Here is a 57,671-nt window from a genome sequence, read left to right as displayed (position 1 = left end):
CAGCAGCAACTGGCGTCAGCAGGGCAAGCTCACCTTCGGTCTGCAAAAACTCACCCCCAGCAGTAGCAACGCCTTCGACATCCTGGCGATGCGGGCGGTCGCCGGTGGCTTCGAACTCGAATACACCCAGCCGTTGTCGGCCGCAACGCTGAGCTCGCTGGCGTCGCGGTACGCCGTCCGGCAATGGCGTTACACCCCGACCTCCAGCTATGGCGGCCCAAAGGTCGACTTGGAAACGCTGAGCGTCACGTCGGCCATCCCTTCGGCCGACGGCAAGAAGGTCACGTTGCGGATCAACGGCTTGAAGTCCGGGCGGGTGGTGTACGTGCACTCGCCACGGCCGTTCAGTTCGGCTTCGGGGCAGTCCCTGTGGAGCACGGAGGCCTGGTACACGCTCAACTCTCTGCCCGGTGGCCCCTACGAAGCCGAGTATGCGGCGCTCAGCGGCGCGACCGCAGGGTCCGAACATTCCGGTTACAGCGGAACCGGTTACGCCGACTTCGCGGCGACCGCCAACACCGGCGCACACACCGAATGGACAGTCAACGCGCCGAGCGCGGGAACTTATTCGCTGGAATTCCGTTACGCCAACGGCGGAACCGTCGACCGGCCTCTGGCCATCGCGGCCAACGGCACGACTGTCAGCCCAGCGCTTTCGTTCCCGCCGACGGGTGCGTGGACCACCTGGCGAACCGTATCGCTGAGCACAACGCTCCCGGCCGGGCAGAGCAAGATCCGTGCGACCACGACGGGCGCCAACGGCGCCAACCTCGACCACGTCGTCGTCGCTCCGGTATCTCGCATCCCCCTGTTCGACGGCACCGGCCTGGCGGCATGGGAGAACACAAACGGCGGCCCTGCGACCTGGCCGGTGGCCGGCGGATCTATGGAATCGCTTGGCGGAAACATCCGTACCAGAGCGAAATTCGGCGACTTCAAGCTGCACGGCGAGTGGCTGCAACCCGCCTACCCGCCTGAGGTCACCGGACAGGCCCGCGGCAACAGCGGATTCTACCTCCAGGAACGCTACGAGATTCAGGTGCTGGACTCCTACGGTGACACGACACTGGCCAACAACGAGGCCGGAGCCATCTACCTCAAGCGTGCTCCCGACCGGAACATGGCCACCGCGCCCAACACATGGCAGACGTTCGACATTACGTTCCGCGCGGCGCGGTTCAGCGCGACAGGCGCGAAACTCGAAGACGCCAGGGTCACGGTGGTGTGGAACGGCGTTGTTGTCCACAACAACGTCGCCATCAACGGACCCACCGGAAACGGCCAGCCCGAAGGGCCGACGCCTGGCTCCATAGCCCTGCAAGACCACGGCGACCCCGGCGAGAATCCCCGCTTTCGCAACATCTGGATCGAACCGCTGAGTTGACGCACACTCTGGTGTCGCCGCCGGTTCCTTGCGGCGGCACCAGAGTCCTGCGTGTCCGCCGGACCGGGCCACGTTGTCGGAGTACGGGTCGGCGGCGGTGATGAGGTAGACGTGGCCTTCGGTCGCCTGCTGGATCACGTCGGTGAGGCCCGGGTGTTACCGGTCGTCAGGGTTCGGCGCACAAATCTAGCGCGGCGTCGATGTCGCTGACGCCGATCGTCCGAGGTTACCGCGCCAAACGACCGTCCAGCTGATGGAGCAAGTCGTCGATCGCGTCGCGGCGGCGATCGTCGCAGCAGCTCACAGCAGGACCTGCGAACCATTGCGGGACGAGGGCAGTTGATGTTGTATTGGCTACGGCAGCGGCTAGGTCGGTTGCGGCCCGAGGAGGCTGCGGTGCTTGCACTGCTCGGCCGATGGACCGCCATACACCGAATGTGGGTGCTCGCTGGCTGGAGCGTGATCACGCTGGCCGGTGCGATGCTCGGAGGTGCGGTTTACGACCGGACCCAGTCGGTGGACAGTCTGCGACCCGACGCGGAGTCCATGGTCGCGCAGTCGCGCATCGACCGGCTCGACCCGCAGGGGGAGCGGATCGTGGCGGTCATCGCGGGCCGCGACTTCAACGCCACGGCACTGGTGGACAGCGCCACGCGGGTGATGTTCGACATCCGCGCGATCCCGGGAGTTGCGTCCGTCACCGATGCCTACACCGCAGGATCTTCGCAGGTGGCCGCCGATGATCAAAGCTCGCTCGTCGTCGTCGAGCTGCGCCCGCAACTCAGCGACGACGAGGCGCTCGCGGTGGCTGACCAGGTGGCCGCCGCACTGCGCCGCATCGACGCCCCCAGGGTGCTGGTCGGTGGGGAGCTGCTTGCCGAGCGGAGCTTCGGCGAGCAGGCCGTCAAGGACGCCGCCATCGGCGAGTCGATTGCGCTGGTGGTGCTCTGCGGCGTTCTCACCGTCGTGCTCGGCGGGCTGATCGTAGGCAGTCTGCCGCTGGCGGCCGCCCTCGCCGCGGTTGCCGCAACGCTGCTGGCGCTCAGCGGGCTCGCCGAGGCAATGCCGGTCAGCGAGTACGCGGTCAACGTCGTCACCCTGCTCGGTCTCGGCCTCGCCGTCGACTACAGCCTGCTGATCCTTGCCCGATTCCGGGAGGAACGCGAGGCGGCCCCTAGGGCACCGGTGGCGGAGTTGCTCGCCGCGACCACCGCGACGGCCGGACGTGCCGTACTCGTGTCCGGTCTCACCGTCGGTGCGGCACTGGCTGGTCTTTTCGTCTTCGCCGAGCCGCTGCTGGCGGCGATGGCGCTGGGTGGAGCGCTGGTCGTCGGCATGGCCACGGTGATCGGGCTGACCCTGGTCCCCGCGCTGATCGCCCTGGCACACCGGCGTATCCCGCCGCCGCGAGGCGCCCGGACACGGTCCTCGGCGGGCAGCTCCCGTCGCCCGGCGCCGGGTCGGCCCGGCCTGCTGGCGCGGCTGGCGGCGTTCTCGCAGCGCCGTCCCGCCGCGGTGGCGTTGACCGTGACCGCCGGCCTGCTTCTGCTGGCGTCTCCGTTGTTCCAGATCACGCTCGCCAACTCCGACGCACGGTCGCTGCCGGCCGCCAGCGAGGAGCGGTTGGCGTACGAGGCCGTCGAACGGGACTTCGCCACCTGGGCCGCGCAGCCGGTCACCGTGCTCATCGAGGCCGGTGCCACCGAGCCGCCGGTGCGGGCGTTGCTGCAACAGTTGCGCGACCTCACCGGCGAGGAGGAGCTCGACCTGCGCTCGGACCTGCCGGGCGACGTCACCGTGGTGGACTTGCGCCCGGCCGGCCCGGCGAGCGGCGAACCGGCCCAACGCCTGGTCCGTGACCTGCGGGACCTCGACATGTCGGTGCCGCTCCTCGTCGGGGGGCCCGCTGCCGAGCTCATCGACGCGCGGGAGTCGACGGCCGCGCGGCTGCCGATCGCGGTGGCCGTCATCGTCGTCGCGACCGGGCTGCTGCTGGTCGCCTTGACCGGCTCGGTCGTCGTACCGGTCAAGGCCATCTGCATGAACATCCTGACGCTGCTGGCGACCCTCGGCGTCCTGGTCGCCGTGTTCCAGTGGGGATGGGGTTCGGCCCTGCTCGGGTTCGAACCCTGGGGGGCTCTGGACATCACCACACCGCTGCTGCTCTTCGTGTTCATCTTCGGGCTGTCGATGGACTACGAGGTGTTCCTGCTCGCCCGGATCAAGGAGGAGTGGGACCGCCGTACCGCCAACGGCCGGATCGACAACGACCGGGCGGTCCTCGCCGGCATCACCGCGACCGGTCCGGTCGTCACCACCGCGGCCGTGGCGCTGGGTATCGTCTTCCTCGGCTTCGCTCTCGGCGAACTGATAGCGGTCAAGGAGATCGGTGTCGGCATGACTGTGGCCGTGCTGCTGGACGTCACCGTGGTCCGTGGACTGCTGCTGCCCTCTGTCATGTCCCTCCTCGGCGCGGCGAACTGGTGGCGTCCCGGTCGCCGTGCGACGCCCGCGTTGTAAGACGTCAGTTCAGTGAGTGAGTAGCTGGCGTAGGCAGATCAACGAGCAGGCGACGCTGACCACGCCTTCGTGGATGTCGGCGGGGTGTTCGTAGAAGCTGCGGAGACGTCGGAAGCTGTGAAGCCGGGAAAGGTCCATTCGACGACCCAGCGCAGCTTGCCCGGCCCGGAGCCGTGGGCGCTGCCGCGGCGGGCAATCTTCGGCGTGATGGCGGCGTTGCCGCGGCAACCGGCTGTCCTTGTGGCGAGGACATGGGCTTCGCCCCGCACGTTGGCCGAGTAGTTGTACCACTCGTCCGCACGCTCCCACCGCTGCGGCGAGTGTTTCGTGGAAGGGTGAACCTGGTCCTCGACCCGTACGGTGCCGGGCAATCCAGGACTGGAGCCGGTATCCGCGTGACCGGACATCAGCGCGCCGATCAGGTTGTCCCACCAGGCGTAGTTGCCACGCGTGACGCCACGGTGCTCCCACTGATCCAGTCGAATAGCAACTCCGCCGCGCGCCGACCCAACTCGACCGCGTCATAGGTGACCAGCGCGACCGGCCGGGCAAGCAGATCCACCAGCTCGAGGCCTTCACCTACCCACGACATCAGACCGTGTCGTCACACAACCTCAACCAACCTCCCTGGACAGCACACCTAGTCGCCGAGCTAACGGCAACGAGGCGGTGGGTGCAGCGTCGTCGCGCGGACTGGCGGCCTCATGCGGGCCGCCCTCAGTGGTGAGGGCTGAGGAAGTCGGTGATGAGGGTGGCGAGCTCCCGTGGGCGTTCGGCGACCATCGCGTGGCTGGCGCCAGCGAGGTGCCGTACCTGCAGAGACGGGTTGTCCACAGTGGCAATCCGTTCGGTGGTGGCCTTGCGATACGCCTCGTACAGGTTGTGGAACGGCTGTTGTTCGGGCAGGTCCTCGGTGGCGAGGACGAGCAGCAGCGGGCAGCGGGTCTCGCGGTAGGCGGGCATCAGGTCGAGGGAGTCCAGGGCGTCCCGGAGCTGCCGGGTGACGTCCGGGGCGGGCCGCAGCCGGCTATGGCCGTCGTTGCCGGGCACGAGATTGCGTTCGAAGGCCGTCGCCCAGTCGTCGGGTGCGGCGCCGTAGCGCTGGGCCATGGCCCGTTGCCCCGCGAGCATGGCGGCCACCTGTTCGGCGGTCAGCGGTGCGGCCAGCATCGCGGCCATCCCGTCGAAGGCGGCCCGCAGCTTGGCCAGCTCGGTTCCGACCTGCTCCGGATTCAGGCCGGTGAGCTGGTCCGGGCGGTTCAGCGGCGGATTGCCGTCGAGGCTGACGGCGCCGGGGCACTCCGGGTGGCGCTGCGCCCAAAGGGTGGCGAGCATGCCGCCGAGGGAGACGCCGACCACCGCTGGGGAGGTGAGGCTGAGGTGCTCGGTGACGGCGGCCAGGTCGGCGAGTACGTCGTCCCAGCGCCACGGTCCGTCTCCGGACCGGCCGTGACCACGCAGGTCGACGGTGACCACCCGGTGGGTCGGGCGCAGGTGCTCGGCGAGGGTGGTCATCTGGGCGAGGTTGCCGCCGGCGCCGTGGAGGAGCAGCAGCGGTTGTCCGGGTCCGCCGAAGTCGCGGATCGCGATGGGCACGGTGTCGGAGTCGATGATGGTCTCAGGCACGTCGGGTTCCTTCCGTGAGCAGTCGGTCGCGTACGGAGGCGGAGCACACGCCGCCTTCGGGGTGGCGGGCGAGTTTGTCGCGGGAGACCAAATCGTGGACGCCCTGGCGGGTGATGCCGAGCATGGCGCCAGCCATCGCGTACGACACGGATGCGGCGGTCGGGTGGCCGACCCGTCGGGCGACGGCCTGGCCCAGAGGACTGCGCCACCAGTCGATGGGTGGGTCGAAGGGTCCGTCCGCCGGGTAGAGGGTGGAGATCGCGCGCATGATCACGGCGACGGCGGCCCGGTCGTCGCCGTTGACGATCGTGGTCGCCCAGGATCGGGCCCGTTCCCGGATGACGGCGCGCAGCGGCTCGACGGGGTCGTGGCCGCCGACCAGGATTTCGAGTGGGTCGAGCAGACGGATGTCGATCAACCGGATGAGATGCTCGGTCAGTTCCTCGTGGGTTGGCGCCATGCCGCCTCCTCCGTCACTTGACACCCATCGTCAAGTACTTGACGTTGTGTGTCAAGCGCGTTGGCGTGAGCACGACGGGTGTGGTCGACCGGTGCCCGGGCACCAACGGCGCTACCGCTCCGGGGACCGCAGGAAAACGCGGCGCACCACTGCGGAAGACCCCACCGCCGCCGTCGACGTTGTACGCAGCGCCGTCGCCCGGTTCACCGCACGTGCCGTCACCATCGCGCAGGGGCTGTCGGACAACGGCTCGGCCGACGGATCCTTCGCCTGGCGCGAGGCCTGCCACACGCTGACCATCATTGGAAACAGGACCGGCCGTTACCGACCCCACACCAACGGCAGGGTCGAGCGGTCCCATCGCACCCTGACCGACGGCGGCAGGCCGCGTTTGCCAGCCGCCGACTGGGCTTCCTCCTCTTCGATTTCTCCCTCGAGGAGGGTCCGCGTGTCGTCCCTGCCCGCGATCGTGCCGGCGTCGAAGTCGACGTCGGACCACCGCAGCCCGCACACCTCTGCCTGCTGTCGCAGAGCCCCATCAGCGACAGCAGGCAGGCGACGCGGAGTCGTTCGCCCGTCGTCGCGCGGACTGGCGCCAACTTGGCCTTCGCCCTGTCGCGGCACCGGCGACGATTGTTTCGGTCCGCCTAGAGTCGAGGGAACCCGAGACCCCTCGACCCGCGTTGAACGCTCGTAAGGATCTTCATGGACGCTGAGACGTTGGCATCCCCGCGAAGCGGTAGGGCGGCGATCACTCACGCCGAGATGCGGATGCCAGTATCAGCAAGCTTCGCCGTCGCCGTCGTAACGGGCGCGTGCGTTGCGGATCTCGTGCTCGTGGGTTTCCGCCCAGCGGCCGACCTCAATGATGAGTGGCAACAACGATCGCCCCAGGTCGTTGAGAGCGTAGTCAACACGCGCAGCAGGGCCGGAATTCGGTGTCCGGTCCACCAGCCCGTCGCGCACCAGCGCCCGCAACGTGCGGGTGAGGATCCGCCTGCTCAACCCGTCCACGGCCCGATCGAGCTCATTGAACCCGTACGGCCGTTGCGCGAGCACCGCCATCAGCAACACGCTCCACTTGTCGCCGGTGCGCCGTAGCACGTCCACCGCCGCGCACGTGGATCGGTCCTGTGCCGAAACCGGCACCGTGAGGAGTGGAGACATCGATGTTCCCTCTTTCGCCGTCCTCACCGTCAGCCAAAGATCGAGCGTACCGGCAAGTGGGAGGGGCATCCTGTGCGCACATTGGTCATCACCGGCGGTACCCAGGGCATCGGCAAGGCGCTGACTCTGCACTATCTGGGCCGAGGCGACCGAGTCATCGCCGTCGGAACGAACCAGATCAAGGGCGAAAGGCTACTCGCCGAAGCCGATCGGCTCAGCGCCGGCGACCGGTGCTCGTTCCTGCCCGCCGACCTCAGCTCGCCGACGATGACAATCCGGCTCGCCGACCGCCTACGCACGGCGTACCCGAGTATCGACGCCCTTGTGCTCGGCGCCTTCCGCTACCAAACCAAGCGCCAGGAAACCGCCGAGGGAATTGAGCGCACATTCGCACTGTACGTGCTCAGCCGGTACCTGCTCGCCGAGGAACTACGCACCGCACTGGAACGTGCGCCACACCCGGTCATCGTGAACCTGTGCGGCACCGGCAGCAAGGCCGGACGGCTGCACTGGGACGACCTCCAACTCCGCAGACGCTACCGGCCCTTGGCCGCCACCATGCAGGGCGCCCGCGCCAACGACCTGCTCGGCGTCGCCTTCACCGACGAACATCCCGACAGCCCCATCCGATACATGCTGTACAACCCCTTGTTCGTGAACACGGGACTCGCCGAACCATTCAGGCAACCGACCCGAACTGCGGTAAGCATCATGGCAAAGCTGTTCGCCACGCCGGTCGACAAGGCGATCGAGCCGATCGCCGAACGGATCGACACACCATCCGACTCCGCACTGTCCGCCTTCCAGGTACGCCGCACGATCGACGTCACCGGCCCGGCCTTCGACCTGAACGCCGCCCGCCGACTGACCAGCACACTACGTAACCTGATCATCAAGAGCGTCGAGGCATAGGCAAGGACCGAACGACACTGGTGGGCCGCTGCTCCCAGGGGTGTCTGTGGCTGGTATCCCCACGGCTGGGTCATCACACAGCCGCCAGGCACGTCCGTGACGCCGACGAGCAGCAGATCGTCCATCTCCGAAAGCCAACCCCAGTCGTCCTCGTCGCCTGGCTCGGGCTCCCCGTCGACGTCGTAGTGGGCGAGAAGTTCGTTTTCGGTCATCGGGGTGCCGTCGAGCCGGCGGATCGCCTCGATCGCCTCGATTCCGGCGACGCAGAGAAGCCCGGGGACCTACCCTTGCCGGCGAATGCCCGGCACCTGTGCCGCATCGATCCCGGTCAACCCATTCTGCTCGCCGCCATCGTCCCGCACGACCTGCTCGTCGCGCATCCCGTCCGCATCGTCCGTCCGGCGCCACCGAAGGCAGCAACGCCGCGGTGGGCGTCGCGGTCGAGTCGGCGTTCACCAGCGGCGTGCACCTCGCCCTGGGTGTCGCGTCGGCCACGTTCTTCGCCGGGGCGGTGCTGGCCGCAGCAGTGCTGCTGCGCGCGGTCTTCCGCTAGGGTGTCAACAATTTCTCAGGGAAAGGCGGACGCCTCACCAATGGACACCATCCTCCTCACCGATGCCAGTCGCATCATCGCCGGTGTCGTGCTCCTGACCGTCATCACCGTCGAGTTCGGTGGCTTGTTCATGACCGGGATCGCACGTGGCGCGGTGGAGATGACCCCCTTCCAGAAGTCCTTCGCCCGCGCCGGGCACGGCCATGCGGGTGTGTTGGTGACATTAAGCCTTATCTGCCTGGTGTTGGCTGATCTCGGCGATGTCGACGGCGCGGCCGGCTGGATCGCCCGGATCTGCATTCCTTCGTCGGCGGTGGTGATGTCGGCAGGCTTCTTCGCCGCCTCCGCCGGGCGGGACCGCACCACCCCCAACCGATTCATCGTCGTGTTGTACCTGGGTGCGGCGTTGCTTGCCGTCGGAGTTGCGACGCTGGGCATCGCTCTGCTCGCCGCCTGACCACTCGTCCGGCGACGTGCCGGCACCCCACGGGGGTGTCGGCACTCGTCGTTCCGGGATCCCGACAGTGTCCGGAAGCGGCGACGCCGCCGGCGGACGCCTGCTGCGATTTCCCGGTACGCGAGTGCCGAATGGCTTTCCAGAAAGCCCGCTCTCGGCGGAAGAGACCGCATTAGAGGTTCCAGCCCCCTTTCGCACTCGTCAAGCGTTGGTACGCCAATCACGGCGGGTCAAAGCCGAGCTTCGTGTGGGTCGGACTTCTTCGCCGGTTGGGAGAGGCGTTATGCACCGCAGGTCACGGGGCGGCAGCTGTCGATGCCGGCGCGCTCGGCGGTGCGGGGCAGCGGTGGGTGCCAGCCAATCCCACCCACCGCTGCTGATGCGGGATGGCCAAACGACGGGTGGGCTCGGTCTGGCGGTGGCCCGCCACCTCGCCGCTGACCGGTACGCGGTGACGATCGTCGGCCGTGACGAGGGCCGTGGTGCCGCTGCGGCGAAGGAGATCGACGGTCGGTTCCTGCGCGTCGACCTCTCGGTGCTCGGCGAGGCCCGCGCCTTGACAGCCCGGCTCGCCGGTGAAGGCAGCAGCCGTTGGCCAACGGCTGGGCCGCCCAGTCCGGATAGCGGTGCGCGAGCATCCGGACGCTGCGGTCCAGCGCGGAGCGCCAGTCGCCGTCACCGGGGGAGTACGAAGCGCCAGCCACGTTGAGGTCGATGACGCCGCCCCAGGCCGCCGGGGCCGGCTCGACACCGCGAGCGGCCACGTCGACGGCGAAGGCGAAGGTGACGGCAGGTGTGTCCGGCAGCGCGACGACGGCGAGGTCAGCCGGCCGGGGTGGGGCCTGCCGGGACAGGGAGCAGGTTGCGCTCCGCGAAGACCTTCTTGGCGACGAGCGTGGCGTTGACGGCCCGCGGCACGCCGCAGTAGACCACCGCCTGCAGCAGCGCCTCGACTATCTCCGACGGCGTCAGGCCCGCGTTGAGTGCCCCGTTGACGTGCACCTCCAGCTGTGCCCCGGCATCACCGAGGCCGGTCAGGATGCCGAGGGTGAGCAGCTCCCGGTCCCGGCGCGCGAGTTGGGGCCGGACGTAGAGATCTCCATAGGACCAGGCGACGGAGCGACGGCTGAGCTCCGGTGAGACGTCCGCGAGGGCTTCCAGAAGTCTCCGCGCGGCGCCGCCGTCGGCCTGTCGCAGCGCCTCAAGACCCCGCTCGTACTGCTCGTCACCCGCCATGGTCACGCCCTACCTTTGCCAATCGTCGTGTGGGCTAGACCGGCGGGTACCCGTTGCCGTGCCGGACAAACAGGTCGCGTCCTGCGTGTCAGTCGATAGGGGCGCGGCCGGTGAGATCAAGGAAGAGGGCCTCCAGGCTGCTTTGCCGTGCCAGGTGCGGCCGGATTCTGCAGGTTTCCTCGATCGGTGGGCTGGTCGCCTACCCGGCGCTCGGCAGCTACCAGGCCTCCAAGTGGGCACTGGAAGCGATGTGCCAGTTCCTGGCCGACGAGGTCGCCGCCTATGACATCCAGGTCACCCTGATCGAGCCGATCATGTTCCCCACCGAGCTGGCCACCGCGTCACCCCAGTCGACGCCGGACCCGGCGTACGCCCATGCCCGCGAAGCCCTCTATGGCGGTGCTGCCGGCGCCGGCTTCGTGCCCGGCGACCCGGCCGCCACCGCGAAGGCGGTCCTCGCGCTGGCCGACACCCCGAACCCGCCCCTGCGGGTGCTGTTCGGCATCAACGGCATCGACTCCCTACGCACCGAATACGCCGCCCGCCCGGCCGGGCTCGAAGAGTGGGACCACATCTCCCGCCTCGCCCAGGGCAGTCCGGCGGAGAAGTGACCGCCGTGACCCGCGGAGTCCACGCGGAACTCGCCGACATCGTCCCACTCCTGTCCGAGTTGCCGTTCCACGACTTGGCCGCGACCCGGGACGCCACCCGGCAGGCCTACCGAGTTCGCCGAAGTCGACCTGAGCAGCGTCATCTTCACCGAGCGCCTAATCCCGGGCCCGGCCGGGCCATCGGCCGCAGGGCGATGGCTATTCCGGCGCGGCGCATCTGCGCACCGGACCCCTCGGTGGCCTGTTGGTCACCTCGGGTGGGGTCGGCTGGGCGGATCACTATGACTCAGTGCTGCGTGTTGGGGACCCGGCCTCCGGGACCTGCGGTTGGAGATTGACCTCGGCCTCGGCGGCGTCAGGTCGTGGAGGCCGGGGCCGTCTCGCGGACCAGCGTGACAGCGCTGCGGTTGGCGACCGGAATGATCAGCGCCGATGCGGCGAGCGCGGCGACGGCGATGCCCAGCCAACCCCAGAAGCCGAAGGCGATGACCAGGCCGGAGAGCGCCGCCGGGCCGATGATGTTCTGCGTGATCACGTGCAGGTCGAACGCCCCCAGGTACTCGCCCTGAGCGTGCTCGGGAGCGAGGCCGAACGCGAGCCCCCAACCGGAGGCGGCCTGCATCACCTCGGCCACGGAGAGGATCAGCACGGCGGCGACGATCGCTACGGACGCCAGGACCACGTTGTCGTCGAGCGCGGTCACTGCCAGGACCGCGCAGCCGCCGGCCAGCCAGTAGCCGGAGCGCCGGGCAAGCCGACCGGCGCCGTGCACGGTGTCCGCGCCCCGGCTGGCCCGCACCTGGAACAGGATGACGAACGCGGTGTTGACGATCAGCAGCAGAGGAATCAGGAAGTGCGGCAGGTCGGTGCGGTTGAGCGCCCAGAGCGGCATCGTCACCAGGATGATGCTGACGTGCGAGGCGAGGACCGTCGAGACGCCGATCACCGCGAGGAAGCGTGGGTCGCGGACTGCGGCGAAACGCTTGAAGCCCACCGGTGCGGGACGCGGCGGCACGTCGGGCAGGCGGGCGACGAGCAGCGCGGCGCCGGCCATCAACGCGGCAGTGGTGAGGGGGATCAGCACGAGCAGCCGTTGGCTGAGGGCGGCGACGGCCGCCACGCCGATACCGATGCTGAATCCGATGTTGAACACCGACCGCATCATGGCCTTGAGCCTCACCCGCTCCTCGGCGGGCACGAGGTTGCCGATGAGGGCCCCGTTGGTCGGGCCGGTGCCGTACTCGAGGAAACCGACGGTGACCACCAGCGCGAAGAAGGCGGGCGCGCTGTCGACAAGGCTGTAGAGCCCGAATCCGACCGCCAGCGCGGCGAACAGGATGACGAGCAGGCGGCGGGCGCCCACCCGGTCGGCGATCACACCGAACAGGACCGACGAGAGGAACGCGGACAGGCCGGCGGCCGACAGGCCCAGGCCCACCTGTCGGGCGTCGAGTCCGACACGCAGCGTGAAGTAGACGACGCTGCCGCTGAGGAAGACTCCCTTGCCGATGGACTCGGCCAGTCGGATCGCGATCAGCTTCCTGCGGAGCGGGTCGGTCGGTACCAGGCCGGCGACAACGTCCGTCACTCGTGACAAGGGCATGGGTCAATCCTGGCGACGGCGGTGTCCGGCGGACAGGGCGACAGGTGTAGCGCGTACGGGACGACGTCCCGGATCGGCCGGGAAAATCCCCCGTGGACTCCCGGGTCGGCGGCACGTCGACCGCCCGTAAAAGGTCCGCTGTGGATGGCTTCGTCAGGGCCAAAACGGAAACTTTGGTTCGGTTTTTCAATGCGTCAAAAGGCTGACCGAGCCCGTTCCCGGGATCACTTCTTGTGTTGTTCTGTTGGCCGTGAGTAGATGTTCATCGCGACGCGGGGTCGGCGCTACCGCGGCGTTTCCCCGCGCGACTAAGACACGGCGGGCCGTTCGGACGGGGTGAGGTGGATAGATGGTCAGCGTTGGCTCGGCCTCGGAACCGACTCGGAACATGAGGCGGTATCCGGAGGAAGTCACGGCGGAGACACAACCCGACGCGGTGACGGTGGTCCTGGCCGACGCTCAGCCGGTGGTGCGCAGGGGCCTGCACGCCCTGCTGTCGCCGTCGGCTGAGGTCGCCGTGACAGGGGAGGCGGCGTCCGCGCGGGAGGCGTTGGCGCTGGCCACCGCCACACGTCCCGACGTGCTCGTTCTCGACGTCGAGCTGCCGGGGTTCCAGGCGGGGGTGACGATCCAGGAGATCAACCGGGTGTCGCCCTCGACAGCGGTGCTGGTCTTCACCGCGGTCGAGGACGAACACGCGATCCTCGCGGCCATGTGGGCGGGCGCCCGGGGCTACGTGCTCAAGAGCTGCCCGGGCGACGGCATCGTCCGGACGATCCGGGGCCTCGCGACGGGTGAGGTCATCCTCGGCCCCCGGGTGGCCGACAAGCTCATCGGGCAACTGAGCCGAGAGCCCCGCAACCAGCAGCTCTTCCCGGAGCTGACAGCCCGCGAGCGGGAGGTGCTGGAACTGATTGCCTCGGGTATGCGCAACGTGGCGATCGCCAGGAAGCTGAATCTGTCCCCGAAAACGGTCAGCAATCATATTTCCATCATCTTCAGCAAATTGAACGTTTCTGACCGGTACGAGGCGATCGAAGTCGCCCGCCGGGCGCGGTTGGGGCGCCCCGGGCCGCCCGGCTCCCATTCACCACTGGTGCCTGGTGGCAGCGTCCTGCTGGCCGGCAGGCGTGGTGTCGTGGCGCCGGGCGCGGCCGCGTACGCCGGCGCGCGGTCGGTGCGGGGGTGAGCGGGGTGAGCCTGGACCGCGACGCGATCGCCAACCGACTGGAGCCACGGTTCGGCCGGGCCGCGCACCGCTGGGTGGGCACGCTGCGCCAGCGGCTCGACGACCTCGTCGAGCAGTGGGAGTTGACTCTCGGAGACCCGCTCAAGTCCGGCAACTCCTCGGTGGTGTTCCGGTGCGTGGGCCCGCTCGGCGACGCGGTGCTCAAGCTGTCCCCGGACAGCTACGCCGTGCGGGAGGAGGTGGACATGCTGCGCCAGTTCGCCTCCAGCGGGCGGGTGCCGGCGGTGAGGGAGTCGGCCAAGGGCGCCGTCCTGCTCGAAGCGATCCACCCCGGCACCCTCGTGGAGAAGATGCCGCAGCCGCCCTCACCGCGGGAGTACGCCGCCTTCCTCACCGATCTGCACGGCGCGGGCGACCCGGCTGCCGCTCCCCGTCAACTGGCAGACTGGATCGACGTGCTGTTCAACTCGGCGACGCACCGGGGCGCCGACCTGAGCGGGTCCAAGCGGCTTCGCGACGACCTGTTCGCGGTGCCCACCGACACCGTGCTGCTGCACGGGGACCTGCACCTCGGCAACGTGCTCAGCGGCGCAGGCAGGGGCCTGGTGGCGATCGACCCGATGGCGTGCGCCGGTGACCCCTGCTTCGACGCCGTCGACTACGTGCTGGAAGGTCTGGACCGCGCGGAGATGGTGCGCCGCCGCGACGAGCTGGCGAGCGCCGCCGGCATCGACGTGGGCCGGCTCGACGCCTGGTGCCGGGTGACGGCCCCCATCGGCGCCACGTACGTCAGCAATCCCGTGCACTCCGCCGAGCTGGCGGCCTTCGGGCGCGGCGAGTACTGACCGGCCGACCACCGCCCCGGTCCGACGGCAACCCGCGTCGGACCGGGGCCGCGCCATGCCCGGGGACCGGCGTCGACGTGTCGCCGACGCGACCGGGAGCTTTTCCTGGTGGGGCAGGAGAACGTGCTCTGCCGCGCGGGACGTGCCGGGCCGCACGATCGGTGCATGGTTCGTACCGGTCGTGCTTCCTTCGCCCAGGAACGCCTCTATTTCCTCGATCAGCTCCAGCCCGGAAACCCGGCGTACGTGGTGGCCTTCGCGGTGCACCTGCGCGGTGCGCTGCGACCCGAGGCCCTCCGCACGGCCCTGACCCGGGTGGTCGCCCGGCACGACGCGCTGCGCACCACGTTCGCGGTGGTCGACGGTGTCCTCACCCAGCGGGTGTCGTCGACGCCCGCTGCGGACGTCGACATCACCGCCGACGGGTGGGTCGATCGCGCCACCCAGGAGGCCCACCTGCGGACGCTCGTCGCCGAGCAGGCCCGGCAGCCCTTCGACCTCGCCGACGGGCCGGTGGTACGGGCCTTCCTGCGCTCCTGGGGCCCGGACGAGCACGGCCTCGCGGTGCTCGTGCACCACATCGCCTGCGACGGGTGGTCGGTGGGTCTGCTCCTGCGCGACCTGGCCGCCGAGTACGACGCCACTGTCGACGGGTCGGTGGCCGCCTACGACGAGCCGGCCGAGTCGTACCTGGCGTACGCCGAGCGGCAGCACGAGACGTGGCGGCGGGACAACTCGGGCCTCGACTTCTGGCGTGCGGCGCTTGTCGACGTGCCACAACTGGCGCTGCCCACCGACTTCCCCCGCCCGAGCGTGCTCGGCACCACCGGCGCGGTGCTGCGCCGCCCGGTCGAGCCGGAACTGGTGCGGCGGCTGGGGGAGTGGGGGCGGACGCGGGGCGTGACGCTGTTCGCGGTGACGCTCGCCGCGTACGCCTCGGTGCTGAACCGCTACGCGCGCCAGGACGAGGTGGTGGTCGGCGTTCCGGTGGCGAACCGGATGGACGACGCCGAGGAGCGCCTGGTCGGCTGTCTGGTCAACACGCTGCCGATCCGGCTCGACGTGTCCGGCCGGCCGAGCTTCACCGAGCTGGTGGACCGGGTACGACGGACCAGCATGGCGGCCTTCGCCAACCAGGACGTGCCGTTCGAGCAGATCGTGCGGGCCACCGTGGGGGAGCGGCAGCTCAGCCACGCGCCACTGTTCCAGACCTCGCTGACGGTGCAGAACTTCCCGTTCGCGTTCCCCGAGTTCGCCGGGCTACGGCTGACCGAGGTCGACGTCGAGATCGACGTCACCAAGTTCGACCTGGGTCTGACCCTCGACGTCTCCACCGACGTGCCGTTCCTGCGCGCCGAGTACAGCACCGAGCTGTTCACGGCGGAGACCGTCGGCACGCTGCTCACGCACTACCTGACGTTCCTGCGGTCGATCGTCGACGAGGAGCAGCGAGAGCCGTCCATGGTGGACGAGGCCGAGCGGGCGCAGCTCACCGAGGGGGTGAACCCGCCGCTCGCGTCGGCGCCGGTCACGCACCCGTCGGTGCTGCGTCGCTTCGCCGACCACGTGCGGGCGACCCCGGACGCGGTGGCCGTACGCCACCGGGACGTCGAGATCACCTACGCTGAGCTGGACCGGTGGGCCGGGCGGATCGCGGCGGGCCTGGCCGACCGCGGTGTCCGCCCCGGCGTCCGGGTGGGGCTGCTGCTCGGCCGTTCACCGGCGGTCGTCGCGGCGATCCTGGGCGTGTGGAAGCTCGGCGGCGTATACGTGCCGCTGGACCCGGACTACCCGCGCCAGCGCCTCGAACTGATCGCCGCGAACGCCGGGATGGCGGTGCTCGTGGTGGACCCGGAGACCGCAGAGGCGGCCGTGGCGCTCACCCGCGACAGCGGGACCCCCCTGGCCGACGCGCACACCCTCGACGGGATCTGCGTGCCCGAGGAGACCTTCCCCGGATCGGACGACCCGGCGTACGTCATCTACACCTCCGGCTCGACCGGCGTACCCAAGGGGGTCCTGGTCGGGCACGGCGGCCTGGACGCCCTGAACAGCCCGACCCCGGCGAGCCTGGACGTCACGGCCGCCGACGTGTGGCTGGCGGCCAGCTCGTTCTCGTTCGACGCGTCGGTGTGGGAGATGTGGGGCGCGCTGACCACCGGCGCCCGGCTGGTCATCGCCGACCGGGTCGACCTGGTGGACCGGGAACGGCTGGCCCGGCTGGTGCGCCGCGAGGCCGTCACCGTGCTGTTCCAGACCCCGGGCGCGCTCTACCGGTTGCTGCCGCCGTACCTGCGGGGGATCGACCCCGACGAGACCTCCCGCATCCGCTACGTCGTCCTCGGCGGCGAGGCGCTGAGCTGGTCGCGGCTGGCGTCGCTGATCGCCGACGCGCCGGGTCTGCCGACGGTGTTCGTCAACATGTACGGCATCACCGAGGGCACCATCCACGTCACGATCTTCCAGGCGTCGGCCGCCGACGTGCCCCGGGTCCCCGAGGGTGCCATCGGCGTGCCGTTGCCGTCGGCGCGTTGCTACGTCCTCGACGAGGACCTGCGGCCGACCGGTCTCAACGTGCCCGGCGAGCTGTACTGCGGCGGCGCGCTCGTGGCGCACGGCTACCTGGACAACCCGGAGCTGACCGACGCGCGGTTCCCGCCCGACCCGTACGGCGGCGGGGTCATGTACCGCACCGGCGACGTGGTGAAGTGGGGCCTCGACGGGAACATGGTGTACCTCGGCCGCAACGACACGCAGGTGCAGGTGCGCGGCTACCGCGTCGAACTGGCCGAGGTGGAGGGCGCCATGCTCACCCACCCCGCCGTGCGGTCGTGCGCCGTGGCCGCCGAGGACGACGAACTCGTCGCGTTCGTGGTCCACGGGATCGGCCCGGACGCCGAACACGACCTGCGGGCGCACCTGCGCGAGACACTGCCGGCGTACATGGTGCCGTCGCGGATCCTGACCGTCGCGACCATCCCGCTCACCGCGCACGGCAAGGTCGACCTTCCCCGCCTCCTGACCGACAGCCGCTCGGCACGGACGGCCACCGCGCCGTCGCGGCCACCGGCCGCAGTGGTCGGCACCGGGTTGGAGGAACGGATCCGGGCCTGCTGGGTCGAGGTGCTCCGGCGGCCCGACGTCGGGCTGCACGACAACTTCTTCGACCTGGGCGGCCACAGTTTCGCGCTGATCGCGCTCCAGCAGCGGATGTCCGAGGAGGGTCTGGACGTCTCGGTGACCGACCTCTTCCGCTCCGGCACGATCGCCGGCTGCGCGGCGGTGCTACAGCACTGCGCGCCCGTCGTCGCGGACGCCAACGCGGCCCAGCGCCGCCAGGGCCGCGCCCTGCTGGCCGACCGGCGGCGCAGCGTGGGAGCCGGCCGTGGCTGAGCTGGACGACAGCGCCGCGGTGGCGGTGGTCGGCATGGCCATCCGGGTCCCCGGCGCCGACCGCGACCTGGACCGGTTCTGGCGACACGTCCACGACGGCGTCGACGCCGTCACCGTCTTCACGCCGGAGCAGCTCGTCAGTTGGGGCGTACCCAAGGATCTGGTGGAACGGCCGGGCTTCGTGCCGGCCCGGGCGGTGCTCACCGACGCCGACCGTTTCGACCACCGGCTGTTCAGCTACTCACCGTCGGACAGCGCCCTGATGGACCCCCAGCAGCGGATCCTGCTGGAGTGCGCCTGGGCGGCCCTGGAGCACGCCGGCCACCCGCCGGTCGCCGCCGACGGCAACCGGGTCGGGGTGTACGTCGGCACCGGGCTCAACGTCTACCTGCTGGACAACGTGTGGCCCAACGAGCGCGCGGTCGAGGCGGCCGGCGGCCTGGGCGTGATCATCGGCAGCGACAAGGACTTCGCCGCCACCCGGATCGCCTACAAGCTGAACCTTCAGGGGCCGGCGCTGACAGTGCAGACCGCCTGCTCGACGTCGCTCGTCGCGGTGCACCAGGCGACGCAGGCGCTGCTCACCTACGACGCCGACGTGGCACTGGCCGGCGCGGCCACCGTCGCCCCGCCGACCCGGCGCGGGCACCTGCACGAGCCCGGCGGCATCTTCTCCGCCGACGGTCGCTGCCGCGCCTTCGACGCCGCCGCCGACGGGACGGTACCGGGCGACGGAGCGGGCGTGGTGGTGCTCAAGCGCCTCACCGACGCGCTGCGTGACGGCGACACGGTGCACGCGGTGATCCGTGGCTCCGCTGTCAACAACGACGGCGCCCGCAAGGCGGGCTTCACCGCGCCCGGCCCGACCGGTCAGGCCGCCGTCATCGCGGCGGCGTTGGAGGTGGCCGACGTCGACCCGGACACCGTAGGCCTGGTCGAGACGCACGGCACCGGCACCGCGCTCGGCGACCCGATCGAGGTGGCAGCGCTGCGGCAGGTGTTCGGCTCCGCCCGGCCCGACCGGGCGCCCTGCGCGCTGGGCGCCGTCAAGTCGGTCGTCGGACACCTGGACACCGCCGCCGGGGTGGTCGGCCTGATCAAGACGGTCCTGGCCCTGACGCACCGGACGATTCCCCCGATCGCCCACCTCCGTACGCCCAACCCGGCGATCCGACTGGACGGCTCGGTGTTCGAGCTGCCGACGACCGCCCGACCCTGGGCGCCTGTCGACGGCGTACGCCGGGCCGGCGTGAGCGCCTTCGGCATCGGCGGCACCAACGCCCACGTGGTGCTGGAGGAGGCCCCGCCAATCCCGGCCCGACCCCGCCGGCACGTCCCGCAGCTCGTCCTGGTCTCTGCGAAGACCGCCGCGGTGGCGCAGGACAGCCTGGACCGGGTCACCGCGTTCGCGGCGGGAACCGCCCCCGGGGACCTGGCCGACCTCGCGTACACACTGCGGACCGGCCGCGCCGAGCTGCCCTGGCGGGCCGCCGTCCTGACCGGCGTGACCGACGGGGTCGCCCGGCTGCGCAAGGTCGACGCGACGGCTCGGGCGCGCGGGGTGGCGCTGCACCTCACCGGGGCCGGTGCGGTGACCGGCAACCGACCCAACTACGACGCCGACCCGGTGTACCGGCGGACCGTCGACGAGGGCGTCGCGCTGCTGCGTGGCCACGACCTGGACGATTCGGTCCGGGAACGCGGCGACCGGCTGCTGGCCTGCGTCGGCCTGACCCGGTCGCTGCGCAGCCGGGGCATCACCCCACGCGCCCTGGCCGGCGACGGCATCGGCGCGGTGGCCGGCGCCGTCGTGGCCGGGGTGATGTCGCTCGCGGACGCGCTGGCGCTGCTGCGCGACACCGACGACCCCGAGGTACGCCTGCACCCCGCCGCGCTGCCCCTGCTCATCGACGGGCACCCCGACGACAGCGCCTTCTGGCGGGCCGCGGCCCTCCGCCCCCCGACGTCGACGCCGCCCCCCGACGTGCCCGAACCGGTGCTCTGGATCGAGGTCGGCACCAGCGTCACCCCGCACCTGGACGCCGATCAGCCAGCACTTCCCGCCAACCGGCATGCCCGCCTGCTGGCGACCGTCGGCGCGCTGTGGCAGCTGGGTCTCACCGACGCCTGGGACCCCGTGCACGACACCGGCCGCCGCCGGCTGCCCGCCCCCACCTACCCGTTCGCGGCCACCCGGCACTACCTGGACGCACCCGGAGCCGACCCGACCACAGAGAGGCGACACTGATGCGCGACGTACACGACCGGACCTGGGTGGCCGAGTTCGAGGAGCTGTGGATGGAGGTGCTCGGCGTCGACACCGTCGACGACGACGACGACTTCCTCGACCTCGGCGGCCACTCGCTCAGCGCGCTGCGGCTGAGCACCCTGATCCGCCAGGAACTCAACCTCGCGGTGATGTTCGGCCACGTGCTGGAGAACCCCCGCTTCGCCGACCTGCGCAAGGTGGCGAGCGAGGTGCCGCTGGAGCGGCCCCCGGCGGAGACCGCCTGATGGTCGCCCCCGACCTCGCCGCCTGGGCGCCGCTTGCCGCACGGGTGCTCGGCGGCACCCCCGAGCAGGTCCGCGCGGTGGCCGCCACCGAGTCGTTCGTCGCCCTGGGCGGCACCTCGCTCCAGGCCATCGCCCTCGTCGCGCTGGGCCAACGTGAGCTGCGGGCGGACGTGGACAGCGCCCGCCTGCTGTCGGCGCTGCCGCTGGCCCAGGCCCTCGCCGGCGCGGTGGACTTCGTCGACACCGCGCCACCCGTCGTCGCACGGCGGCCGGCAGAGCGGGAGCTGTTGCCGGGTCAGCGGTCCATGCTGGCCGCACACCTACTGGACCAGGACGCGCCGTACCACCTGATGTTCACGGTGGAGGCGGACGGGCCCCTCGACCCGGCCCGGGTCCGGTGGGCGCTGCGCGAGCTGGCCACCCGACACGAGGCGCTGCGGACACGCTTCGTGCGCAACCCCCGCCAGGCCCGGATCGTGCTGCCCGCGCCCTACGAGCCGCGCCTACTGCACCAGACGCTGCCAGACGACGACGCGGTACGCGCCGTGCACGACCTGTACGGCCCGGCCGCCGCGCGTCTGCTACGTCCCTTCGCGCAGCCACCCGTGGTGTTCGTACTGACCCGAACCGGCCGGCGCGACCTGCTCACCATGCTGGTGCACCACACGCTCAGCGACGGCTGGAGCGTCGGACTGTTCGCGCGTGAGTTCGCCGAGTTCTACGCCGGGGACGGCCCGGCCGAGGCGGCCCCGTCGCCGGACTGGGTCGGCACCCGGCTCGCCGCGCAGGAGTCGTCCGGCGCGTTGGAGGCCGCTCTGACCCGGGTCACCGCGCGGCTGGACGGGGCGCCGTGGACGGTGACGCTCCCCACCGACCTGCCGCCGGTCGCCGAGGCCGACGGGCGGGGCGCCCGGCTGCGCTTCCACCTGGACGAGACGGCGGCGGAGGCGACGACCGGGTTGGCCCGGGAGTGCGGGGTGACCGTCACGTCGGTGGCTCTGGCAGCCTGGGCGTTGACAGTGTCCCGCCGCGCCGGTCTGGACGACCTGGTGCTCGGGGTGCCGGCGGCGGGCCGGTTCGAGGCGGGCATGGACCGCCTGGTGGGCCTCTGCACCCGGGTCGTCCCGGTCCGCTGCGCGGCGACCGACGACAGCACCGTCCGGGAGTTCGTCCGCGGGATCGCCGACGCCCTGGCCGCGGCGGTCGCCGACGCCGACGTGCCGTTCGAGACCGTCGTCTCCGCGCTGGGCGCCGGCACCGACCCTGGACGGAACCCGCTGGCCCAGCTCGGCTTCGCCGCCCACCACGACCTGGTGCCCGACGAGCTGGTGGTGGGCGACCGTACCTGGCGGGTGCACGAGAGCCACTGCGCCGGCGCGGTGTTCGACGCCCTGCTCTACCTCCAATCGTGGTCGGACCGTCCCCGGTTTGCGCTGGAGTACGCGACAGCGCTGCTGACCGCCGCCGACGCCGGGGAACTTGTCGATTCGTTCCAGGCGGCGGTGCGGGAGCTGGCCGCCGACCCGGACGCGACGGTGCGGGACGTCACCACGCTCTCGGCGGGTCAACGCGCCCGGTTGCGCGAGCTGGGCTCGGGCGGGACGTACGACACCGCCGACGACGTGTGGCACCGGTTCGCGGCGTACGCGGAGTCGGCGGGCGAGCGGTCCGCGCTCGTCGACGCGCACACCGGGCTGACGCTCACCTACCGGGACCTGCACGACGCCGCGGTCGAGCAGTCCCGTCTCCTGCACGGCCACGGGGTGCGTGCCGGCGACGCGGTTCTTCTGGAGGTACCCCGCTCGGCCGCCGAGGCGGTGGCGGTGCTGGGCGTGCTGCGACTCGGCGCGCACTACGTGGCCGTGGACCAGCACGCCACCACCGAGTGGCGTACCCATCTGGCGGCGACAGTCGCGGCACGCGCCCGCCTCGGTGTGGGCGAGCCCTGGCCGGGAGTCGTCGACTGCCCGCTCGTCGACCCGCGGACGCCCGTCGGGGCAGACCCGGTCGAGGCGGCGCCGAGCGACCCGGCGCGCACCGCGTACGTCTCCTTCACGTCCGGTTCGACAGGCGTGCCCAAGGGCGTCGTCGTGCCACACCGGGCGGTGCTGCGACTGGCCGACGACCCGGGGATGTTCGCCGAGCGGCCGGGTATGCGGATGCTGCGGCTGTCCCCGCTGGCGTTCGACGCGTCCACCCTGGAACTGCTGGTGCCCCTGGCCACCGGCGACACGGTGGTGGTCTTCCCGCCGGAGGACCCGACGCCGCGCGGGCTCGCCGACGTCCTGAGCACCGCCGGGGTCACCCACGCCTGGCTCACCTCGGGCGTGTTCCACCTGGTCGCCGACCACCGCCCGGACGCGTTCGCCGGGTTGCGGCAGCTGTTCACCGGCGGGGGAGTGGTGTCACCGGCGCACGTGCGCCAGGTGTTGCGGGCCTGCCGGGGCCTGCGCCTGACCAACGGGTACGGCCCCACCGAGAACACCACCTTCACCACCACGTACTCCGTCGAGCACGCCGACGCGACGCCCGACCCGCTGCCGATCGGCGCTCCGGTGCACGGCACCGACTTGTCCGTCGTCGACGCGTCGGGTCGTCTCGTCCCACCGGGCGCCATCGGTGAACTGCTGGCCGGCGGCACCGGTCTGGCCGACGGGTACCTGGGCGACCCGACGAGGACGGACGCCTCCTTCGTGCGCCACGACGGGGAACGCCGTTACCGCACCGGGGACCTGGTGCGCTGGGGCACCGACGGCCAACTGCGCTTCCTGGGCCGCAACGACCGCCAGGTGAAGATCGCCGGACACCGGGTGGAGCCGGTCGACGTCGAGCGCCGGTTGCGGGCGCAGCCGGGCGTCCGCGACGCCGTGGTGTTCCCGACCGGTGACCCGGCGAGCGGGGTACGCCTCTGCGCGGCGCTCAAGCCCGACCCGGACGGCGTCGACGTGGCCGCCGTGCGCCGCGCGGTGGAGCCCGACCTGGCCCCGTACGCCCGGCCGCAGCAGTGGGTGACGGTGACCGAGTTCCCGCTGGACCGCAACGGCAAGGTCGACCTGCGGGCGCTGGGCGCGCTGGCCCAACCGGCAGCGCCGCCGGAGACCTCGGCCGTGCCGCCGGAGACCCCGGCCGCGTCGGCCCGGGTTCCCGCCCAGCGTTCGGCGTCGCTGGCCGAGTTCGAGGAACTGGTGACGGGCGCATGGGTGGAGGCGCTGGGCACCGACGACTTCGACATCGACGAGGCGTTCTTCGACGTCGGCGGTGAGTCGCTGCGCCTGGCGATCGTGCGCCGGCTGCTCCAGGAGCGGCTGGCCGGCCGGACCATCCCGCTCACCGACCTCTACCGCTTCCCGACCGTCCAGACGCTGGCCCAGCATCTGCACGCGCAGACCGAGAGAGCAGGCGCACCCTCATGAACGACGACATCGCGATCGTCGGCCTGGCCGGTCGGTTCCCCGGCGCCGCCGACGTCTGGGAGTACTGGTCGAACCTGCTCGCCGGGAAGACCACTGTCAGTGCGCTGACCCGGGGCGAGCTGCTGGCCGCCGGGGTGCCCGCCGACCGGCTCGACGACCCGGCGTACGTCCCGGCGCGCGGCGTCCTGGCCGACCCGGACCTGTTCGACGCGGCCTTCTTCGGCATCACTCCGAGGGAGGCGGAGACGATGGACCCGCAGCACCGGCTGCTGATGCAGACGGCGTGGGCCGCGCTGGAGTCGGCGGGGCTCGCCACCGACCGGCCGTTCGGTCGGGTCGGCGTCTTCGCCGGGGCCGGGTTCAACTACTACGCGCTGCACCACGTGTTCGCCCAGCCCGACGTCGTCGAGTCGCAGGGGCTGCTGTCGGTCGTGCTGGGCAACGAGAAGGACCACCTGGCCGCGAAGATCGCGTACCGGCTGGACCTGGGCGGGCCCGCCATCACCGTGCAGACCGCCTGCTCGACGTCGCTGGTGGCGGTGCATCTGGCGTGCCAGAGCCTGCGCGGTGGCGACTCGGACGTGGCGCTCGCCGGTGGCGCCTGCGTGGCCGTGCCGCAGCAGGCCGGGTACCTCTACGAGACGAAGGGCATCATGTCGCCGGACGGCACGTGCCGGCCCTTCGACGCCTCCGCCGACGGCACCGTGCCCGGCAACGGGGTCGCCCTGGTCGTGCTCAAACGCGTCGCGGACGCCCGCCGGGACGGGGACACCGTGTACGCGGTGATCAAGGGGTCGGCGGTGAACAACGACGGTGGGATGAAGGTCGGCTACACCGCGCCGGGCATCGCCGGGCAGGTCGACGTGCTGACCCGCGCGTACGCCTGCGCCGCCGTCGACCCGGCGACAGTGGGCTACCTCGAGGCGCACGGCACGGCGACCGAGGTCGGCGACGCCATCGAGCTGGCCGCGCTGACCGAGGTGTTCCGTCGCGGCGAGCGGCAGTGCTCGATCGGCTCGGTCAAAGCCAACGTCGGGCACCTCGACGCCGCCGCCGGTGTCGCCGGTCTCATCAAGGCCGCGCTGGCCCTGCACTTCCGGCAGATCCCGCCGCTCGCCGGCCTGAAACAGGCCCGGGCCGAGCTGCTGGACGGGTCGACGCCGTTCACTGTGGACACCACCGCCCGCCGGTGGGAGATCGCCGGTGGCCCGCGCCGCGCTGCGGTCAGCGCCTTCGGTCTGGGTGGCACCAACGCGCACGTGGTGCTGGAGGAGGCCGACGGCCCGGTCGCACCGGACCCGTCGGCCGCCGACGGCGCCGCCGAGCTGATCGTGCTGTCCGCGCGGACCCCGGAGGCGGTCCGCGAGGCCGCCGAGCAGGTGCACGAGTACCTGCGGCAGCGCCCCGACCTGTCCGTGCGGGACGTCGCGGTGACGGCGCAGACGTACCGCCGGCACTTCCCGCACCGGTTGGCCGTGGCCGCGCGGGACGTCCCGGCGGCGCTCGCCGGGCTGCGCCGGGCGCGGGTGCGCGCGGCGGTCCGCCGACCCCGGGTGGTCTTCCTGTTTCCCGGGCAGGGCGCCGAGTTTCCCGCCATGGCCCGGGGCCTCTACGACCACTACCCGTCCGTGCGGGCCGACCTCGACCACGGTGCGGAGCTGCTGGCCCCGGTCCTCGGGCTGGACCTGCGGGACGTCCTCGTCGACGACGACCCGCACGGCGTCGTGCACCGCACGGACGTCACCCAACCGGCACTCGCCCTGTACGAGGTGGCGCTCGGCCGGCTGCTGCTGTCGTGGGGTGTCCGCCCGGCGGCGATGATCGGCCACTCGGTCGGTGAGTTCCCGGCCGCCGCGCTCGCCGGTGAGCTGGCCGACGACGACATGCTGCGCCTCGCCGCCACCCGGGGCCGGCTCATGCAGGACGCCCCGGAGGGTCACCTGCTGGTCGTGCTGGCCGGGCCGCGCATAGTGGAGGAACACCTGACGGGCCTGGACGACCTCGACATCGCCGCGCGCAACGCGCCGGACGTCACCGTCGTGGCCGGGCCGCCGGCCCCGCTCGCCGCGTTCCGCGAACGCCTGGACGCGGCCGGGGTGCCCTGTCGGGCTCTGCCCGCGCAGCGCGCCTTCCACACCCGGATGATGGCCGACGCGGCCCGGCTGCTCGGCGTCGAGGCCGACCGGGTGCCCCACCGACCCCGCACCCTCCCCGTCGTCAGCAGCGTCGACGGCACGCTGCTCGACACCGGCCAGGCGCGTGCCGAGGGCTACTGGGCGGCACAGTTGCGCAACCCGGTGCGCTACCACGACGCCCTGCTGACCGCGCTGCAGCTACCCGACCCCGTGCTCGTCGAGGTCGGTCCCGGCACCGCGCTGACCGGTATGGCACGGCAGACGCCGCAGGGACGGGGGGTACCCGGGTTCGCCATACAGCCGCGACCGACGCCGCGCGCCGACGCCGCCGACGTCGTCGCCGGACTCGGTGGACTGTGGACGGCGGGGGTGACGGTGGACTGGGCGGCGGTGCGCGGTGACACCCCGGCGCGGCGGGTCGCGCTGCCGACCTACCCGTTCGCCCGTACCCGGCACTGGCTGGAGGCGACACCGCCACCGGCCCCGGCCACCGCCGAACCGCCGCCGCGTCCCGCGGCTGTCGGGGAGAGCACGGTGGTGGGCGAGATCGTGGAGCTGTGGGGCCGGTTGCTCGGCTCGCCCGACATCGGGCCGGACACCGACTTCTTCACCGTCGGCGGTGAGTCCCTACTGTTCATCCGCATGGTCAACCAGGTGCAGCGCCGCTTCGCCGTCCGCATCCCAATGGAGAAACTATCCGCGCGACCCACCCCGCGCGCCCTGGCCGAGCTGGTGACGGCATGACCGACCACACCGACCTGGCACACGCGGCAGCGGTGGCGGCCGTGCTCGCCCACCGCCTCTCCGGCGCGACGTCGGTGACGGTGCGCGGCCCGCACGGCGACCACACGCTGCGCGTGCAGCCGGACACCACACTGACAGAGGTACGCGCACAGACGCGGACACCGTCACCCGAGCTGTTCCCGGTGGACGTGGTGCTGGTGACACCTGGCCCTCAGGGCGGGGCGGCGGGATCGGTGGGCCCGGTGCCAGTCTGGCTCGCCGGTGACCACTGTCAACCCACCCACCTCCAGGAACGACTGGACACCCTGAGCGGATGGCTCACCGCCCATCCCGGCCGCCCGGTGCGCGAGGCGGTGCTCGTCGGTCCCCGGGAGCGGGCCACCCTGCTCGGCTTCAACCCCGCGCCGACCCCGGCCCCCCGGACACCCGTGCACGAGGCGATCTGCCGGCAGGCGCAGCGCACCCCGGACGCGGTCGCACTGCGCGGCGGGGGACGCGACCGCAGCTACCGGGACCTGCTCGACGAGGCAGCGGCGCTGGCCGGGCGACTACGCGCCGAGGGCGTGGGCCCCGGCTCGGTCGTCGCCCTGTGCACCGAGCGGCGCCCGGAGATGGTCGTCGCGGTGCTCGGTGTCCTGCTGGCCGGAGCGGCGTACCTGCCGCTGGACCCGTCCCACCCCAGGGCCCGGCTGGACCTGATGCTCACCACCGCCGACGCCGCGCTGGCGCTCGCCGACGAGGAGGGACGGGCCGCGCTCGGCACCGGCGCAGCCCCGGCCGTCCCGGTGCGACCACTGGCCGGCGCCGACCTGCCCGCCTCGCCCGTCGACTGGCGTGGCTACCGCGCGCCGCAGGAGGTGGTGGACGGGCTGTCGTACGTCATCTTCACCTCCGGGTCGACCGGGGCGCCGAAGGGTGTGCAGATGACCCACCTGTCGCTGGCCAACCGGCTGGCGTGGATGCAGGAGGAGTACCGCATCGGACCCGGCGACGTGGTGCTGCAGAAGACGCCGTACACCTTCGACGTGTCGGTGTGGGAACTGCTCTGGGCCTTCCTGGCCGGCGCGACGCTGGTCACGGCCGAGGCCCAGGCGCACCGCGACCCGCAGGAGATGGCCGCCGTCATCGCGCGCGAGGCGGTGACCACAGTGCACTTCGTGCCGTCGATGCTCGCCCTGTTCGTCGAGGAGCCCGGGGTCGCCGCGTGCGCAGCCCTGCGCCGGGTCATCTGTAGCGGGGAGGCCCTGCCGCCGAAGCTCGTCAACAAGCTCACCACCACCCTGCCGACGGTGCGGGTGGACAACCTGTACGGCCCCACCGAGGCCGCCATCGACGTCACCGCCTGGCCGTGCCGCCGACCCGAACCGGACCCCACCGTCCCGATCGGCCGGCCGATCACCAACGTCACCGCATACGTGCTGGACGAGGACGGTGCGTTGGCCCCGCTGGGCGTACCCGGGGAACTGGTGGTCGGTGGCGACTGCCTGGCCCGGGGGTACGCCGGACGGCCCGACCTGACCGCCGAGCGGTTCGGCACCGTGCACGTCGCCGGGCGTCCCCAGCGGGTGTACCGCACCGGCGACCTGGCCTGGTGGTCACCGCAGGGTTACCTGAACTACGGCGGGCGCATCGACACGCAGGTGAAGATCCGTGGGCAGCGGGTGGAACTCGGCGAGATCGAGTCGGTGCTGAACAGTCATCCGCTCGTCGCGAACAGCGTGGTGCTGCTCCGCGACGACCTGGGTGCGGCACCGACCCTGGTGGCGTACGTGGTGACCGAGCGGCACGCCGACGTGAGCGAGGCCGCGCTGCGGGCGTTCCTGGCCGAGCAGCTTCCCGACCACATGGTGCCGCTGCGCCACGTGGTGCTGCCCGAGTTGCCCGCCACCGCCAACGGCAAGGTCGACCGCAGGGCTCTGCCCGCCCCGCCGGCCCGGGTCCGCCGGCCGGTACGGGTCGGGTCACCCTCGGCCTAGGGCGATCGAAGGAACCAGCGCACGGCCATCACGGGCTGCCGTTATGCGAGAGGCGGACTCCACGGGCGGAGGTCGCAAGCCGGTCGGCGAGCGCGATGACGAGACCCCGGAGGTCATCCGGTTGCTCGATGACAAACGGCCGGTCGAGCGACGCGAGCACCGGAGGCAGCCAGTCGAGCCGCTCCGCCCACAGCTCGACGCGGAGCCAGCGTTCGGTCTCCGGATCTGCATCTCCTGCGGGCGGGGACTCGTCCACACTCGCGACGCTGGCGGGAAGGCGAGCGCGGATCTGCTCGACCGTCCCCTGGATCCACAGTGTCACGTGATGCCGGTACGGAGCCTTGGCGAGCCCTGAGAGGACGCGCTGCGCCGGATCGAGTCCGGCCGGCGGCTCGAACGCGCCGGGCAGGGTCCTCGCATCAGCAATGCGATCCAAGCGGAACGTCCGGTCTTCCCCGATCTCGGGATCTGCGCCCGTGACGTACCACCGGCCCGAATGGGCGACGAGCCCGTACGGGTGCAGCGTGCGTTCGCTGTGCCGCCCGTCGGCGGCGGTGTACTTGATCGAGACCGGCCGACGACGGTGCACGGCATCGGCGAGAGAGAGCAGGATCGCGGTCTCCGGGACGGCGAACTCGCCGGGCGGAGCCGTGAAGGTGAGGGATTCGAGCACAGTGTCGAGCCTGTGGGCGAGCCGCTTGGGCAGTACCCGCCGGATCTTCGCCGCCGCCGTCTCACTCGCCGTGCCCGTGGCCGTCATCAACCCCGCTCGGCGACCGGCGACCAGGCCGAGCAGCACGGCGAGCGCTTCGTCGTCGCCCAGCATGAGCGGGGGCATGCGGTATCCGGAGGCGAGCCGGTACCCGCCGTAGCGGCCGCGCACCGACTCGACGGGCACGTCGAGCTCGATCAGTTGGTCCACGTACCGCCGCACGGTGCGCCCGTCGACGCCGAGCCGGTCGGCGAGTTCGGCCACCGTCCGGCTGCCGCCCGACTGTAGGAGCTCCAGAAGAGTGAGCACGCGAGCGGTAGGTCGAGCCATGCGTGGAACTTAGCGTAAATGTGGACCGTTTCTGTCCGGTATTGGTCCTAGCATGCGAGGTAGAACGGCTCCACCGGAACAGGGAGATCACCATGAACTTCGTCTCGACCCGGATCATCACGGACGACGTCGCGCGCCTCGTCGACTTCTACGAGCGAGTCACAGGAGTGCGGGCGAGCTGGGCCAACGAGGACTTCGCCGAGGTCAGGACCACCTCCGCGACCCTCGCGATCGGCAGCACCCGCACCGTCCCGCTGTTCGCGCCTGGCGCCGCCCGTCCGGCCGACAACCGTACCGTCATCATCGAGTTCCTCGTGGACGATGTGGACGGCGTGCATCAGAACCTGGCCGACTTCGTCGAGGACTTCGTCAACGAGCCCACCACGATGCCCTGGGGCAACCGGTCGTTACTGTTCCGCGACCCCGACGGCAACCTCGTCAACTTCTTCACCCCTGTGACCCCGGCAGCCATCGAGAAATCTGCTCGCTGACGACAGCGCAGCCCTCTCGACAGGCACCTCCGACCCGAACAAGGGATCTCGGGGCGGCCCGGCGGTGAACGGTGGGGGTGAGCTGCCGCATCGGCGTCACGTTGTCCTTGAACGCTGACCTCACTGCCGGGTGCCGGTTCGCGCGGCCTTCACCGCATCGGGTGGCGCTCGGCGAACTCCCACACGATCTCGCTGGCGTCGGGGCCGTCGTGATCGGTGTAGCGGCCGTCACCGTCGGGGCCCGGCCACGCGTGTCCCATGTCCTGGACGCGGTACGCCTCAAGGATCGACGTGCCGTCCGGCGCGGTGATCGTGGAGTGTGTGTACGGGTGCCGACCCGAGGCGGCCGGCACGGACGTGGTCGCCTCGGTCGGGTGGAGGCTGTCGTTGGGTAGCCCGTCGTCGATGAGGTCGCTCACTGCGGTCCAGTGGGCGACGAGTCGGGTGGCGACCAGGGGTGGCACGACCTCGTCCCGCTCGCCCTGGATGACCAGCATCGGCACCCGCCGGGCGCGATCGCCCATTTGCGCCCAGGCCTGGCGGGCCGTGTGCAGCGGTGACGTCGAGTCCGGATCGTCCGGGTCGACCTGGTTGAGTCCGTACTCGCCGCCGGCGACGGAGGTCACCGTGGCGAAGACGTCGGGGTAGGTCGCGGCGAGGATGATCGCCGTTCCCGCGCCTGACGAGGCACCGGCCACGTGCACCCGCGCGGGATCCGCGTCGTACTCCTCGATGACCTGGCGGGCGACACCGGCGAGCAGCGCGGGTTCGCCGGTGTGCCGCTGCTGCTCGCGGGGGTCGGCGGAGTTCCAGCAGCCGATCACGTTGCGGGAGATCGGTTGCGTGGGATAGACGACAATGAAACCCTCCCGGTCGGCCAGGCGGTTGAACCCTGTCGTGGACTTCATGGAGTTCCACCCGTAGCCGGTCATTGCGCAGCCGTGGATCGCCATGACGACCGGCAGTCGGGGCGTCCCCTCGTGCTGAGGTGGACGGTGGACCTGGTAGCGCTGCGAACCGGCGTCGCCTTCGTAGACGTGGTTGCGGTCGCCCTCACCCATCTGCCACGGCAGACCGAGTTGAAGGGCGGCGAGGCCGAGGCTGACGGCGGCCACAACGCTGGCGAGGACGACGGCGACGATCCGAAGCCAGCGCCGTAGCGGAGGGCGGGTGGGCGAGTCGTGTACGCCCAGTGGGGGCGGCGAGGTCATGGGGGTTCTCCTTCCAACACGCGATACCCATGACAGCGCGGGCGCGACTTCCCCGTCAGTGTCACAGTGTCATCACCGCCCGTGACGGGTGTCACTGGTCGTTCGCGGGACCCGGCTCCTGACCAGCGAGGGTCAACCGGTGGGGTACACGCTGGACGGACGATGCTAGTGGTGCCCGAGGCGGCAGTGGAGTTGATCGTGCCGGTAAGCCAGTTGCACCCAGCGCTGACCTAGGTCGCGGCTGCGCGGCGGCATCACGCGCGGAGCCTTGGGCACAGCCCTCACATTATCGACGGCGCGCCGTCGGCCCCGGGGTTGTGGATTACCTGTCGAGTTCGGCCCGGCGGGAGAGTGGGGCGATGGCGAGCCAGAGGCATACCGCGCCCAGTCCTTCGAGGAGTCTCAGCGCGCCGCTCGCCGGCCGCCCAGCGACCATCAGGCCGATCCCGACCATTACCAGTAACGCCTGCCACGCATTCGCGGCACCCCGTAGCCAGGCCAGGATCACCAGCGCCAGCAAGCCGACAAAGAGCAGTATCGGGCCGAGCATGAAGAAGGCCAGTTCCACGCCCGGGACGGCGAACGCCGTGTCATAGAGGCCGTCCATCGCGGCCTTGTCCTGCGCACGCAGGCCGATGACCAGGTCGATCATCATCTGTACGACCAGAGATGCCGTCCCGATCAGCGCGACGGCGAGCGCCACCCGCCCGGTGTTCGAGTCCCCGACGAGGCGGAACAACGCGTTCGCGGCTGCTCCGAAGAGCACGAAGCTCAGGATCCACAGCATGTGCGCGACATCCCAGCCGGTGTGCGGGTCGGTGCCGCCGATGCGCATGATCGCCCAGCCGGCCAGCCAGACGAGCGGTGCCGCAACCAGCCCGGCGGCGGGTAACCGGGCCAGCCGCTGCGCTAGCACCTCGACAGATCTCGATGCCATGGGTGAACGGTAGGCGGCGCCGATGGCGATGCACATCAGTAGTGCCCCCGAACCCACCCTGACTCTCCGCCATTGGTGTACCCGTAGGGTTCGGCCCTGTTCAGCGAAACGGGTCCCGGCCAAGCCCACTCGACCTGCAGGTGCTGTATTGGTCGTCAATGCTTGCGCCCGGCGACGGCTTCTCAGCGAATCGCCATGGCTGAGCGCCGAACAGGTCGGTGCACGCCGCGAGCAGGCCACGCTGCGCCTTGGCCGTCCGCGCATTTACGTTCTGGCCCACCACTGTCAGCTAGCTCGGGCCGCGGCCCGGTCAGTGAGTGGGCGGCGACGTAGTGCGGTGTCGGTCAGTGAACGCGGGGGCAGGGGAGCGTTGGGGTCGTACAGGTTCGTCCCGGGCGGCACGATCTCGTCGATTCGGTCGAGGGCCGCGTCGTCCAGGGTTAGCGCGGCGCCCTTGAGGAGATCCTCCAGCTGCGGCATGGTCCGCGGTCCGATGATCGCCGAGGTGACGGCCGGGTGGGCCACGGTAAACGCAATGGCGAGCTGCGGGAGGGTGCAACCGATGTCTTCCGCGAGTTCGACGAGCTGCTCGACGACGTCGAGCTTGGCGGCGTTTTCCGCGATCGTGGGATCGAACCGTTCCGGCCGGATTGTGGGACGGCCGGTTGACAGGTCGATGGGCCGGTTCTTGCGGTACTTGCCGGTCAGGAATCCGAAGGCCAGTGGGCTCCAGACCAGCACCCCCATTCCGTAGCGCTGGCAGACGGGCAGGAGCGAGGCCTCGATCCCGCGGGCCAGGATCGAATACGGCGGCTGCTCGGTGCGGAAGCGTCCGAGGCCGCGACGCTCGGAGACGCGGTGCGCTTCGACGATCTCCTCGGCCGGGAACGTCGAGCAGCCGAAGGCGCGGATTTTCCCCTGGTGCACGAGGTCGCTGAGCACCGAGAGCGTCTCCTCGACGTCGGTTGCGTCGTCGGGGCGGTGGACCTGGTAGAGGTCGATCCAGTCGGTGTTCAGGCGCCGAAGGCTGTCCTCGACCGCCGTGAGGATCCAACGGCGCGAGTTGCCACTGCGGTTGCGGCCCTCGCCCATCTGGAAGTGCACCTTGGTGGCCAACACGATGTCATCACGGCGCCCCCGCAGCGCCTTGCCCACGATTTCCTCGGTCTCTCCCTGTCCGTACATGTCCGCGGTGTCGACGAAGTTGATCCCCTGGTCCAGGGCGGCGTGGATGATGCGGGCGCAGTCGTCGTGGTCGGAGTTGCAGCCATCCTGGAACATCATGGTCCCGAGGCAGTAAATACTGACGTCGATGCCGGTGCCGCCGAGGGTGCGATAGCGCATGGTGATGCTTCCCCTACTGATTCAGCCGTGATTTCCAAGCGACAGAAGCGTCGATTGCACGGGGAACCCTAGGATCTAGAGTTGGCTCTAGGTCAAGCCGCTACCGTGAGCGGTATGGCTGAGGTCACCACAACTCTGAGCATTGGGCAGGTCGCCGAACGCACCGGTTTGAGCGTCCACGCGCTGCGCTTTTACGAGCATGAGGGCCTCTTCGTCAACCCTGTGCGACGCGGCCCTGGCGGGCGCCGCGTCTACAGCCAGGATGACGTGGACTGGCTCACCGTCTGTATCATCTTGCGCGCCTCCGGCATGCCCCTGCCCGCGCTACGCCGATACGCCGACCTCGTCAGGCAGGGGGCCGGAAACGAGGAAGAACGACTCACGCTCATGCGCGAGCACCAAGCCCACGTCACCGCCCAGATCGGCAGACTCGCCGAGTGCCTGGACCTGATCAGGTTCAAGGTCGGGGTGTATGAGGACCTCCTCGACCCGGACAGCGGCGGCGACCACCAATGTCATGCGCCGATCCCTTCGGCACACGCGCAGCCGACCGAGGTCCGCATCGGCTGAGCGCGGGTCTGGGGCTCGTGAACACGGCGCCCTGCAGGCTGACGCCGCCAGTTTCGAGGTCGTCGCGCTGATGCGCGCACCTGTCAACGCCGCCTCAGTTTGCTTGACCTCAACTGCGGTAGAGGTTGGAAAGTGGTGTCCTTCTGCAGTTCTACTGGAAGGAACGGTCATGCGCGCCGTCGTCTTGCACGAGTTCGGGCCCGCTGAGAACCTCCGCTATGAGACAGTGCCTGATCCCGTGCCGGGGCCGGGTGAGGTCCGTGTGTCGGTGAGGGCCGCGGGAGTCCATCAGATCGAGACGGCGATGCGGGAAGGGCTGGAGATCGGTCCGCCGCTTCCCAGACTGCCGGCCATTTTCGGAGCAGAGGTGGCCGGCGTCGTCGAGTCGGTCGGGCCAGACGTGGACGACGCCTGGGTTGGCGCCAAGGTGGTGACCGCGCACGGCAGGCCGGGGGGCTACGCCGAGCTCGCCGTCGCCGACGTCTCGTCTCTGCACCGCATCCCAATCGGACTGGGGTACAAGGCAGCCGTGACGATGGTGGTGACCGGCACCACCGCAATCGGCCTGCTCGACATCGCGGAGCTCACCTCCGGCGACGTCGTTCTGGTCACCTCTGCAGCCGGTGGGATCGGCCGTTTGGTCGTCCAGTTCGCCCGCCGCCTGGGCGCCACGGTCATCGGCGCGGCAGGCGGACCGGCCAAGACGGCGGCCGTGCGAGAGCTGGGCGCCAATGTCGCTGTCGACTACAACCTGCCGGACTGGGCGGGCACCGTCCGGGACGCCCTGGGCGGACGCAGCGTTACGGTCGTTCTGGACGGCGTCGAGGGCGACAAGGGGCGGGCTGCCTTCGGGCTGCTGGCAGAGGGTGGGCGCTACATCACGATCGGCGCGGCCTCCCGAGAGGAGTTCAGTCCCGAGGAGGCACAGCTGAAGGAGCGCGGCGTGCGTTTCATCGACGCACTGGCCCTGCTGTTGGAGGGCCAGGACGCGCCAGGTGACGAGGCCCGCGCGCTTGCGGAGGCCGCCGCCGGTAATCTGGTGCCCGCCTTCCAGGCCTTCCCCCTGTCGCAGGCCGCCACGGCGCACGCCGCTCTACAGTCGCGGGCAACGACGGGCAAGATCGTTCTCGTTCCCGACGCCTGATGGTGCGCTACGGCCGAAGGGAGCCCCGCGGCGACGAACAGGCACGCCACCGTGGGGCCGAGGACCTGTCGTTCTGAGAGTGTCGCGAGCGAAGCGCTGTACACGCTCCGTGGCTGTGCGGGAACCGAGGACGGTGCCCGTGGAGGCGGAGGCACGGCAGTAGGCGGTCTTCGCCTTGCTGCCGGAGACCTCGTGGCCACCGCGGTGACGAGGCGGCACGACCTGGCCGACGCTCAGTGCTGATCCCGCTCGCCGAGCGCGTGAAGAGGCATCTGGCATGAGGCTTGCTGGTGGGGCATCAGGGGCTGGCGGCCGAAGGAGCGCGGGTTGCGGTCCGCCGTGACGCCGACTCTACGGACGCGCAGAGGGTGGCCCGGTACCTTTCGAAGGTGGGCCCGCAACCGCTCTGACCTGCGAACGGCTCGCCTCCGACCGCGCTCGGAGGGCCGGTCGGCTCCTCTTACGGAAACCGCATTTCTGGACTTGCCGGTCCAAAAAAGCCGACGAACAATGAGTGGACCACGGGGTCCAACTCAGCCTGGACAAGCAGCTCGGACCCGACGCCAGTCCATCCCGCCCTGGCGTTCCAGTGGGCTCACCCACAGAAAGGAAGGACATCTGTGACTACCGAACCTCGTCACGGACTCGCCCCGTTCCAGGTTCACGTCGAGCAAGACGTCTTGGACGACCTGCACGCCCGCTTGAAGGCGACCCGTTTCGCCGCTGACCCCGAAAACGAGGACGAGACCTACGGCCTGAGTACCGCATACCTGAGGCCCATCGTGGAGTACTGGGCCGACGGATTCGACTGGCGTGCCGCCGAGGCGAAACTGAATGTCTTCAACCAGCACCGGGTGGACGTCGATGGCACTCCGGTGCACTTCATCCACGAGCGCGGCAAGGGCCCGGCTCCAATTCCGCTGCTGCTGATGCACGGCTGGCCGTGGACCTACTACCACTGGTTCAAGCTCATCGGCCCGCTCACCGACCCCGCCTCGTACGGCGGCGACCCGGCCGACGCCTTCGACGTGATCGTGCCCTCGCTACCTGGCTTCGCCTTCTCGACACCCCTGAAGAACCCCAGGGAAAACTACGCGAGCATGGCCGACCGCATGCAGACGCTGATGACCGGCGTGCTCGGCTACGAGAAGTACGGCGTCGGCGCCGCCGACTACGGCGCGCTCGTCGGCGCGCGGCTTGGCCACAAGTACCCAGACTCCCTCTACGGCATCCACCTCGCTAAGGACATGCCTCCGGCGATGTGGCAGGGTGACCGCTACTGGGACCTGAGCGGCGGGCAGCGGACCGAGGACCTCCCCGACGGCGTGCGCGCCCGGACCTTGAAGTTCCACGAGACGTACGTCTCACATCGCCGCGCACCTGCTCGATGGCCAGACCATCACGCACGGCCTGAACGACTCCCCGATCGGCATGCTGGCCTGGGTCCTGCGGCGGTGGAAGAAGTGGAGCGACCGCAACGGCGACTTCGCCGCCAACTGGCCCGTCGACGACATCCTGACCTTCGCCACCATCTACTGGGTCACTCAGTCAATCGGATCCTCGATCCGCGCCTACAAGAACGCCAGCCTCTACCCGCCGCCGCTGGTCAACGACAAGACCTACGTCCAGGCCCCGGCCAGCTTCACCATGCAGTTGGGCGACCCTTTCCCGGGCGTCGACACCGCCGAAGAGCGCATCGACATCTTCAAGGCAGGCGGCGGCAGGTTCTACGCCGACGTGCGCGACTTCTACGTCCACAAGGAGGGCGGCCACTTCGGCCCGTACGAAAACCCGGAGTTCTGGATCAACGACCTGCGGGCCTCGTTCCGCAAGCTCCGCTGACGCCGACCCTAGTCCACACCAGGAGGAGACTCATGAACGACCTTGAACGCCTGACCATCATCGAGGATCTTCGCCGGGTGATGGCGCGATACGTCCGGTACGCCGATCACCATCGCTTCGAGGATTTGGCCGGGCTCTTCACTCCCGACGGCACGTTCACCCCGTACAAACCCGACGGGTCGATGTGGATGCGCATGGAGGGCCGAGAAGGAATCGCCAGCTCGATCGGTGGCCGGAATCTGCCCGGCGACGTGCTGATCCACCACATTTTCTCCAACGAGATCGACGTGCTTTCGGAGACTACCGCGCGTGGCACCTGGGCGATGGAAGACCTGATCAGCCGGGTCGAGCGCGAGGGCATGGCGGACGGACCGGACGGACCCACTCCCAAGGGCATGCACGGGTTCGGTCACTACCACGCCAACTTCGTGAAGGTCGACGGCTCGTGGTTCATTGCCGAGCTTACGCAGACTCGCCTGCGCATCGATTTCACGTACTGACTCGTCCGCCGCGATGGTCTCGGACGCATCATTCCCACATTCCGATCATGGTCCGTGCGGGTTGACCTGAGCGGATCATTCTGTTGTTGGTGAGCAGTGTTCCTGGTCGCAGACGATGGTGATCTTCCTCCTGCGCAGGAGAGCGACCAGGTCGTGTCGGGTCTGGATGCCGCCGGGGAGGCGGGGAGGGTCGGCGAGTCGCGCGATGTGCGGTCGTTCGCCCTTGATTCTTACGTCCCCGGAGCAGATCCCAGCCGTGGCGCGCCCTTACCTGCCTCGCAAGTCGTTGACGGATAGCTCGGTCGGGAACGACGCCTGGGTGAGGCCTTCGGATACGCGCCAGATTCGCTGGGCATCCTCCGCGCTGCGCAGCCGGCTGTACAGGGTTTGCTCGGCGGGCGGGCCGCCGAGATGTCCGGGACCGCTGGGGCCGTAGAAGCTGCCCCCGCCCGCCTGCGGGGATGTGGCGGCGAGCAGCGCGGGCAGTGTCGCGGTTTCGGTCGTGCCGAGCAGGATGCCGCGGCGGGACAGCGCCCGGATGATGCGTACCCCGGCGGTGTCCTTCGCCCGGCCGATCTCCGGGCGCGCGGCCAGCAGATTGGTGGGCGCAACTCCGGGGTGGGAGATGTTGCTCGTGATTCCCCAGCCTTCGACACGGCTGCGGCGGTCGAGCTCCAGCGCGAACAAGCCGAACGCGATCTTCGACTGGCTGTACGCCTGGCGACCGTTGTAGGACCGCTCCCAGTTCAGGTCGTTCCAGTTGATCGTGTTGGAGTTCGCCGCGACGCTTAATTGTGAGGTCACCCGTGCGTTTCCGGCCCGCAGCAGCGGTAGCAGGTGGTTGACGAGTGCGAAGTGGCCGAGGTGGTTGCTGCCAAACTGCAGCTCGAACCCGTCAACGGTGGTCTGCCGGTTAGGTGGGGTCATCACACCGGCGTTGTTGATCAAGATGTGGATCGGGCGGCCTTCGCCGCGCAGAGTGGCGCCCAATGCCTCGACGGAGTCCAGCGAGGACAGGTCGAGCGCCCGTAGGGAGAGCGTGGCCTGAGGGTACCGCTGCCTGATTCCGTCGATCGCTGCCTCGCCCTTGCGGGCGTTACGAACCGGCATGACGACCTCGGCGCCGGCGGCGGCGAGACGGGTCGCCAGGCGCAGCCCGATGCCGTCGCTGGCGCCGGTGACCACAGCGAGCGTCCCGGACAGGTCCGGAACGGTGATGTCCGGTCGCGTGCGTCGCATCTCGTGCTCCTAAGCTCTGCGATGGTTGCGGAATGTGCTGTGCTCTCAGGCTGCTCCGGTACTGCTGGCACATCCACGGCCTGTCAATCCCAGGCTGTCCGGCCATCAAAGGGGGGATCGGCAATCCCAGGCTGCGATCCGGCGCCGGTGGCAGGATCGACAACAGCGCCGAGACAGGGGGACGCAGTGATGATCGACCGGGCCGGGCTGGCAGAGTTCCTGCGCCGTCGCCGGGAGTCGCTGCAGCCGGAGGACGTGGGGCTGCCGCGTGGACAGCGGCGCCGGACGACCGGCCTGCGTCGGGAGGAGGTCGCGACGCTGTGCCACATCTCCGCCGACTACTACAGCCGGCTGGAGCGCGAGCGCGGGCCGCACCCGTCGGAGCAGATGATGGCCTCGATCGCGCAGGGCCTGCACCTGTCCCTCGACGAACGCGACCACCTGTTCCGCCTCGCCGGGCACAACCCGCCGACCAGGGGCGCGACCAGCGGGCACATCAGCCCGGGCCTGCTGCGCATCTTCGACCGGCTCGCGGACACGCCCGCGGAAATCGTCACCGAGCTCGGCGAGACGCTACGGCAGACACCGCTTGGCGTCGCGCTCACCGGCGACCTGACCCGCTTCGCCGGCCCGGCCCGCAGCATCGGGTACCGGTGGTTTACCGACCCGGCGTGCCGGGCGCTGTACCACCCCGACGACCATCCGCTGCACTCACGCGTCTTCGCCTCTGGCCTGCGCAGGACGGTGACCCTACGCGGGCCGGCCTCCTACGCCGCCCACCTGCAGAAGCTGCTGCTCGCCCGCAGCGAGGAGTTCCGGGCCGTGTGGAACGAGCATGAGGTCGGCGTGCGTTACGAGCACACCAAACGCTTCATCCACCCGGAGGTAGGTCTACTGGAGCTGGCCTGCCAGGGGCTGCTCGACCCCGATCAGTCGCACTCCCTGTTGGTGTACACCGCCGTGCCCGGAACCGAGAGCTACGAGAAGCTCCAGCTCCTCGCGGTGGTCGGGGCGCACTCAGCCCACCAGCGCCCTCGCCGGGCAACCGGCCTCAGCGTTTGAGCCGTCAATGCGCTGCCGGTGCCCAGGGGCGTGGAAACGGTGTTGGATCATCGTGGTGGAGATGTTGGATGCCGAGGTAGGAGGTAACCCGCTGGGGACGGTGACTCGGTGCGCACCACATGAGCGCGGTTGACGGAACAGCTACAGGAGGACTCGATGTCACAGAGCTACAGCCGGGATGACCTTGTCGCCCGCCTCGTCCGCGCCGGAGAGCTAGAGGTGTCGGGCGAGGATCAGGCCGAGGTCGACACGTACTTCGACGCGGAGAAGTTCCGGTTCCACGGACCGGACGGTTTCGAGAGCGACTACGCCGGGTTGACCGACTACTTCGCGGCGATCCGGGCGGCTTTCGACGACCGGTCGATCCGTCGCGGGATCGTGGTGGCTGAGGGCGAATACATGGCCTGCCAGACGTGGATCGAGGGCACGTTCGTCCGGGAGTTCACCCAGTCGCCGGCCGGCCCGCTGCCCCCCAACGGGCAGCGCGTCGTCTTCGACCTGCTCAACATCTTCCGCTTCGACGACCAGGGCCGCCTCGTCGAGGAATGGGTACGCACCGACTACCGCAGCTTTTTGCGCCAGCTCGGCGCCGAAGGCAGGTAAGTCCACTCCGCGTACCACCGTGTCGGCGTCGCTGGGCGCGGCTTCCTGCCAGGCGGGGAGGCCGCGCCCGGTGCGCGTTCCCGTGCCCGGCGCCACGTCGGTTCACCACCGCGAACCGAACCCCGCCGTGCCCTAGGTCAGCGCAGTTCGCGGAAGAACTCGGTGAGATCGGTGGCGAGCAGTTCCGGCTCCTCATGCGCGGCGAAGTGCCCCCCGCGCGGCATCTTCGTGTAGCGGGTGAGCCGGTATGTGCGCTCGACCCAGCTACGCGGCGGTCGGGTCAGGTCGTGCGGAAACACGGCGATGCCGGTCGGCACCTCCACCCGCTGCCAGGAGTCGCGACCGAAGAGGTGGTACTCGACGTACGGCCGAAACGACGTGGCGATCGTGTTGGTGAGCCAGTAGAGGCTGACCTGGGTGAGTAGCTCGTCGTCGGTGAACGCGGCCGACAGGTCGCCGCCGCAGTCGGTCCACGCCCGGTACTTCTCCACGATCCACGCCAACAGCCCGGCCGGTGAGTCACTGAGCCCGTGCGCGAGCGTCAGCGGCCGGGTCTGCTGTTGGTGTTGGTATCCGCCCTCTTCGGTGTTCCACCGCGCCATCTGGGCCAGGTGAGCGTGCTCCTCGTCGCTGAGGAGCTCGCCCGGATCGATGGGCGGGTTCATCGCGGCCAGTACGTGCACGCCGACCACGGCCTCCGGGTGTGCGGCGGCAAGCCGGCTGCTCACACCTGCGCCCAGGTCGCCGCCGTGCGCGCCGTAGCGCTCGTACCCGAGAACTTCGGTCATCAGGGTGTGCCACAACTCGTGTGTGGCGGGCTCCGCGGGCCACCCCGGTCGAGGCTCGGAGAAGGCGAACCCGGGCAACGACGGGATCACCACGTCGAACGAGTCAGCCGGGTCGCCGCCGTACCGGCTGGGGTTGGCGAGTCGATCACCCAGCCGCGTCAGCTCCAGGAACGTGCTGGGCCAGCCGTGGGTGAGCACGATCGGCATCGGCCGAGCGCCCTCACCGCGAAGCCGCACCAGGTGCACGCGCGCGGCACCGATGTCCACGGTGAACTGTGGGAGCGCATTGATCGCCGCCTCCTGGGCGCGCCAGTCGAAGCCGTCAGCCCAGTACCTCAGCAGACGTGCCACGGTGGCCGGCTCGGCGCCGGCGGACCAGCCGGGTGCCGGGATTGACGCGGGCGGCCGGGTGGCACCCAGACGTCGCCGGAGATCCTTCAGCTCCTGCTCATCGACGTGCAGCGTGAACGGCTCCAGCCTGGCGTCTGACATCGCTGCACGATAGCACCGGTGTCGATCTTGAGGACGTGAACGCCCGGTTCAGGTGGCGCGGCTGTCGTACGTCGTGCGGTTGGCGAAGACGTCATCCATGTGCGTTTCGGCCCAGGCCTTCAGCCCGCGCATCGTCTGGTGCAGGGAGAGGCCGAGGGCGGTCAGCTCGTAGGTGACCGTGACCGGCACTGTCGGCGTCGCGGTGCGGATGATCAAGCCGTCGCGTTCCAGGGATCGCAGCGTCTGAGTGAGCATCTTCTGGCTGACGCCGGCCAGCAGGCGGGACAGCTCGGAGTAGCGCATCGGCCGGGGCTCACCAGCGCAGTCGGCGCCGAACTGGTGTGAGCCGTCGCTGCCCAGTGCGGCCAGGACCAGCGCGACCCACTTGTCGGAGATCCGGTCGAGCAGGTGACGACTGGGGCATTCGGCAAAGAAGGCGTCATATCGCGTCTTGGTCTGGGCCCGCTTCTGGGCGGCCGTCATCGTTGCCATCGAGCGCTCCTGTATCCCGTGCGCACGTTACGCACTTTGAAGTGCCTACTTCTCGATAGGAAGTTACTTCCCCAGAGTGGAGCAGGAATTCGTCAGGCGCCAGCGGCGCCCGACCTCACGACGAAGAGCAGAGGTGCGAGCATGCCCACCACGTCCCTTCCCGGCGGCACCTGGCTGCTGGGAGACCTGACTGTCACCCGGTTCGGCTACGGCGCCATGCAACTCGCCGGCCCCTGGGTCATGGGTCCGCCCGCCGACCACGACGCCGCAGTCGCCGTTCTCCGGGAGGCCGTCGAACTCGGTATCACCCACATCGACACCAGCGATGCCTACGGCCCCCGCTTCACCAACCAGTTGATCCGCGAAGCGCTGCACCCCTATCCCGACTCGCTGCACGTCGTGACCAAGGTCGGCGCGACCCGCGACGAGCAGGGCGGCTGGCCGCCGGCCCGGAAGCCCGACGAGTTGCGCCGAGCCGTCCACGAGAACCTGGAGAGCCTCGGGGTCGAGGTGCTCGACCTGGTCAACCTCCGGCTCGGCAACGCCGAAGGCCTGCAACCCGGCTCGCTCGCCGAGCCGTTCGAGACGCTCGTCGAACTCCAGCAGCAGGGCCTGATCCGGCACCTCGGGGTGAGCACCGCGACTGCGGAACAGGTCGCCGAGGCGCAGGCGATCGCGCCGATCGTGTGCGTGCAGAACCTCTACAACCTTGCGTACCGCCACGACGACAAGCTGATCGACGTACTTGCGGAACAGGACATCGCCTACGTGCCCTACTTCCCGCTCGGCGGTTTCAGCCCGTTGCAGTCCGCGGCGCTCTCCACCGTCGCCACCCGGTTGGACGCGACGCCGATGTCCGTCGCCCTGGCCTGGCTGCTGCAGCGGTCGCCGAACATCCTGCTCATCCCCGGCACCTCGTCCCGGGCGCACCTGCGCGAGAACGTCGTCGGCGCGGGACTAGTGCTCACCGAGGAGGACCTCGCCGAGCTGGACAAGATCGGCGAGTGATCAGGTCTGCGAAGGGTCGCTCTCCGGTGACCCCTGACTGAGGCGTCGTCCGGCCTGGCGGCGGTAGTCAACGTAGACAACGGCCACCTGGTTCGGCGTCCGCCAAATCTGATCACTGGGCGCGAAGTCATCTCTCGGAGTCGGCCTCGCGGCGGCGGTGGCCGTCATGTCGACGATCACTACATGGCCGACTGGCGGCCGGACCACCGAACGCCGACTGATGCCGATGGAGGAAGCACCGAGATGACCGCGTCCACGACCAACAGAATTGATGCCGACGCCCCGTGCACGTCAGATCCTCGACCGTTGGACGCAGGGCCGGGGACGAAGACCAGCCTGGAACCGGCGGCATCGATACGCCTCCTTGTGGCGGCGGTGACCAGCGTCGGTGAGCGTCGACAGCCCTCGGAGATGATCGAGATCTCGCCGGTGATCGGAGTTGTGCGGATGCGTTTCGCCGACAACGCCTACGGCGACGTCGGAGCGTGGGCCGAGATGTTCGGCATGCCGCTCATCCACCGCGAGGTCGACGGCGAGCGCCGGGTGGGCAGTGAGGAGGCGGGCGTTCGGTGGGGCGGTTGGGTGCTGCACTTCTGGTGCGGGATTACCACCACCGAGCCGGAGCATCCCGACGGAGGCGGCGCGGGTGGCCGCTGGCCCGTGCACCTGATCGGGGCCCCCGACTCGACCGCCCCGCTGGAGTGGCCGCCGACCGACGGGGCCGCCGTCGCCCCCCGGACTGCCGGCCGCCGGTCCCCCCACCTCATCGACGACTCCGAAACGTTCACGCCGTTTTCGTCGCCGCCACGAATCCAGGACGCGACCCCGGGCGAGGGCAGTTGACCTCTCCTGAGCCTGCAGCAACAGGTGGCATTGCAAGGCGGCTGCGTCCCCGAACCCATGCTGCCGCTCGCCATGGTTGTCACGGAGCTGCCGCCGGCCCTGGCTGCCCGACGGCAGCGCAGCGGCCCTGACCGGGGGAACCTTTGGCCAGGGTCGCTGCTCTACTCGGTGGAGAGGTGGTGGTCAGCCAGCAGCGATGATCTTCCACTGCTGGTTGTTGCTGTTGCTGTCGGTGTACTGCGCCAGGGTGGCACCGTTGCTGCTGTTGCCCATCCCGTCGATGTACATGCCGGTGGCCCGGTTGCGGATGCGCACGTTGTTGGCGGCGGTCACGACGGTCCACTGCTGGTTGGCGCTGGTACTGCCGGCGTACTGGCCGACCGCGGCGCCGTTGGCGGTGCGGCCCATGCCGTCGAGGTAGAGGCCCGTGGTCCGGTTCTTGATCCGTACGTAGGTGCCGCTGTTCTCGATGACCCACTGCTGGTTCGTGCTGGTGCTGCTGGCCCAACCGACGGCGTTGGCGCCGTTGGTCGAGCTGCCGTTGCCGTCGACGTACAGGCTGGTGCTCGCACTCCTGATGCGGACGTACGTGCCGCCGCCGTTGCCGACGCCCCAGGAGTACTGCAGGCGTGCCAGACCCGAGGGATTCACCAGGGACAGTTGGATGTTCGCGCCGCTGCCGCTCTTGCTGGTCATGCTGTACCAGTCACCGTCGCGCAGGCCAGGCCAGAACACGCTGCCCATCGAGTTGTTGCGCAGGTGGCTGCTCACGCCCCGCAGGTAGTCGGCGAAGAACGATCCGCTGGGAATGCTGTAGTCGATCGGGTCGTACGTGACGCCGTCCTTGACGCCCTGCCGCATGGGACCGCCCCACTCGGTGGCGACGGTGCGGCTCGCGTACGGCCCGATGTAGCCAGCGATGTGGTTCGCCCAGGACGTCTCGTCCTCCAGCGGCGGGGTCACGTTCATCGAGTAGTCGTGCACGGCCAGCAGGGTCCCGTTGAGACGGGTGTCGTTGCCGACCACCACCACGTTCTGGGCGAACCCGGTGCCGTCGAGCATCACTCGACCGCGGGGCACGCTCGGGTACCTGTTCAACCAGGTGTTGTACATGTTGTTCAGGTCGGTGGCGTTGTAGCCCCAGGGCTCGTTGATCACCTCGAAGTAGGCATTCGGGTTGCTGCCGTACTTCGCCACGACCGTGTCCCACATCTGGTGGAACGCGGTCATGTTCGACGGACGACCGCCACTGTGCGCCCAGTAGGCCAGGATCACCTTGCCCTTGGTGAGCGCGTTGTCGATGGCGCCGGTGTACGTCCCCCAGTAGCTGGACACCGTCGGCTCGTTGATCGGCATCCGCACGGTGTTGGCACCGGTGATCGAGTACATCTGGCCGACGACCCGGTTGGCCACCGTCGAGGCCGACGCGTACGTGTCGGACGAACTCAGCCCGGAGATGTAGAGCACCCCGTTGACGAAGTTGTCCCGCGAGTCGGCCCAGTTCACACCCCGGAACTGGTTGGTGGCTGCCTCAGCGCGACTCGGGCTGGAGGCCACCACGCCCGCGGTGGCGAGCACCGACGCGACGACCATCCACAGTGCCGTGAGGGCGGCACCGCGAGATCTGCCGCGACCTGAAGATCTCATAGACCGGTCTCCTTGTCTCAGACGTTACAGAGTTAACAGACTTGAACCAGAACGAACATAACACGTACACAGAGGTTCAGAAACGATCAGATTCGCGCTGAAGCTGATCGATTGCGCTACCCGGGCGGCTGATGGTCCCGCCGCCCCGGACGGCCGGCGGGTTTGACCTCGGGCAACGGGGCGTGGGGGAGGACCACGGAGCGTGGCACGGCATCCAGGCGCGCACGCACGGCCCGGCGGAGTGCTCACGCCGGGTGTGTCATCAGCGGTCAGGCGGCGGGCTGTGCCGCACTCAGGTCGGGTCCTCTGCGCCGTCGACAGTGTGTCGCCGGCTCGGCATTGGCGTGCCCGTCAACGCGCGGCGGCGTCCGCGCCCTGTTCCCGCGGTGACGTGCTCGACTGGCGTACCCGAAGGTTCGGGCTGATCACGACCCGGTGCGCGGGACGGTCCGGGTCGACGAGCCGGTCAGCGACCAGCCGTACGGCGGCCCGGCCGATCGAACGCCGAGGTGGACGCACCGCGGTCAACGGAGGGCTGAACAAACCGGCCACCTCGTCGTCGTAGGCGACGATGGACAGGTCGTCCGGCACGGTGATCTGCCGCTCCTCGCAGCGCTGCACGAGCCTGATCGCCACCGCGTCGGCATGCACCAACAGGGCGGTCGTGCGCGTGGCCTGACACTGGTCCAGAACACCGTCGAGAATCGCGTCCTGCTCGGGTGTGTGTGCGTCGGGAACCAGAACCTCGACGGTGCTGCTCGCATCCACACCGCACTCCATCGCCGCGTCGAGCCAACCCCGACGGATGTGCGGATGGGTGGGGCTCTTGGCATCCAGCACCAGGCCGACCCTGCGGTGACCGAGGGAGACGAGGTGTCGTACCGCCATGCCGGCGCCGAGTGCGTGGTCGGTCACCACCGACTCCATGACGGCGTGCTCGGAGCCGACCAGTGCGCTGCGTTCGAGCAGCACGACCGGCACACCGATCTGGTCGAGCCACTCAAGGGTCTGCTCCACGGTCGGTGCGTCCATCCGTGGCGCGATGATCAGACCGTCGACGCCCGTCTGCTCCACCAGGCGTGTGAGCTGCGGCTTGTCGTCCTCGGTGTCGTACGAGGAACCGCGCAGCACGATGCGCATGTCGAACTCCCGCGCGGCCTCCTCGGCGCCTCGCGCCACCTCCGGCCAGTAGTAGTCCAACGAGGGAACGAGCATGCCGAGAGTGCGTCCGCCCAGCGAGTCCAGGGCGGCGCGGGGCGATTCGTCGGTCGCGGGGACGTCGTCCGGCGTGATCAGGGCGACCCCACCATGCACCCGCCGCACGAGACCTTCGGCGGCGAGCTGGGCGATGTCGCGGCGGATCGTTACCGGTGCGGCACCGAGTGCCTCGGACAGATCCGATATGCGCATGGCGCCGTCGCGCTGGAGTGCCTCCAGCAATTGCTGGCGACGGGCGACCTGCAGCGGCCCGCGCACCTCCGGCAGGCTGTCGTTACTTGCCTTGGTCATCGGGGCACCTCCGAGGAACGCTGCGCGGACGGGCTCCCGCACCGTCGACCAACGCCGGTGGCGTCGGCCCTGCGCTGCTAATCGCGAGCCAGAGCGAATCTGAACGTTTGTGAACGTATCAGATCGATTTCTTCTTCACGAGACCGCCGCCCCGCTGATGGTCGCCGACGCCCTTGTCGTAGATGCCCGATATGGCCGCTCTCCGACGAGCGGTCGTGATCGGCTCTGATTGTATCTGGTCAGTTTGGCCGACTGAGGCATTGAATCGATCAGTTGTGAGCGGTTTACTTTCGAAACCTGATCGTCGCCCGTGCGTAACGGACCCTAGCGACCTGGCGGGCCTTCCGGCAGCCGGGGGACTAATCGATGTGACAGGAGCACGATGACGCCCCCCGCAACTGCCCCCCTGAACCCGGCGACAGCCGCACGCCCCACGGTCTCCGCACCGTGGGGCCGTGGTGACTGGGTTGCCCTCGCCGACCGGATGCTCCGGGCCGCGCGGTCGTACGCGTCCCCCGACCACGCGCTGATCACCTTGCCCGGCCCGGAAGGTGGCTACGGACGAGCCGTCGACGGACTGGAGGGCTTCGCCCGGACGCTTGTCCTGGCAGGCTTCCGGATCGCCGGCGAGCGCGGCAGCGGCCTCGACGACCTCACCGACTGGTACGCGGCCGGGATCGCTGCGGGCACCGATCCCACCTCGGCCCACCGCTGGCCACGGCTCGACGAGCACCCCCAGGCGAAAGTGGAGGCGGCCTCGCTCGCCCTGGCCCTCGACATGACCCGCCCCTGGCTGTGGGACCGCCTTTCCGAGCGCGCGCGGGAACAGGTAGTCGACTACCTGGCCCCGGCGGTGGGCGACGACACGTACCCGCGGATCAACTGGGTCTGGTTCCGGTTGGTCGTGCAGACCTTCCTGCGGTCCGTCGGGGGTCCGTTCTCGATCGGCGAGATGGCCGAGGACCTCGCCACCCACGACAGCTTCGTCCGCCCCGACGGCTGGCTGTCCGATGGTCCCGAGCGGTCCTACGACCACTACGTCGGCTGGGCCCTGCACCTCTACCCGACCCTGTGGTCCCGGATGTCCGGCGCTGCCGACCTCGCCGCCGACCGCCGCGAGCGCGACCGCGCCGGGCTCGACCGGTTCCTGGAGGACGCGATAACCCTGATCGGCGCCGATGGCTCTCCGCTCATCCAGGGTCGCAGTCTGATCTACCGGTTCGCCGCGGCCGCGCCGTTCTGGGTGGGCGTCATGGCCGAGGTGCCCTCCCTCAGTGTCGGCCAGTTGCGCCGGGCCGCCACCAGCGTCGTCGGTCATTTCGTGGCACACGGCTCACCTGACGCCGACGACCTGCTGACCCTCGGCTGGCACCGCCCGTGGCCCCGGCTCGCACAGCACTACTCCGGTCCGGGCTCTCCGTACTGGGCCAGCAAAGGACTGCTCGGCATCGCGTTGCCCGCGGACCACCCGGTGTGGACCGCGCCGGAGGAACCACTGCCGATCGAGAATCGCGACACCGTACGAGCCGTCCGCGCCCCGGGCTGGGTGATCTCGGCTACCCGCGCGGACGGGATCGTCCGCGTGACGAACCACGGCACCGATCACGCCGTCGAAGGTGACTCCGACGGAGACTCGCCGCTCTACGCCCGCCTCGGCTACTGCACGGTGACGAGCCCGGTCCTCGCCGAGGCCGGCTGGCTCACCCCACTCGACCAGTCGGTGACGTTGGTGGACCAGGCCGGACGTGCCACCCACCGTGCCGGGTTCCGTTCGCTGGGCGCTCGCGTTGACAGCACGGGAGTCGGGGTGGCGGGATCGCGCGCCCTGGCGCACTGGCTCGAACCCAGCGCGGGTCAACGCGATCACGGCAGTGGCCGTACCGGCCGGTCCTGGCCGGCGGGTCACCTGACGGTCTGGTCGCTGGTGCGCGGGCCCTGGGAGCTGCGCCTGACGCGCATCGACGACATCGTGGACGGCGTCGACGCGACGGCGCTGCGGCTGGTCGTGGGCGGTTGGGCGATACCGGGAGAGGCGACGGTCAGCGCTCCGGGCATGGTCACCGTGACCGGTCGGGGCCTGACGAGCCGGGTGGTGAGCATCCACGGAGCCGGGTCTGCCGCCGTGACCGAGGTGGCGGACGGCGGTCCGCTGGGCGGACCGCTGACGGTGCCCTGGGTGGAACATCCAGCCCGGGTCGGCGCGTGGACCGCCACCCTGATCGAGCTGTCGGCGACAGGCGTGACCGTCGCTCACCGGCGGCCGTGCCGGGCCGTCGTGGACGACGGCGCCGGCAACCTCCGCGCGCTGGTCGACTGGCCCGACGGAGTCACCACCGACAGTGATCTGGGCAATGACCTGCCGAGCCCATCGGCCTGGCAGCAGCAGGGGCCTTCGGGCCCATGACGATTACAAGGAGAGGTATGAAGCGTACGACTACGGCCGTCATCGGTGCCGCGACCGCTTTGACGCTTGCCCTCGCGGGATGTGGTGGCGATGACGAGCCGGCGGACCCGAACGCGCCGGTGACGATCACCCTGGGCGCCTGGAGCCTGGCGTCCACACCCGAGTTCAAGGCGCTCGCCGACGGGTTCAAGGTCGGTCACCCCAACGTGACAGTCGAACTCAAGGAGTACGACGCCCCCAACTACGACACCCAGATGACGGCGGACCTCGCGGCGGGCACCGCGCCCGACGTCTACGTCCTGAAGAACCTGAAGAACTTCTACACCTACCAGAGCGGCGCCCAACTGCTCGACGTCTCCGACGCCGCGGCAGACCTCAAGTCCGTCCCGGCAGTCTCGTCCTACCAGGTCGACGGCAAGACGTACGCGATTCCGTACCGGCAGGACCTGTGGGTGCTCTACTACAACAAGGACCTGTTCGCCAAGGCGAAGGTGCCGCTGCCGGACGGCAGTTGGACCTGGGACGACTACGTCACCACCGCGCAGAGCCTCACGACCGGCTTGAAGGCGGCCGGCGCCACCACCGTGACCGGGGCCTACCAACACGTGTGGCAGTCGCCCGTGCAGGGCTTCGCCCTCGCCCAGACGCCCGGCGCCGACCTGCTCTCCGGCGACTTCGGCTACATGAAGCCGTACTACCAGCGATCACTCACCCTGCAGTCCGCCGGGGCGCAGCCGTCGTTCGGCACCGCGAACACCAACAAGCTCACCTACCAGGCGCAGTTCGGAAAGCAGCAGTCCGCGATGCTGCTCATGGGCACCTGGTACGTCGCGACGCTGCTCAACCAGCGCAAGAGCGGCGACGCCGACACCTTCGGATGGGGTCTCGCGCCGGCTCCGCAGTTTGACAAGTCCACCACCGGCACCTCCGCCACCCCGGTCAGCTTCGGCGATCCGACCGGTATGGGGATCAACCCGAAGATCAGCAAGGCGAAGACCGCCGCCGCGATGGACTTCCTCAGCTACATCGCGAGCGAGGACGCCGCCAAGACGCTGGCGGGCATCGGCAGCACCCCCGCCACGATCTCCGACGCGGTGACCAAGACGATCTTCGCACTCGACGGCGTGCCACAGGACGACCTGTCGAAGTTCACGTTCGGCAAGCACACGATCAAGCCGGAAAACCCGGTCTCGAAGCACACCACCGCCCTGCAGAACCTGCTCAACGACATGCACACGGCCGTTCTGTCGAACAGCAAGGGCCTCGACGAGGCCATCAACGAGTCGCAGAAGCGCGCCAAGAACGAGGTCCTCAAACAGTGACCGGGCCGACGCCGCGTCGCTGATATCCAGCGGGTCCGGTGCCGCACCCCCTCGGCACCGGACCCGCCCCCTTTAGCAGAACCCGCCCTCGGAGACTCTCTATGGCAACGATGCCGCGGACGCGGCCCAGAAACCGGCAGCTGGTATGGCGCAACACGATGACCGGCTGGTCTTTCATCCTGCCGAACTTCATCGGCTTCGCCGCCCTCACCCTCGTACCGGTCGCCGTGCTGTTCTACATGTCCTTCACGAACTGGAACGTGTTCGGCGTGGCCGATTGGACCGGTACCGCGAACATCCGCCGCATGTGGGGCGACACCAGCTTCTGGACCGCCCTGAAGAACACCGTCTACTACTCGGTCTTCCACATCCCGCTGACCATGGCCGCAGCCCTCGGGCTCGCGCTGCTGCTCAACCAGAGGCTACGCGGCGTCCGGTTTTTCCGTACCGTCGCGTTCTTCCCCTACATCACCTCGATCGTGACGATCGCCGTGGTGTGGAACCAGCTGTTCAGCCCGGAGTACGGGCCGGTGAACGCCTTCCTGCGCACGGTCGGCGTCGACAACCCGCCCGGGTGGACCACGTCCGCGGACTGGTCGATGCCGGCGGTCATCATCGTCGGCACGTGGCGGGAGATGGGTTACTACATGCTGCTGTTCCTGGCGGGACTGCAGACCATTCCCGCGCAGCTCTACGAGGCCGCGAAGATCGACGGCGCCGACCGGTGGCAGAGCTTCACGAACGTGACACTGCCAGGGCTGCGGCACACCACGTTCTTCGTCACCGTGATGCTGACCATCGGCAGCTTCAAGGTGTTCGACCTCATCCTCGTGATGACCGAGGGCGGCCCCGGGCAGTCCACGCTGGTGCTGTCGCAGTACATCTACCAGAAGGGCTTCGTGGAGAACCAGTTCGGTTACGCGTCGGCGGTCTCCGTGGTGCTCTTCGCCATCTGCTTCGGAATCACGATCATCCAATTCGCGATCAACAGGCGGAGGGACAGCTGATGACCACGACGAGGCTGCGCGTGCCCACCCCTGTCATCAACGAGCCTGTCGGCATCGAGAGGCGCGACGGCCGAATATCGTCACGGCGCTGGCGGTACGTCGGACACGCTGCGCTCGTTGTCCTCGCCGCCGCGATCCTGCTGCCGTTCTACTGGATGGTGGTTGCCTCGCTGAAGGCGAACAACGACGTCTTCACGATCCCGATCACCTGGCTGCCCGACCCGGTGGTGTGGCGGAACTACCTCGACATCTGGCAGCGCTCGGACCTGACGACGTGGTTGGGGAACACGCTGCTTCTCTCCGTCGTCGTCACCGGCCTGCAGGTGTTCACCGGCAGCGTGGCCGCGTACGGCTTCGCGAAGGTCCGCTTTCCCGGTCGCAACGTGTTGTTCCTGCTCTACATCGGCACCATCGCCGTGCCCTGGCAGGCGTACATGATCCCGCAGTTCATCCTCATGTCGAAGCTGCACCTGTCCAACACCCTGTGGTCCATCATCGCCCTGCAGGCGTTCGGCGCGTTCGGTGTCTTCCTCATGAAGCAGTTCTACGAAACGATCCCCGAGGAGTTGAGCGAGTCGGCCCGCATCGACGGGCTCACCGAGTTCGGCATCTACCGGCGCATCATGCTGCCGTTGTCCCGGCCGGCCCTGGCCAGCCTGGCCCTGCTCACCTTCGTCACCGCCTGGAACGACTACCTCGGCCCACTGATCTACCTGCGCAGCCCGGAACTCCGCACGATCCAGCTGGGGTTGCGCACGTTCATCTCCCAGTACAACGCCGAGTACGCGTTGATCATGACGGGTTCGGTGCTGGCCGTGCTGCCGGTGGCCGTCATCTTCCTACTCGGGCAGCGCTACTTCGTCGAGGGCATCGCGAGCACCGGACTGAAGGGCTGAGCCGACCCATGCGCCTGCGCCACCGCACCATCGCCGCCGCCGTCGACGGCGTCCACGCCGCGCTCGTCACCAACATGCTCCTCCTGCTCGGCGCCCTGCCCATCGTCATCCTCCTGTTCACCACCGAGGCGGTGCGGGCCTGGCCGCTGTACGCGCTGGTCGCGCCCCTGTGCGCTCCGGCGCTGTGCGGCGTCTTCGCGGTCATGTCCAGCTACTCGGCAGGTGGCTCCGGTGGCGTCGTGCGTACCTTCGCGCACGCCTGGCGGGCCACGGCCCGCCCGGCGATGCTCTGGGGTGCGTCGACCACCATGGTCCTGGTCGTCCTGGCCGTCGACGCCCGCGCCCTGTGGGGGCACCGGGCCGGCGCGCTCGCGCTGCCGGTCCTCGCCGTCCTGGCCGTGCTCACCATCGCCACGGCGCTGCTCGGGCTGGTGGCGATCGCCGAGCGACCCGCCGCCCGGCTGCGGGACATCGCCCGCGCATGCCTGTACCTGGCGGTCCGACGGTGGTACCTCACCGCCGTGTCACTGACGACCCTGGCCCTGCTCGGGCAGTTCATCGTGGCCCGACCTGCCATCGCGCTCGGCGTGGCGGCAACACCCCTGTTGTACGTCGTCTGGGCCAACAGTCGATTCACGCTCCGTGTCGCCCTCGACCTACCGCTGACCACGCCCCGGACATCCTGAACCGACGACGACCACGCTCCGCACACCTGCGGAGCCGTGCCCGCCCGGCACCTGCCCGGACTTCACGAGGAGAACGAGACCCATGACGGCGATCGAGGTCCGCCCCAGCCCTGACGCCGAGGCGGTGACGGCCGCCCTGGCCGCCGCCCTGCGTACCATCGACGCGAACATCGAGTCCTTCGGCGACCGGTACCCGGCCGACACGACCGCCGGTAACCGGTACCCGATGCGCCTGCCGGCGGCGGGCCAACCAGCGGGCGCGAACGTGGGCTGGACCACGAGCTTCTGGCCCGGGATGCTCTGGCTGGCCCACGACCTGAGCGGCGAGGAGCGCTACCGACAGGCCGCCGTGTCGCACGTGGACAGCTTCGCGGCGCGGGTCGCCGACGGCATCGACCTGAACACCCACGACCTCGGTTTCCTCTACACCCTCTCCTGCGTCACCCCGGCGCGGCGCACCAATGACCAGCGCGCTCGCGACGCCGCGCTGGCCGCCGCCGACCACCTGATGACCCGCTTCCTCGAACCGGCCGGGATCATCCAGGCGTGGGGCGACCTGAACGACCCGCGCCAGCGGGGGCGCACGATCATCGACAGCCTGATGAACACCCCCCTGCTTTTCTGGGCCAGCAGCACCACCGGCGACGAGCGGTACGCCGCCGCGGCCCGGCGGCACACCACCCAACTGCGCGAGCACATCCTGCGACCCGACGGCACGACGTTCCACACCTTCTACTGGGACCCGGCCACGGGTGCGCCGCTGCACGGGGAGACCGAACAGGGCCACGCCGACCACTCCTGCTGGGCGCGCGGTCAGGCGTGGGGCATCTACGGGTTCAGCATCAACCACCGGCACACCGGCGATCCGGCGCTCCTCGTGGCGGCGCAGACCTGCGCCGACTACTTCCTGGCACACCTGCCCGTCGACCACGTCGCCTACTGGGATCTGGAGTTCGGTGACGGCAGTGGCCAGGAGCGGGACAGTTCCGCCGCGGCTATCGCCGCCTGCGGCCTGGTCGAGCTTGCCGACCACCTCGCCGACACCGCCCTGGCGCAGCACTACCGTGACGCCGCCACCCGCATCCTGGGCTCCCTCATCGACCGGTACTCGACGGCCGGCCATCCGGACGCCAATGCGCTGATCCTGCACGGCGTCTACGACAAGCCGAAGGGCATCGGCGTCGACGAGGGCACCCTGTGGGGTGACTACTTCTACCTCGAAGCCCTCGTCCGCGCCACGGCCCCGGGCTGGACCAGCCCCTGGTGACGACCGTTGCGCGCCCCGATCCGTACCCACTCACCCGGAAGGCGTCCATGGACCACCGCTACCACTGCATCATCTCCGCCGACGCGGGCCGTAACACGCTGCCCCACAATCCCTGCCGACTGTTGGACTTCACACTGCTGTCGCTCGGTGCGGGTGAATCCTGGGCCGGCGAGTCCGGCGACCGGGAGATCCTCGCCGTCATCCTCGGCGGCACCGCGACCTTCACCGTCGCCGGTCACCGCTTCCCCGAGGTCGGCGGACGCCCGGACGTCTTCTCCGGCAAGCCACACGCGGTGTACATCCCGGCCGGAGCCACGGTCACCGTCGACGCCGTCAGCCCCGTGCAGGTCGCGCTGCCCAGCGCGCCCAGCGACCTCGTCACCGAGCCCTACGTCATCGCCCCGGAGAAGGTCGCCACCGGTCGCTGGGGCGCGGCCAACTTCGGCCGCGAGTACCACCAGATCCTCACCGAGGTCGCCCAGCCGGATCTGCCGGCCCACCGCCTCATCGTCGGTGAGACCTACACGCCGTCCGGCAACTGGAGCACCTACCCACCCCACCGCCACAGGGTCGACGACCTGCCCGCGGAGGCCGCACACGAGGAGATGTACTACTACCGCGTCAACCCCGGGGACGGATTCGGCATCAGCCGGGTCTACACCGACGAGGGGTACGAGGAGAACGTCACCATCCGCGATCACGTCATGCAGATGATGCCGGAGGGCTATCACACGGTGGTCAGCGCGCCCGGCTACACCACGTACTTCCTCTGGTTCCTCGCGGGAACCCAGCGCACCCAGGGCGCCCGGGAGGACGCGGCGCTGGCCTGGGTCGGGCAGACCGTCCCCACCCTGCGCCGGATGGGGCTCTAGCGATGACGCTGGACAGCTTCCGACTCGACGGCCGCGTCGCCCTCGTCACCGGCGGCAACCGCGGCATCGGCCAGGCCATCGCCGTCGCGCTGGCCGAGGCTGGAGCCGACATCGCCCTGCTGAGCCGGAGCGAGCCGACGAGCACCGCAGTCCGGATCGAGCAACTGGGCCGACGCGTGGTCGTCGTCCCCGGCGACCTGGCCACCGTCGGTCCCGACGACATCGGCCGGACCGTCGACGCGGTGATTGCTGGCCTCGGCCGGCTGGACATCCTGGTCAACAACGCCGGCATCATCCGCCGTGCGGACGCCGTCACACACGCTCGCGACGACTGGGCCGCGGTGCTCCGCGTCAACCTCGACGCGGTGTTCCACCTGTCGCAGACGGCGGGACGGGTGATGCTCGATCAGGGACACGGAAAGATCATCAATCTGGCGTCGATGCTGTCGTACCAGGGGGGCATCAGGGTGCCGTCGTACACCGCCGCCAAGCACGCTGTCGTCGGCCTGACCCGGGCCCTGGCAAACGAATGGGCGCAGCACGGGGTGAACGTCAACGCGATCGCCCCCGGTTACATCGCCACCGACATCACCTCCGCGCTTCGCGCCGACCCGGACCGGGAGCGCGCGATCCGGGACCGCATTCCCGCCGGCCGGGCTGTGGTGGTGACGGGGGACCGTCACCACCACAGCCCGGATCACTCAGGCGCGTGACCACTCCATACTGGTCGCGGAGCTGCACGTACGCTGCTCAAGCGCGGCACCGAGGGCGGTGGACCCACCGACGACACCCAGGCACTTGTTGCTGTTGACGTTCACCAGGTTGTAGTAGCCGCTGCCGGTCGATCGCCAGGTGAACGACTGGTTCAGGCCCTCGTGGCAGGTGTACTGGATGATCTGGGCGCCGTCGGCGACGGAGGCGTTCGCGACGTCGACGCACTTGCCGCTGTGCACGCTCTGCAGTCGCACCGCGCCGTTGCCGGCGTCGAGGTAGCGCCACTGCTGCCAGGCCGAGCCGTTGCCGGTCCACTGACCGATCACGGCGAGGTCGTTGAGATTGGGTTGCTGGACGTCGATGACCTGCCCGCTGTTGCGGTTGGTGATCCGGTACGCCGTCGGGGCGCTGCCGCCGGTGAACTGCCACCAGTTGAGGTTGAACAGGTTGCCGCTGCCACCGGCGAAGCGCAGGTACAGGTCACGGGTGCCGCTCGCACCGCTCACGGCGCAGGTGGTGCTGGTCCAACTCTGCCAGCCACCGGTGCCACCGACGGTGCAGGTCCCCACGACCGGGCCGGTGGCGCTGTCGAGGCGTACCTCGATGCGGCCGCCGCTGGTGGCCGAGGCCACCCGCGCGGTGAACGAGGACGCGCCCGCGCCGAACGCGACACCCTTGACCTTGATGTAGTCGCCGTTTCCGATCGAGCTGACGTTCATTCCGCCCTCGCTGGACGGTTCGGTCTCGATGCCTGAGCCCCAGGCGATCGTCTCCGCCTCCTGCCGAACGTACGGGTTCAACGTGCCGATCTGCGGCGCGCCGGTCGTGGTCATGTTGATTGTCGGGAACGTGCCGTTGGCGTTGTAGCTGAACTTCTCCACCGCCACCGACCGGGTGAAACCACCGCCGCCGGGCAGCGCCCCGTTGTGGTAGAAGAAGTACGAGCCGCCCTGGAAGTCGATCACGCCGGCGTGGTTGGTGAAACTCGCGCCCTGCCGCGG

Annotated in this window: 47 protein-coding genes and 1 pseudogene (1 of these 48 running past the window's edge); 32 read left to right on the top strand and 16 right to left on the bottom strand. The window is 69.8% G+C overall.

Annotated features, from left to right (window positions below; all coding sequences use genetic code 11):
• Together ACWER9_RS07430 and ACWER9_RS07425 are read left to right on the top strand one after the other, a co-directional pair.
• A protein-coding gene (locus ACWER9_RS07430; RefSeq protein ID WP_452300986.1) for a family 16 glycoside hydrolase crosses the window boundary here: on the top strand, positions 1–1,384 show its 3' end. The gene continues 1,649 nt to the left of window position 1, outside the view; 1,384 of the gene's 3,033 nt are visible here — the last part of the coding sequence; its start codon lies off the left edge, out of view; it ends in the stop codon at positions 1,382–1,384.
• 435 nt (positions 1,385–1,819) lie between these two features.
• Entirely contained in the window at positions 1,820–3,904 is a 2,085-nt protein-coding gene (locus tag ACWER9_RS07425) for an MMPL family transporter (RefSeq protein ID WP_452300985.1), read from the top strand.
• A 38-nt stretch (positions 3,905–3,942) separates the two neighbouring features.
• On the opposite strand, the gene ACWER9_RS07420 is transcribed toward ACWER9_RS07425, so the two are convergent.
• The 4 genes from ACWER9_RS07420 to ACWER9_RS07405 all read right to left on the bottom strand — a co-directional run bounded on the left by ACWER9_RS07420 (position 3,943) and on the right by ACWER9_RS07405 (position 7,157).
• On the bottom strand, positions 3,943–4,383 hold the full coding sequence (locus ACWER9_RS07420; protein WP_452301030.1) for a ThuA domain-containing protein: 441 nt from the start codon (positions 4,381–4,383) through the stop codon (positions 3,943–3,945).
• A gap of 238 nt (positions 4,384–4,621) precedes the next feature.
• Complete coding sequence (locus tag ACWER9_RS07415; RefSeq protein WP_452300984.1) at positions 4,622–5,530, bottom strand: alpha/beta fold hydrolase; 909 nt, start codon at positions 5,528–5,530, stop codon at positions 4,622–4,624.
• Positions 5,523–5,990, bottom strand: coding sequence for a hypothetical protein (locus ACWER9_RS07410; protein ID WP_452300983.1), 468 nt, complete (start codon positions 5,988–5,990; stop codon positions 5,523–5,525). The genes ACWER9_RS07415 and ACWER9_RS07410 overlap by 8 nt, the downstream gene beginning before the upstream one ends.
• Positions 5,991–6,770: 780 nt before the next feature.
• Positions 6,771–7,157 (bottom strand): winged helix-turn-helix transcriptional regulator, encoded by a 387-nt coding sequence (locus ACWER9_RS07405; protein WP_452300982.1) that lies wholly within the window; start codon positions 7,155–7,157, stop codon positions 6,771–6,773.
• A gap of 81 nt (positions 7,158–7,238) precedes the next feature.
• On the opposite strand from ACWER9_RS07405, the gene ACWER9_RS07400 reads away from it, so the two are divergent.
• The 3 genes from ACWER9_RS07400 to ACWER9_RS07390 all read left to right on the top strand — a co-directional run bounded on the left by ACWER9_RS07400 (position 7,239) and on the right by ACWER9_RS07390 (position 9,079).
• Positions 7,239–8,069, top strand: coding sequence for an SDR family NAD(P)-dependent oxidoreductase (locus tag ACWER9_RS07400; protein ID WP_452300981.1), 831 nt, complete (start codon positions 7,239–7,241; stop codon positions 8,067–8,069).
• Between the two features lie 427 nt (positions 8,070–8,496).
• Positions 8,497–8,622, top strand: a complete 126-nt coding sequence (locus tag ACWER9_RS07395; protein WP_452300980.1) for a hypothetical protein — start codon at positions 8,497–8,499, stop codon at positions 8,620–8,622.
• A gap of 40 nt (positions 8,623–8,662) precedes the next feature.
• Positions 8,663–9,079 carry a hypothetical protein gene (locus tag ACWER9_RS07390; RefSeq protein WP_452300979.1) on the top strand — a complete coding sequence of 139 codons (417 nt, stop codon included), beginning with the start codon at positions 8,663–8,665 and terminating at the stop codon, positions 9,077–9,079.
• 822 nt (positions 9,080–9,901) lie between these two features.
• Here the strand turns inward: ACWER9_RS07390 and ACWER9_RS07385 are convergent.
• Positions 9,902–10,315: a carboxymuconolactone decarboxylase family protein gene (locus tag ACWER9_RS07385; RefSeq protein WP_452301029.1), complete on the bottom strand. Its 414-nt coding sequence runs from the start codon at positions 10,313–10,315 to the stop codon at positions 9,902–9,904.
• Between the two features lie 110 nt (positions 10,316–10,425).
• Here ACWER9_RS07385 and ACWER9_RS07380 point away from each other — a divergent pair, with 110 nt between their 5' ends.
• A complete protein-coding gene (locus ACWER9_RS07380; RefSeq protein ID WP_452300978.1) occupies positions 10,426–10,926 on the top strand; it encodes an SDR family NAD(P)-dependent oxidoreductase in 501 nt (166 codons plus the stop codon).
• A 355-nt stretch (positions 10,927–11,281) separates the two neighbouring features.
• On the opposite strand, the gene ACWER9_RS07375 is transcribed toward ACWER9_RS07380, so the two are convergent.
• Positions 11,282–12,514: an MFS transporter gene (locus tag ACWER9_RS07375; protein WP_452300977.1), complete on the bottom strand. Its 1,233-nt coding sequence runs from the start codon at positions 12,512–12,514 to the stop codon at positions 11,282–11,284.
• A gap of 457 nt (positions 12,515–12,971) precedes the next feature.
• On the opposite strand from ACWER9_RS07375, the gene ACWER9_RS07370 reads away from it, so the two are divergent.
• The 8 genes from ACWER9_RS07370 (at position 12,972) to ACWER9_RS07335 (ending at position 28,738) form a co-directional block, all read left to right on the top strand.
• Positions 12,972–13,718: a LuxR C-terminal-related transcriptional regulator gene (locus ACWER9_RS07370; protein WP_452300976.1), complete on the top strand. Its 747-nt coding sequence runs from the start codon at positions 12,972–12,974 to the stop codon at positions 13,716–13,718.
• Between the two features lie 5 nt (positions 13,719–13,723).
• Positions 13,724–14,563, top strand: coding sequence for an aminoglycoside phosphotransferase family protein (locus tag ACWER9_RS07365; protein WP_452300975.1), 840 nt, complete (start codon positions 13,724–13,726; stop codon positions 14,561–14,563).
• Positions 14,564–14,728: 165 nt separating this feature from the next.
• Complete coding sequence (locus ACWER9_RS07360; RefSeq protein WP_452300974.1) at positions 14,729–17,956, top strand: non-ribosomal peptide synthetase; 3,228 nt, start codon at positions 14,729–14,731, stop codon at positions 17,954–17,956.
• Positions 17,949–20,204 carry a type I polyketide synthase gene (locus ACWER9_RS07355; RefSeq protein ID WP_452300973.1) on the top strand — a complete coding sequence of 752 codons (2,256 nt, stop codon included), beginning with the start codon at positions 17,949–17,951 and terminating at the stop codon, positions 20,202–20,204. The genes ACWER9_RS07360 and ACWER9_RS07355 overlap by 8 nt, the downstream gene beginning before the upstream one ends.
• Positions 20,204–20,470 carry a phosphopantetheine-binding protein gene (locus tag ACWER9_RS07350; protein WP_452300972.1) on the top strand — a complete coding sequence of 89 codons (267 nt, stop codon included), beginning with the start codon at positions 20,204–20,206 and terminating at the stop codon, positions 20,468–20,470. Before ACWER9_RS07355 ends, ACWER9_RS07350 begins: the two co-directional genes overlap by 1 nt.
• A complete protein-coding gene (locus ACWER9_RS07345; protein ID WP_452300971.1) occupies positions 20,470–23,883 on the top strand; it encodes a non-ribosomal peptide synthetase in 3,414 nt (1,137 codons plus the stop codon). The genes ACWER9_RS07350 and ACWER9_RS07345 overlap by 1 nt, the downstream gene beginning before the upstream one ends.
• Positions 23,880–26,762, top strand: a complete 2,883-nt coding sequence (locus tag ACWER9_RS07340) for a type I polyketide synthase (protein ID WP_452300970.1) — start codon at positions 23,880–23,882, stop codon at positions 26,760–26,762. The genes ACWER9_RS07345 and ACWER9_RS07340 overlap by 4 nt, the downstream gene beginning before the upstream one ends.
• The gene (locus ACWER9_RS07335; RefSeq protein WP_452300969.1) at positions 26,759–28,738 is read left to right on the top strand and encodes an amino acid adenylation domain-containing protein; all 1,980 of its coding nucleotides are present in this window, start codon (positions 26,759–26,761) and stop codon (positions 28,736–28,738) included. Before ACWER9_RS07340 ends, ACWER9_RS07335 begins: the two co-directional genes overlap by 4 nt.
• Before the next feature lie 28 nt (positions 28,739–28,766).
• Here ACWER9_RS07335 and ACWER9_RS07330 read toward each other — a convergent pair whose 3' ends face one another.
• Entirely contained in the window at positions 28,767–29,780 is a 1,014-nt protein-coding gene (locus ACWER9_RS07330) for a helix-turn-helix transcriptional regulator (protein ID WP_452300968.1), read from the bottom strand.
• Positions 29,781–29,872: 92 nt separating this feature from the next.
• Between ACWER9_RS07330 and ACWER9_RS07325 the strand changes: the two genes are divergently transcribed.
• Positions 29,873–30,271, top strand: coding sequence for a VOC family protein (locus ACWER9_RS07325; RefSeq protein ID WP_452300967.1), 399 nt, complete (start codon positions 29,873–29,875; stop codon positions 30,269–30,271).
• 149 nt (positions 30,272–30,420) lie between these two features.
• On the opposite strand, the gene ACWER9_RS07320 is transcribed toward ACWER9_RS07325, so the two are convergent.
• The 3 genes from ACWER9_RS07320 to ACWER9_RS07310 form a co-directional block, all read right to left on the bottom strand.
• The gene (locus ACWER9_RS07320) at positions 30,421–31,482 is read right to left on the bottom strand and encodes an extracellular catalytic domain type 1 short-chain-length polyhydroxyalkanoate depolymerase (protein WP_452300966.1); all 1,062 of its coding nucleotides are present in this window, start codon (positions 31,480–31,482) and stop codon (positions 30,421–30,423) included.
• Positions 31,483–31,804: 322 nt separating this feature from the next.
• Positions 31,805–32,419, bottom strand: a complete 615-nt coding sequence (locus tag ACWER9_RS07315) for a hypothetical protein (RefSeq protein WP_452300965.1) — start codon at positions 32,417–32,419, stop codon at positions 31,805–31,807.
• A gap of 285 nt (positions 32,420–32,704) precedes the next feature.
• Positions 32,705–33,763 (bottom strand): aldo/keto reductase, encoded by a 1,059-nt coding sequence (locus ACWER9_RS07310; RefSeq protein ID WP_452300964.1) that lies wholly within the window; start codon positions 33,761–33,763, stop codon positions 32,705–32,707.
• Between the two features lie 114 nt (positions 33,764–33,877).
• On the opposite strand from ACWER9_RS07310, the gene ACWER9_RS07305 reads away from it, so the two are divergent.
• The 5 genes and pseudogenes from ACWER9_RS07305 to ACWER9_RS07285 all read left to right on the top strand — a co-directional run bounded on the left by ACWER9_RS07305 (position 33,878) and on the right by ACWER9_RS07285 (position 37,819).
• Positions 33,878–34,333 carry a MerR family transcriptional regulator gene (locus ACWER9_RS07305; protein ID WP_452300963.1) on the top strand — a complete coding sequence of 152 codons (456 nt, stop codon included), beginning with the start codon at positions 33,878–33,880 and terminating at the stop codon, positions 34,331–34,333.
• Between the two features lie 169 nt (positions 34,334–34,502).
• On the top strand, positions 34,503–35,477 hold the full coding sequence (locus ACWER9_RS07300) for a zinc-binding dehydrogenase (protein WP_452300962.1): 975 nt from the start codon (positions 34,503–34,505) through the stop codon (positions 35,475–35,477).
• 620 nt (positions 35,478–36,097) lie between these two features.
• Positions 36,098–36,730, top strand: a pseudogene (locus ACWER9_RS07295) (epoxide hydrolase family protein); the annotation flags it as partial.
• A gap of 178 nt (positions 36,731–36,908) precedes the next feature.
• Positions 36,909–37,319 (top strand): hypothetical protein, encoded by a 411-nt coding sequence (locus ACWER9_RS07290; protein ID WP_452301035.1) that lies wholly within the window; start codon positions 36,909–36,911, stop codon positions 37,317–37,319.
• Between the two features lie 32 nt (positions 37,320–37,351).
• Positions 37,352–37,819 carry a nuclear transport factor 2 family protein gene (locus tag ACWER9_RS07285; RefSeq protein WP_452301028.1) on the top strand — a complete coding sequence of 156 codons (468 nt, stop codon included), beginning with the start codon at positions 37,352–37,354 and terminating at the stop codon, positions 37,817–37,819.
• A gap of 267 nt (positions 37,820–38,086) precedes the next feature.
• Here the strand turns inward: ACWER9_RS07285 and ACWER9_RS07280 are convergent, their stop codons facing one another.
• The gene (locus ACWER9_RS07280) at positions 38,087–39,058 is read right to left on the bottom strand and encodes an SDR family oxidoreductase (protein ID WP_452300961.1); all 972 of its coding nucleotides are present in this window, start codon (positions 39,056–39,058) and stop codon (positions 38,087–38,089) included.
• A 189-nt stretch (positions 39,059–39,247) separates the two neighbouring features.
• Here ACWER9_RS07280 and ACWER9_RS07275 point away from each other — a divergent pair, with 189 nt between their 5' ends.
• Complete coding sequence (locus tag ACWER9_RS07275) at positions 39,248–40,120, top strand: helix-turn-helix transcriptional regulator (protein WP_452300960.1); 873 nt, start codon at positions 39,248–39,250, stop codon at positions 40,118–40,120.
• A gap of 156 nt (positions 40,121–40,276) precedes the next feature.
• Positions 40,277–40,723 (top strand): ester cyclase, encoded by a 447-nt coding sequence (locus ACWER9_RS07270; protein ID WP_452300959.1) that lies wholly within the window; start codon positions 40,277–40,279, stop codon positions 40,721–40,723.
• A 137-nt stretch (positions 40,724–40,860) separates the two neighbouring features.
• On the opposite strand, the gene ACWER9_RS07265 is transcribed toward ACWER9_RS07270, so the two are convergent.
• Both ACWER9_RS07265 and ACWER9_RS07260 read right to left on the bottom strand, forming a co-directional pair.
• Complete coding sequence (locus ACWER9_RS07265; protein WP_452300958.1) at positions 40,861–42,003, bottom strand: epoxide hydrolase family protein; 1,143 nt, start codon at positions 42,001–42,003, stop codon at positions 40,861–40,863.
• A 48-nt stretch (positions 42,004–42,051) separates the two neighbouring features.
• Complete coding sequence (locus ACWER9_RS07260) at positions 42,052–42,495, bottom strand: winged helix-turn-helix transcriptional regulator (RefSeq protein WP_452300957.1); 444 nt, start codon at positions 42,493–42,495, stop codon at positions 42,052–42,054.
• Positions 42,496–42,636: 141 nt separating this feature from the next.
• On the opposite strand from ACWER9_RS07260, the gene ACWER9_RS07255 reads away from it, so the two are divergent.
• Positions 42,637–43,503: an aldo/keto reductase family oxidoreductase gene (locus ACWER9_RS07255; RefSeq protein ID WP_452300956.1), complete on the top strand. Its 867-nt coding sequence runs from the start codon at positions 42,637–42,639 to the stop codon at positions 43,501–43,503.
• A 306-nt stretch (positions 43,504–43,809) separates the two neighbouring features.
• Complete coding sequence (locus ACWER9_RS07250; RefSeq protein ID WP_452300955.1) at positions 43,810–44,346, top strand: hypothetical protein; 537 nt, start codon at positions 43,810–43,812, stop codon at positions 44,344–44,346.
• Positions 44,347–44,529: 183 nt separating this feature from the next.
• Here the strand turns inward: ACWER9_RS07250 and ACWER9_RS07245 are convergent, their stop codons facing one another.
• Together ACWER9_RS07245 and ACWER9_RS07240 are read right to left on the bottom strand one after the other, a co-directional pair.
• Complete coding sequence (locus ACWER9_RS07245) at positions 44,530–45,993, bottom strand: RICIN domain-containing protein (protein ID WP_452300954.1); 1,464 nt, start codon at positions 45,991–45,993, stop codon at positions 44,530–44,532.
• Positions 45,994–46,344: 351 nt separating this feature from the next.
• A complete protein-coding gene (locus ACWER9_RS07240) occupies positions 46,345–47,502 on the bottom strand; it encodes a substrate-binding domain-containing protein (protein WP_452300953.1) in 1,158 nt (385 codons plus the stop codon).
• A 382-nt stretch (positions 47,503–47,884) separates the two neighbouring features.
• Between ACWER9_RS07240 and ACWER9_RS07235 the strand changes: the two genes are divergently transcribed.
• From ACWER9_RS07235 to ACWER9_RS07200, 8 genes are all read left to right on the top strand, one after another.
• Positions 47,885–49,906, top strand: a complete 2,022-nt coding sequence (locus tag ACWER9_RS07235; protein WP_452300952.1) for a DUF2264 domain-containing protein — start codon at positions 47,885–47,887, stop codon at positions 49,904–49,906.
• A gap of 17 nt (positions 49,907–49,923) precedes the next feature.
• Positions 49,924–51,228: an ABC transporter substrate-binding protein gene (locus ACWER9_RS07230; protein ID WP_452300951.1), complete on the top strand. Its 1,305-nt coding sequence runs from the start codon at positions 49,924–49,926 to the stop codon at positions 51,226–51,228.
• A gap of 158 nt (positions 51,229–51,386) precedes the next feature.
• Entirely contained in the window at positions 51,387–52,235 is an 849-nt protein-coding gene (locus tag ACWER9_RS07225; RefSeq protein WP_452300950.1) for a carbohydrate ABC transporter permease, read from the top strand.
• On the top strand, positions 52,235–53,131 hold the full coding sequence (locus ACWER9_RS07220) for a carbohydrate ABC transporter permease (protein ID WP_452300949.1): 897 nt from the start codon (positions 52,235–52,237) through the stop codon (positions 53,129–53,131). The genes ACWER9_RS07225 and ACWER9_RS07220 overlap by 1 nt, the downstream gene beginning before the upstream one ends.
• A gap of 8 nt (positions 53,132–53,139) precedes the next feature.
• A complete protein-coding gene (locus ACWER9_RS07215; protein WP_452300948.1) occupies positions 53,140–53,817 on the top strand; it encodes a hypothetical protein in 678 nt (225 codons plus the stop codon).
• An 82-nt stretch (positions 53,818–53,899) separates the two neighbouring features.
• Complete coding sequence (locus tag ACWER9_RS07210; RefSeq protein ID WP_452300947.1) at positions 53,900–55,084, top strand: glycoside hydrolase family 88 protein; 1,185 nt, start codon at positions 53,900–53,902, stop codon at positions 55,082–55,084.
• Positions 55,081–55,956: a 5-deoxy-glucuronate isomerase gene (gene iolB / locus ACWER9_RS07205; RefSeq protein WP_452300946.1), complete on the top strand. Its 876-nt coding sequence runs from the start codon at positions 55,081–55,083 to the stop codon at positions 55,954–55,956. The genes ACWER9_RS07210 and iolB overlap by 4 nt, the downstream gene beginning before the upstream one ends.
• Before the next feature lie 2 nt (positions 55,957–55,958).
• Complete coding sequence (locus ACWER9_RS07200) at positions 55,959–56,669, top strand: SDR family NAD(P)-dependent oxidoreductase (protein WP_452300945.1); 711 nt, start codon at positions 55,959–55,961, stop codon at positions 56,667–56,669.
• On the opposite strand, the gene ACWER9_RS07195 is transcribed toward ACWER9_RS07200, so the two are convergent.
• The coding region (locus tag ACWER9_RS07195; RefSeq protein WP_452300944.1) for a carbohydrate-binding protein at positions 56,658–57,671 on the bottom strand (1,014 nt) is incomplete at its 5' end. The two genes, ACWER9_RS07200 and ACWER9_RS07195, sit on opposite strands and share 12 nt — an antisense overlap.

The organism is Micromonospora sp. NPDC003944 (genome assembly GCF_053605225.1).
The sequence above is the reverse complement of the archived record's forward strand: the minus strand, read 5'-3'. Positions and strand labels throughout refer to the sequence as shown.

What these genes read in the sequence shown, in the direction of transcription:
- ACWER9_RS07425 (WP_452300985.1), top strand. Translation starts at nt 1,820, where the DNA reads ATGTGGGTGCTCGCTGGCTGGAGCGTGATCACGCTGGCCGGTGCGATG.
- ACWER9_RS07410 (WP_452300983.1), bottom strand. Translation starts at nt 5,990, where the DNA reads ATGGCGCCAACCCACGAGGAACTGACCGAGCATCTCATCCGGTTGATC.
- ACWER9_RS07405 (WP_452300982.1), bottom strand. Translation starts at nt 7,157, where the DNA reads ATGTCTCCACTCCTCACGGTGCCGGTTTCGGCACAGGACCGATCCACG.
- ACWER9_RS07390 (WP_452300979.1), top strand. Translation starts at nt 8,663, where the DNA reads ATGGACACCATCCTCCTCACCGATGCCAGTCGCATCATCGCCGGTGTC.
- ACWER9_RS07385 (WP_452301029.1), bottom strand. Translation starts at nt 10,315, where the DNA reads ATGGCGGGTGACGAGCAGTACGAGCGGGGTCTTGAGGCGCTGCGACAG.
- ACWER9_RS07360 (WP_452300974.1), top strand. Translation starts at nt 14,729, where the DNA reads ATGGTTCGTACCGGTCGTGCTTCCTTCGCCCAGGAACGCCTCTATTTC.
- ACWER9_RS07350 (WP_452300972.1), top strand. Translation starts at nt 20,204, where the DNA reads ATGCGCGACGTACACGACCGGACCTGGGTGGCCGAGTTCGAGGAGCTG.
- ACWER9_RS07345 (WP_452300971.1), top strand. Translation starts at nt 20,470, where the DNA reads ATGGTCGCCCCCGACCTCGCCGCCTGGGCGCCGCTTGCCGCACGGGTG.
- ACWER9_RS07340 (WP_452300970.1), top strand. Translation starts at nt 23,880, where the DNA reads ATGAACGACGACATCGCGATCGTCGGCCTGGCCGGTCGGTTCCCCGGC.
- ACWER9_RS07335 (WP_452300969.1), top strand. Translation starts at nt 26,759, where the DNA reads ATGACCGACCACACCGACCTGGCACACGCGGCAGCGGTGGCGGCCGTG.
- ACWER9_RS07330 (WP_452300968.1), bottom strand. Translation starts at nt 29,780, where the DNA reads ATGGCTCGACCTACCGCTCGCGTGCTCACTCTTCTGGAGCTCCTACAG.
- ACWER9_RS07325 (WP_452300967.1), top strand. Translation starts at nt 29,873, where the DNA reads ATGAACTTCGTCTCGACCCGGATCATCACGGACGACGTCGCGCGCCTC.
- ACWER9_RS07320 (WP_452300966.1), bottom strand. Translation starts at nt 31,482, where the DNA reads ATGACCTCGCCGCCCCCACTGGGCGTACACGACTCGCCCACCCGCCCT.
- ACWER9_RS07315 (WP_452300965.1), bottom strand. Translation starts at nt 32,419, where the DNA reads ATGGCATCGAGATCTGTCGAGGTGCTAGCGCAGCGGCTGGCCCGGTTA.
- ACWER9_RS07310 (WP_452300964.1), bottom strand. Translation starts at nt 33,763, where the DNA reads ATGCGCTATCGCACCCTCGGCGGCACCGGCATCGACGTCAGTATTTAC.
- ACWER9_RS07305 (WP_452300963.1), top strand. Translation starts at nt 33,878, where the DNA reads ATGGCTGAGGTCACCACAACTCTGAGCATTGGGCAGGTCGCCGAACGC.
- ACWER9_RS07300 (WP_452300962.1), top strand. Translation starts at nt 34,503, where the DNA reads ATGCGCGCCGTCGTCTTGCACGAGTTCGGGCCCGCTGAGAACCTCCGC.
- ACWER9_RS07290 (WP_452301035.1), top strand. Translation starts at nt 36,909, where the DNA reads ATGCTGGCCTGGGTCCTGCGGCGGTGGAAGAAGTGGAGCGACCGCAAC.
- ACWER9_RS07285 (WP_452301028.1), top strand. Translation starts at nt 37,352, where the DNA reads ATGAACGACCTTGAACGCCTGACCATCATCGAGGATCTTCGCCGGGTG.
- ACWER9_RS07280 (WP_452300961.1), bottom strand. Translation starts at nt 39,058, where the DNA reads ATGCGACGCACGCGACCGGACATCACCGTTCCGGACCTGTCCGGGACG.
- ACWER9_RS07275 (WP_452300960.1), top strand. Translation starts at nt 39,248, where the DNA reads ATGATCGACCGGGCCGGGCTGGCAGAGTTCCTGCGCCGTCGCCGGGAG.
- ACWER9_RS07270 (WP_452300959.1), top strand. Translation starts at nt 40,277, where the DNA reads ATGTCACAGAGCTACAGCCGGGATGACCTTGTCGCCCGCCTCGTCCGC.
- ACWER9_RS07265 (WP_452300958.1), bottom strand. Translation starts at nt 42,003, where the DNA reads ATGTCAGACGCCAGGCTGGAGCCGTTCACGCTGCACGTCGATGAGCAG.
- ACWER9_RS07260 (WP_452300957.1), bottom strand. Translation starts at nt 42,495, where the DNA reads ATGGCAACGATGACGGCCGCCCAGAAGCGGGCCCAGACCAAGACGCGA.
- ACWER9_RS07255 (WP_452300956.1), top strand. Translation starts at nt 42,637, where the DNA reads ATGCCCACCACGTCCCTTCCCGGCGGCACCTGGCTGCTGGGAGACCTG.
- ACWER9_RS07245 (WP_452300954.1), bottom strand. Translation starts at nt 45,993, where the DNA reads ATGAGATCTTCAGGTCGCGGCAGATCTCGCGGTGCCGCCCTCACGGCA.
- ACWER9_RS07240 (WP_452300953.1), bottom strand. Translation starts at nt 47,502, where the DNA reads ATGACCAAGGCAAGTAACGACAGCCTGCCGGAGGTGCGCGGGCCGCTG.
- ACWER9_RS07235 (WP_452300952.1), top strand. Translation starts at nt 47,885, where the DNA reads ATGACGCCCCCCGCAACTGCCCCCCTGAACCCGGCGACAGCCGCACGC.
- ACWER9_RS07230 (WP_452300951.1), top strand. Translation starts at nt 49,924, where the DNA reads ATGAAGCGTACGACTACGGCCGTCATCGGTGCCGCGACCGCTTTGACG.
- ACWER9_RS07225 (WP_452300950.1), top strand. Translation starts at nt 51,387, where the DNA reads ATGACCGGCTGGTCTTTCATCCTGCCGAACTTCATCGGCTTCGCCGCC.
- ACWER9_RS07220 (WP_452300949.1), top strand. Translation starts at nt 52,235, where the DNA reads ATGACCACGACGAGGCTGCGCGTGCCCACCCCTGTCATCAACGAGCCT.
- ACWER9_RS07215 (WP_452300948.1), top strand. Translation starts at nt 53,140, where the DNA reads ATGCGCCTGCGCCACCGCACCATCGCCGCCGCCGTCGACGGCGTCCAC.
- ACWER9_RS07210 (WP_452300947.1), top strand. Translation starts at nt 53,900, where the DNA reads ATGACGGCGATCGAGGTCCGCCCCAGCCCTGACGCCGAGGCGGTGACG.
- ACWER9_RS07200 (WP_452300945.1), top strand. Translation starts at nt 55,959, where the DNA reads ATGACGCTGGACAGCTTCCGACTCGACGGCCGCGTCGCCCTCGTCACC.